This is a genomic window from Sphaerochaeta halotolerans, assembly GCF_003429665.1.
Taxonomy (GTDB): Bacteria; Spirochaetota; Spirochaetia; order Sphaerochaetales; family Sphaerochaetaceae; genus Sphaerochaeta; species Sphaerochaeta halotolerans.
This window is the reverse complement of record NZ_QUWK01000003.1, coordinates 227483-274194: the sequence shown is the minus strand read 5'-3', so window position 1 is coordinate 274194 and position 46712 is coordinate 227483. Positions and strand designations below refer to the sequence as shown.

General features: G+C 46.0%; 37 protein-coding genes (1 of these 37 cut by a window edge). 26 read left to right on the top strand and 11 right to left on the bottom strand.

From position 1 onward, the window contains the following. Positions 1-1371: hypothetical protein (locus tag DYP60_RS04355; RefSeq protein ID WP_206363102.1), on the top strand; the 1371-nt coding region annotated here is incomplete at its 5' end. A 74-nt stretch (positions 1372-1445) separates the two neighbouring features. Here DYP60_RS04355 and DYP60_RS04350 read toward each other — a convergent pair. Both DYP60_RS04350 and DYP60_RS04340 read right to left on the bottom strand, forming a co-directional pair. Further along, the gene (locus DYP60_RS04350) at positions 1446-3341 is read right to left on the bottom strand and encodes a phosphoenolpyruvate carboxykinase (GTP) (RefSeq protein ID WP_117329659.1); all 1896 of its coding nucleotides are present in this window, start codon (positions 3339-3341) and stop codon (positions 1446-1448) included. Positions 3342-4211: 870 nt separating this feature from the next. Beyond that, a complete protein-coding gene (locus DYP60_RS04340; protein WP_160525849.1) occupies positions 4212-4811 on the bottom strand; it encodes a hypothetical protein in 600 nt (199 codons plus the stop codon). Positions 4812-4899: 88 nt separating this feature from the next. Here DYP60_RS04340 and DYP60_RS04335 point away from each other — a divergent pair, with 88 nt between their 5' ends. The 7 genes from DYP60_RS04335 (at position 4900) to DYP60_RS04305 (ending at position 16680) form a co-directional block, all read left to right on the top strand. Then, complete coding sequence (locus DYP60_RS04335) at positions 4900-6063, top strand: GGDEF domain-containing protein (protein ID WP_165849495.1); 1164 nt, start codon at positions 4900-4902, stop codon at positions 6061-6063. A 68-nt stretch (positions 6064-6131) separates the two neighbouring features. Beyond that, complete coding sequence (locus DYP60_RS04330) at positions 6132-7097, top strand: D-2-hydroxyacid dehydrogenase (RefSeq protein WP_117329655.1); 966 nt, start codon at positions 6132-6134, stop codon at positions 7095-7097. Positions 7098-7187: 90 nt separating this feature from the next. Continuing rightward, the gene (locus DYP60_RS04325; RefSeq protein ID WP_160525846.1) at positions 7188-8258 is read left to right on the top strand and encodes an efflux RND transporter periplasmic adaptor subunit; all 1071 of its coding nucleotides are present in this window, start codon (positions 7188-7190) and stop codon (positions 8256-8258) included. Positions 8259-8267: 9 nt separating this feature from the next. Then, a complete protein-coding gene (locus DYP60_RS04320) occupies positions 8268-11384 on the top strand; it encodes an efflux RND transporter permease subunit (protein WP_117329653.1) in 3117 nt (1038 codons plus the stop codon). Beyond that, positions 11381-12712 (top strand): TolC family protein, encoded by a 1332-nt coding sequence (locus DYP60_RS04315; RefSeq protein ID WP_117329652.1) that lies wholly within the window; start codon positions 11381-11383, stop codon positions 12710-12712. The genes DYP60_RS04320 and DYP60_RS04315 overlap by 4 nt, the downstream gene beginning before the upstream one ends. Positions 12713-12813: 101 nt before the next feature. After that, positions 12814-13860, top strand: a complete 1047-nt coding sequence (locus tag DYP60_RS04310) for an HD-GYP domain-containing protein (RefSeq protein ID WP_117329651.1) — start codon at positions 12814-12816, stop codon at positions 13858-13860. An 18-nt stretch (positions 13861-13878) separates the two neighbouring features. Next, on the top strand, positions 13879-16680 hold the full coding sequence (locus DYP60_RS04305; RefSeq protein ID WP_165849494.1) for an ATP-binding protein: 2802 nt from the start codon (positions 13879-13881) through the stop codon (positions 16678-16680). A gap of 116 nt (positions 16681-16796) precedes the next feature. Here DYP60_RS04305 and DYP60_RS04300 read toward each other — a convergent pair whose 3' ends face one another. Next, on the bottom strand, positions 16797-17132 hold the full coding sequence (locus DYP60_RS04300) for a hypothetical protein (protein WP_133299280.1): 336 nt from the start codon (positions 17130-17132) through the stop codon (positions 16797-16799). Between the two features lie 499 nt (positions 17133-17631). Between DYP60_RS04300 and xdhA the strand changes: the two genes are divergently transcribed. From xdhA to DYP60_RS04275, 5 genes are all read left to right on the top strand, one after another. Then, positions 17632-19920 carry a xanthine dehydrogenase subunit XdhA gene (xdhA, locus tag DYP60_RS04295; RefSeq protein ID WP_117329648.1) on the top strand — a complete coding sequence of 763 codons (2289 nt, stop codon included), beginning with the start codon at positions 17632-17634 and terminating at the stop codon, positions 19918-19920. Positions 19921-19932: 12 nt separating this feature from the next. Further along, positions 19933-20820 carry a xanthine dehydrogenase subunit XdhB gene (gene xdhB, locus DYP60_RS04290; protein ID WP_117329647.1) on the top strand — a complete coding sequence of 296 codons (888 nt, stop codon included), beginning with the start codon at positions 19933-19935 and terminating at the stop codon, positions 20818-20820. Continuing rightward, the gene (gene xdhC / locus DYP60_RS04285; RefSeq protein WP_117329646.1) at positions 20813-21304 is read left to right on the top strand and encodes a xanthine dehydrogenase subunit XdhC; all 492 of its coding nucleotides are present in this window, start codon (positions 20813-20815) and stop codon (positions 21302-21304) included. The genes xdhB and xdhC overlap by 8 nt, the downstream gene beginning before the upstream one ends. A 511-nt stretch (positions 21305-21815) precedes the next feature. Then, entirely contained in the window at positions 21816-22097 is a 282-nt protein-coding gene (locus DYP60_RS04280; RefSeq protein WP_117329645.1) for an RNA recognition motif domain-containing protein, read from the top strand. 176 nt (positions 22098-22273) lie between these two features. Further along, positions 22274-23281: a ketopantoate reductase family protein gene (locus DYP60_RS04275; RefSeq protein ID WP_117329644.1), complete on the top strand. Its 1008-nt coding sequence runs from the start codon at positions 22274-22276 to the stop codon at positions 23279-23281. Here the strand turns inward: DYP60_RS04275 and DYP60_RS04270 are convergent. Further along, positions 23278-23649: a hypothetical protein gene (locus DYP60_RS04270; protein ID WP_117329643.1), complete on the bottom strand. Its 372-nt coding sequence runs from the start codon at positions 23647-23649 to the stop codon at positions 23278-23280. The genes DYP60_RS04275 and DYP60_RS04270 overlap by 4 nt on opposite strands. Before the next feature lie 223 nt (positions 23650-23872). Between DYP60_RS04270 and gtfA the strand changes: the two genes are divergently transcribed. After that, positions 23873-25300 carry a sucrose phosphorylase gene (gtfA, locus tag DYP60_RS04265; RefSeq protein ID WP_117329642.1) on the top strand — a complete coding sequence of 476 codons (1428 nt, stop codon included), beginning with the start codon at positions 23873-23875 and terminating at the stop codon, positions 25298-25300. Between the two features lies 1 nt (position 25301). Next, on the top strand, positions 25302-26261 hold the full coding sequence (locus tag DYP60_RS04260) for a LacI family DNA-binding transcriptional regulator (RefSeq protein WP_117329641.1): 960 nt from the start codon (positions 25302-25304) through the stop codon (positions 26259-26261). Here the strand turns inward: DYP60_RS04260 and DYP60_RS04255 are convergent, their stop codons facing one another. Beyond that, complete coding sequence (locus DYP60_RS04255) at positions 26262-29384, bottom strand: GNAT family N-acetyltransferase (RefSeq protein ID WP_117329640.1); 3123 nt, start codon at positions 29382-29384, stop codon at positions 26262-26264. 314 nt (positions 29385-29698) lie between these two features. On the opposite strand from DYP60_RS04255, the gene DYP60_RS13960 reads away from it, so the two are divergent. The 5 genes from DYP60_RS13960 (at position 29699) to DYP60_RS04230 (ending at position 34128) form a co-directional block, all read left to right on the top strand. Continuing rightward, complete coding sequence (locus DYP60_RS13960) at positions 29699-29956, top strand: isoprenylcysteine carboxylmethyltransferase family protein (protein ID WP_133299279.1); 258 nt, start codon at positions 29699-29701, stop codon at positions 29954-29956. A gap of 24 nt (positions 29957-29980) precedes the next feature. After that, the gene (locus DYP60_RS04245) at positions 29981-31006 is read left to right on the top strand and encodes an HD domain-containing phosphohydrolase (protein ID WP_117329638.1); all 1026 of its coding nucleotides are present in this window, start codon (positions 29981-29983) and stop codon (positions 31004-31006) included. Positions 31007-31033: 27 nt separating this feature from the next. Beyond that, positions 31034-32020, top strand: coding sequence for a macro domain-containing protein (locus tag DYP60_RS04240; RefSeq protein WP_117329637.1), 987 nt, complete (start codon positions 31034-31036; stop codon positions 32018-32020). Between the two features lie 74 nt (positions 32021-32094). Continuing rightward, on the top strand, positions 32095-32745 hold the full coding sequence (locus tag DYP60_RS04235) for a vWA domain-containing protein (RefSeq protein ID WP_117329636.1): 651 nt from the start codon (positions 32095-32097) through the stop codon (positions 32743-32745). Positions 32746-32919: 174 nt separating this feature from the next. Continuing rightward, positions 32920-34128: an ATP-binding protein gene (locus DYP60_RS04230; protein ID WP_117329635.1), complete on the top strand. Its 1209-nt coding sequence runs from the start codon at positions 32920-32922 to the stop codon at positions 34126-34128. A gap of 139 nt (positions 34129-34267) precedes the next feature. Here the strand turns inward: DYP60_RS04230 and DYP60_RS04225 are convergent, their stop codons facing one another. Next, positions 34268-34864: a hypothetical protein gene (locus DYP60_RS04225; protein ID WP_117329634.1), complete on the bottom strand. Its 597-nt coding sequence runs from the start codon at positions 34862-34864 to the stop codon at positions 34268-34270. Positions 34865-35036: 172 nt separating this feature from the next. On the opposite strand from DYP60_RS04225, the gene DYP60_RS04220 reads away from it, so the two are divergent. Then, positions 35037-37013, top strand: a complete 1977-nt coding sequence (locus tag DYP60_RS04220; protein WP_117329633.1) for a DUF2779 domain-containing protein — start codon at positions 35037-35039, stop codon at positions 37011-37013. A 3-nt stretch (positions 37014-37016) separates the two neighbouring features. Here DYP60_RS04220 and DYP60_RS04215 read toward each other — a convergent pair whose 3' ends face one another. The 4 genes from DYP60_RS04215 to DYP60_RS04200 all read right to left on the bottom strand — a co-directional run bounded on the left by DYP60_RS04215 (position 37017) and on the right by DYP60_RS04200 (position 41677). Continuing rightward, the gene (locus DYP60_RS04215; RefSeq protein WP_117329632.1) at positions 37017-38249 is read right to left on the bottom strand and encodes a type II toxin-antitoxin system HipA family toxin; all 1233 of its coding nucleotides are present in this window, start codon (positions 38247-38249) and stop codon (positions 37017-37019) included. Continuing rightward, the gene (locus tag DYP60_RS04210) at positions 38246-38554 is read right to left on the bottom strand and encodes a helix-turn-helix domain-containing protein (RefSeq protein ID WP_202384382.1); all 309 of its coding nucleotides are present in this window, start codon (positions 38552-38554) and stop codon (positions 38246-38248) included. The genes DYP60_RS04215 and DYP60_RS04210 overlap by 4 nt, the downstream gene beginning before the upstream one ends. A gap of 584 nt (positions 38555-39138) precedes the next feature. Next, positions 39139-41079: a DUF2075 domain-containing protein gene (locus DYP60_RS04205; protein ID WP_117329631.1), complete on the bottom strand. Its 1941-nt coding sequence runs from the start codon at positions 41077-41079 to the stop codon at positions 39139-39141. Positions 41080-41140: 61 nt separating this feature from the next. Then, positions 41141-41677, bottom strand: a complete 537-nt coding sequence (locus DYP60_RS04200; protein WP_206363101.1) for a nucleotide pyrophosphohydrolase — start codon at positions 41675-41677, stop codon at positions 41141-41143. 248 nt (positions 41678-41925) lie between these two features. Between DYP60_RS04200 and DYP60_RS04195 the strand changes: the two genes are divergently transcribed. From DYP60_RS04195 to DYP60_RS04180, 5 genes are all read left to right on the top strand, one after another. Then, positions 41926-42810, top strand: a complete 885-nt coding sequence (locus DYP60_RS04195) for a DUF488 domain-containing protein (protein ID WP_206363100.1) — start codon at positions 41926-41928, stop codon at positions 42808-42810. Further along, positions 42758-43588, top strand: a complete 831-nt coding sequence (locus tag DYP60_RS04190; RefSeq protein WP_133299278.1) for a hypothetical protein — start codon at positions 42758-42760, stop codon at positions 43586-43588. Before DYP60_RS04195 ends, DYP60_RS04190 begins: the two co-directional genes overlap by 53 nt. 32 nt (positions 43589-43620) lie before the next feature. Then, positions 43621-43794 (top strand): hypothetical protein, encoded by a 174-nt coding sequence (locus tag DYP60_RS14150; RefSeq protein ID WP_165849493.1) that lies wholly within the window; start codon positions 43621-43623, stop codon positions 43792-43794. A 93-nt stretch (positions 43795-43887) separates the two neighbouring features. Then, on the top strand, positions 43888-44817 hold the full coding sequence (locus DYP60_RS04185) for an HNH endonuclease (protein WP_117329628.1): 930 nt from the start codon (positions 43888-43890) through the stop codon (positions 44815-44817). A gap of 60 nt (positions 44818-44877) precedes the next feature. Continuing rightward, complete coding sequence (locus DYP60_RS04180; RefSeq protein ID WP_117329627.1) at positions 44878-45357, top strand: ferritin family protein; 480 nt, start codon at positions 44878-44880, stop codon at positions 45355-45357. Here the strand turns inward: DYP60_RS04180 and DYP60_RS04175 are convergent. Continuing rightward, on the bottom strand, positions 45354-46712 hold the 3' portion of the coding sequence (locus DYP60_RS04175; protein ID WP_165849492.1) for an EAL domain-containing protein. 1071 nt of this gene lie beyond the right edge of the window; 1359 of the gene's 2430 nt are visible here — the last part of the coding sequence; its start codon lies beyond the right edge, outside the window; it ends in the stop codon at positions 45354-45356. The two genes, DYP60_RS04180 and DYP60_RS04175, sit on opposite strands and share 4 nt — an antisense overlap.

The following is a 46712-nucleotide window of genomic DNA, read 5'->3' as shown; positions in this document are numbered from 1 at the left end:
GAAAAAAACCACCCTGGGGTGGCTGGCGTGTGGTTTTTGGGTTATGGCTTAGATTATGCTGCTGTCAAAGTGTGGAAGAGAGCGGGTATCTTCATGCAACTATTCTATCATACCCGCTCCCACCAACCCTGTGGTATACTGAGAAAAACCGAGAAGCATCTCAGTACTGCTTGCAAAGAGACGGTTCACCTCTTGAGAAGGAGAACAGGATTCAAGCGTATGAAACAGCACAGAAACCCCACAATTCTCATCATACTACTCCTCATTGCCGGTTCTGCACTCTTTGCAGGACAAACCATCACTACCCGGCACTTCACCTTCACAGTCCCCGAATCCATGGAAGTGCAGGTAGCCGAGCTGAAAACGGTATTCTCCCTTCAGGCAAAACCAGGAGGAACCTATACCTATACGCTGCAACCCAAGGGTTTGAACACCATGCGATTACAACCTGCAAATGCTGCGCATAACACCATCACCTTGAAAGCGGAGCCATTGAGTAAGGAACGTGACAATGCAACCTTCCGGTCCCAGACACTTGCTTTCAGTCAGGAAGAACTTCTGAAGGCCTCAAAAGTGTTCGAGGAAGCAATCAGAAGGTCAGAGCTAGTGAGAACATGGTACGACCTTTCCACTACTGAAATCGATGGTATGTTCGCTTGGAAGTATGGCTATGAAACGCTGACAGGAGTTCTTACTGAGGTATACATCATCCATGCTGGAGATACCCTTATTTCCATCACCACGCGTTGTACGAAGGAAGAGCAGGCCATCTGGAAACCCATTTTCGAGGAATTCCTTGCTTCACAGATTACATTTCTGGATACCCTTAAACCGCAGGAAACTAAAGAGGTTCCTGTAGTTGAAGAAAAGAAGCCCGAATTGTATTCCTACCCGCTGTTTGGTTCAGCAGAGACCTTTTTTTGGGAGAAGGAACCTGACTGGAGAAGCAGCTCTTTCTACCTACCAGGCCAAGGTGGAAACAAGGTTTACACCATCAAGACATCCCCAGATACGTTGAAGGCAAAAGGATACTTCTGCAAGGTCTCTGCCATAGGAGGTCTCAAGTCCCTTCTCTCTTCCCCTATCTCATTGCAGAACTACCTGCTCCAATCGAAACGGGACATTGAGAGCCAGTTGGAGAATAATGCCAATCTCAAGGATCGAGCAGTTCATAGGAATGAGATCGACTATGAGAACCGCTTCTATGTGATCACCTACACCTATGCTCACCTCTATGGGGATGAGTCTATCCATGGAGCCATGATCGTGAAGGTCACCAAAGAAAACGTAATGGTGCAAGCAGAGGTTGAGTGGTTTGACCGTGGAGAAAATCTGGCAACAGCCATTATCGAATCAATCATAACTGAATGACAGCAATAACGGCACGCATGGAATTCCATACGTGCCGTCAATGATTTACTAATTTCTATACTATCTACAGGTAATTAACCCTTGAAAGCACCGGGAAGAATCAGATCACCATACTTTTCCTTGGCCTTGTTGATCTTTGCGATTGCTGCATCCCAGTAATCGAAGATCTCCTTGGGAGTATTCGGATCCATCTTCTTGTAGTAAGCCTTGGTCCTCTCGAGTTTATCAGTCCACTTGGTGCAGCGGAAGGTGAAGAGGTAGTCATACGTCTCCTTGGAGAAATCCTCATTGAGGTGTTCCTTGAAGAGAGCCTTCAAGTCCTCATAGTGGGGAATCTTCCCGGTAGGAGTATCATATGCTTCGTACTCACCGTGGATACGGCCTTCTGCCCAATGCAGCCACACCTTCTTGGCAAGCTTGCTGGTTACGAAATTGCCATCCTTACCACGCATGAAATAGTTGGTACTGAATATTTTTGGAGTAGCCTTTACACTTTCACCAAACTTGATGTTGTTCATGGTGTAAGAGCCCAGAGGATAAGAGACAAAGTCCATGTTTGCCATCGGGCTGGGGGTACGAACGCCTTCCTGTCCGAGGGTTGCACTGGTGGTCTCACTCTCCAGGGTAGCAGCCTTTATCAGGATACCATCCTTCCAGTTTGGTGATTCTTCAACAGGAACGGTGATGTCGCTATCGCGTCCACCATACAGGACACCTTCTACCTTGACGCCGTCCTTGGCTTCGAAGCCAGCTTTGTCGATGTTGTCGAGGTAGTCGAGGCGCATGGTGTAACGTGCATTACCATGAGCAACGCCAACTTCTTTGCCATTTGCGTCCTTGACACCCTTCTTCCACTCACCAAAGTGGTTGCGGCCTTCATCAGGAGCATCAACACCCATGCCAAGCCAGTAGGGCTTGTTGTCCTTGCCACGAAGGACGTTGGAGAAGATGACTTCCTGGTTGAGCATCAGGTTCTTAAAGATAACGGGATCATCCTGCTCGTTGACGTCCTTGATGATACCAAACATACCAAACTCGACGTTAACAGCACGGAACTCACCGTTGATGTTTCGGAAATAGGCAATGTCGTCACCAACGATCTGCTCGCCGGGGATCATGGCAGTGGAGGTCTTACCACAAGCGGATGGGTATGCACCACAGAAGTAGGTCTTGCGATTTTTCTTTTTGTCTACTACAGCCATGACAAACATGTGCTCACAAAGCCAGCCTTCCTGGCCGCTCTTGTTGATAGCAAGACGCATGGAATGCTTCTTCAATCCAACGGAGTTACCAGCATACTGGGCGTTCATGGAGTATACAATATTGTTCTGAGTGTCCATGTAGATTCTGCGGTTCTGCAGGTTTACCGAACAACCGTTCTCATCAAGCTCTCCAGCAGAGTGGATAAAGCGGAAGAAGTCATCCTTTTCTTCGTCCTTCATGTTGAGGAAATGGCTGTATGCAGTGCGGTACAGGATATTCTCGGAGTGAGCAACGTACCAGCTATCGGTGAACTGCACACAAGGAATGGTGAACGGGCTCTGGGTAGGACCTTCAGAGTAGAACAGCACCACTGCATCCTTGCCCCTCATAATTCCCTTTGCAATGCCCATAATCTCGCTCAAGCCTTCTTCATACTCGATGGAGTTAAGGGAAGCCATCTTATCCATGTTCTCTTTGTAAACCATGAAACGGGTGTTCTTCTTGTCACGAGCTTGGTCGCCGTATCCGTCCCAGTGAATGGTCTGCTTGGAGTTTGCAAGTGTGTGCTCCTCGCCTTTTGCAAGGGCCTGTTCTCTTACATACTGGGTGTCTTTTTCACTGTCATCACATACATAGATGGATTTGGGATCACAGTGCTCAGCGAAGGTTCCAACGAAGTCCATCACCTTTTCATTTTTCAAGGCTGCAAGCTTCTGGAAACTCTCTTCACTCATCTTCTCTTTTAGCAATGTTTCAAATTTATTCATATTTTCTCCCTATGGATAAGGTTATACCTAATCATCGCATGTATGGCTCAATTATTCAACCACACCGGCCTAAAAACGACGTTTCCATTGAAAAAAATCCCTGTTCTATTGTGATAGATAGTACATTACTTTGTGGTATATTTATCAAATCATCAACAATTCTTTATAATTATTCTGATTCCATCAGTTTTTTAATCTAAGCGATTTTTACGATTCATATAGCCAATAGCAGATATATCTGGGAATTTTTCCTCAAGAGTTTGTCTTATAAATACTTGTAAAGTATATCATATCAGGATTGTGATCCTTTGATAATCCAGAGGCCATCCCTGCCGGTATGCATTGCCTTCACACTACCACCAAGAGTGACACATCTGAAAGTTAGTCGACATGTCGACTAACTTTCAACTACACTCATTTACCCAGCTCGGTCAGAACACAAACCTTACAGGAAGCGGGCCGGTCTTACATACAACACGGTATCACTACTCGTGGGGGAAGTGGACTCGAAGGCAGGAGAAAAGTTTTGACTATACGCTTCAGTACCATTTAATTGTGTGGGAGTCCAATAGGAGGAATTCTCCTTGAAGGTGGAGAGAGGATTGTAGTGGTTGTGCAAGGTTTTCACCATTCTCATCAGTTTGTTGCTGCTTCTGCTCTCCTCATGCAACTTGAAGAACATGGGGATGCACTAGCAGGGTCCGCTACTGGGGTAACCATGGAGACAAACACCATGCAACTCGATACTTCGATAGTCCCAGTTGGAACCTCTCTGAAGTAAGGGTCGTGGTACAAGAACCACTACGCAGCGTATTCGAACAAGAGACGCTCACCCTCACGATCACCAGTCGTTCTCGTTGAGCTTGTTTCCTAGTGCCCACCTCGGTTGCAGTACTGAAGGAACAGTGCCCACTTTGCAGCAATCTCTGCCTTCCAGTCATACCCTCCCATATGAAGCTCATATGGTGCAAAATCCATGAACCAATCGTGGTATCTACTGTGGCAGTACCACGCAAACATGGCCAGCGCTTCATCGTCCAAGGAGAATGACTGCTCGGCGGCCCACTCACTGAGGGCGTTCTGCAGTAAACGGGAGCGGTAGAGGAGAGAAGAAACGTTCTCTCCCAAAATCTTTACACCTCTGGTTCTCTCACGGAAAAAATCGACGCAGATGGGTTGCAGGGTGTCATGGGCCAGAATCGAAGCTTGGTCCCAGTCATGAAACAGCTCATATTCCATCTCTGCTACCAGCGACACAAATTCTTGGAGTAGCTTCTCGTGGGAAGTGCTCCTCAAATCGAAGACTGTGCTATAAGCCTTGAGAAACCGCCGATAGGTCGGACGGGACAACAATTCTCTTGCGTCCTCTCTTGTCATCTCCATGGTTTGTACCTCGTGTGTCATGGTATGTCCTTCCCCGCTCACTGACAAGAGGAAAAACTTTCCAATCTTTTCCCTGCTTTCATCCATGCAACGGGTGACATCACCTTGTGAATACGATATAAGTAGGAAGGACGCCTATACCCTTTCCAACTATAACAATGAGGTAATAAAAACCATGAGTTCCGGTCGTATCCTGACATGGAAACATACACTCTTTCTCATCCTCTTGCTGATCATTGGCATCGCATTAACTTTTCCCGCGTTATATCTTCTTAAGCGTACCCAGACAGTACTGACTGAGGAAACCCAATCGAAAGCTGTAGACATTGCCCACACAGTCTCTTCATTCCTTGAGATGGATATTGGTAATTATCGTAAGCTTTCAGAAACAGAAAGCCTTACCGAAAAAAATGAACTATGGGATTACTACCAAAAAACCAATGGATTAATGCAGTCAATCAAAAAAAAGGCAGATGCTACTTTCATCTATACCATACGATATAGAGATGACCAAACTCTTGGATATGTACTCGATGGAGAAGACCCAGAAACTGACCTTTTCTCCCCACATGGCAGTACAGATGAGATGAATTCCATCGAACTCTTGGCCTTCCAGGCTGAACAACCCATGGCCAGTGATGTAATTAGGGCTCCAGGATGGGGTTTGTTCCTGACTGGATACAGCCCAATCATCGACAACAGAGATGGCACCATGGTGGGCCTGGTTGGTGTTGATTACTCTGCTGATTTTCTCTGGGAGCGGCTTAAACTCATTACTCGAATTCTTATTATCAGTTTTGGCTTGATTACCTTGGTCGCCAGCATCGCCATTGAAACGCTTATTATCATTGCCGATGAGAAAGCACACACCGATGAACTGACTAAACTCGGCAACAAGAGAGCCTTCAACCGTGCTTTGAAACACCTCCATTCCCAAGCAACCCGGTATAAGCGACCCTATGCACTTCTATTGCTCGATATAGATTTATTCAAGAACATTAATGATGAATATGGGCATCCGGTTGGCGACAAGGTATTGGTCGCCGTTGCCAAGGCCATTCTCTATGCATCTGATCAGGAGCAATTCTGTTTCCGCTATGGTGGCGATGAGTTTGCAGTACTCATACCACAAGCAGAAAACATGCAAGCACTGGGTGTGAAGCGAATGATTCAGGAAGAGGTGAGAAATATCATCATCCCAGAGCTTGGCACACAACGCTTTGCGGTAAGTATTGGATCTAAGGTTTGGAACAAAGAATCCAGTATTGAGGATATGATCAGTGAGGCTGATGTCAATCTATATAAGGAAAAACGCAACAGCGCATCCTCTCTCTCTTGAAAGATGCTTGCAATCCATCCCTATGCTCGGTATTGTATTAAAGTTGATACCACTAGAAAGGATACGTTATGAGAACCATTGAAATACTCTTTCTTACCAGCCCCCAATTCTGCCCTGATGAAACAGAGATTACCTTGCTCAAGGACCGCTACCCCCAAGTCTCTCTTACAGTCGTTGAAGCGAGAAGTTACACCATGGAGCAACTTGCAAAGGCCGAAATTGTAGTAGGGATGCCAAGACGTCGTGATCTGAAGGAAGCCAAGAACCTCCGCTGGTTCCAGACACCAAGCAGTGGTGTTACCCCCTATGTGGATACATCGTTGTATGTCCATAAGGATATCATTCTCACCAATGCAAAAGGAACCTATGGCAGGCAGATTGCTGACCATGTACTGGGCATGATCATTGCCTTCAACCATAATCTCCTGACCTATTATGACCAGATGAAAGAAAAACTCTGGCTTAGCCATTGGCCAACCAAGGACCTGTGGGACAGCACACTGCTCATCATCGGCTATGGGGATATTGGGAGTAACCTTGCCATGAGGGCAAAAGCTCATGCAATGCGTGTCATCGTGGTTAAAAGGACTCCGATGGAAGTGCCATCGCATGTTGATGCCGTCTACACCTCTGACTCCCTGGATGAGGTACTGCCCCAGGCAGACTATGTAGCAGTTTGTGCGGCAGCAACCCCCGATACAGAAAATCTGCTGGACAGGAAGAGACTTCTCCTTATGAAACAAGGCTCTATCCTGATCAATGTTGCCCGAGGCTCACTTGTCGATGAGATTGCTTTGGCTGAGCTTTTGGAAACTGGTCATATCGCTGCGGCAGGGCTGGACGTAACCCGGGAAGAACCCCTAGAGGAAGAGAGTCCACTATGGACACTCCCGAATGTCTTGATAACCCCACATGCAAGTGGGTTTTCCTTGAACGACCCACATTATGTTTTCTCACTGTTCCTTGAAAACCTGGGGCACTACCTTGGTGACGGCGAAATGAAGAATTTGGTGGATTTCTCAAGGAAGTACTGAGGCTCCCTCTTACATTGGCCATTGTATGTCTATTGATTACAGCTCTTGTCTATGGTAGCTTTTGCTCAGATTCACAGAGGAGCAAATACCTTGGGAAAACGGTTGTTTTTCGTTTTTTTTCGCTATTTCATTCTCTTGCTCGGTACAGCCATGATCGCCTACGGCATCATGCAGTTTTTGAGCAAGAGCCCTGAAGAGAAAACCCCAACTGCGGTTCCCGTCATCCTAGCAACACCAGAGTATGGGACTCTACAAGAGAGCATCTCTCTCAATGCCCACATCCAAAGCGACCACATGGTTGCTCTCCTCCCTTTGGTGAGCGGTGAGCTGGAAACCGTTTCTTTTGAGCTTGGCGATCGGGTCGAGAAGGACCAAGTACTGGCACAGATTGACAGCGAAGCCTATGAACAGCAACGTGCGCAAGCAGCTTCAGCGAAAGAAGTAGCCCAAACGACCTTCATGCGCATTGAGCGTCTCTTCCAGGCGAAGGCAGTGAGTGAGCAGGCCTATGAAGAAGCAAAGGCAAACAGGGATGCCACTAGGGCGCAGTGGGAACTGGCAGAATTGCAGATGAAGAATACGGCTATCAAGGCCCCGATAGCTGGGACGGTTATCCAAAAGTATGCCTCCCAGGGAAATATTGCTTCCCCAGAACAACCCATCGCCCTAATCGCCGACCAGGAGGCATTGAGTGTAAAGGCTCATATTCCTGCGTATTATTTTGACATCATCCAAGCACAGAAAGATCAGTTAGCAATACATGTACGTCGCACAGATGCCTCGGGTAATGTACATTCAGCCAAAGCAAGCCTCCAAGCAGTCGCTCCCTCCATTGATCCTTCTTCAAATACTTTTTCATTGATCTGTACACTCCAAGAGCAAAATGGCACATTCGTGCCAGGAATGGCCGTAACGATTCAAATCATCTACAACCAACTTGAGGGGGTATATCTCCTCAAGCAGGAAGACCGTACTGTCGGCGGCGCCTTCTATCTGTATGATGAAGAAACAAAGACTGCTCGCTATGAGAACATTACCATCATCGCAGAGAATGACTTCCTTGTTGCCATCGACCCTGCCTACAAGGATGCATCCTTCATCGTAGGAGGACAGCATACGGTGTTAGATGGGCAGCCAGTCTCCGTCCAGCAGACCAGGTAGGGGTAGCTGATGAAAATTTCCCACTTTGCTGTACGACACCCCGCAGTCATCGGAATGCTCCTCATCGCCTTGATCGCTTTCGGGCTGTATGCCTTGACTGGTCTGAATGTTGAATTCATGGCTGATATCAGCCTACCCACCGTGGAAGTCCTTGCAGTATATCCAGGGGCAGGCGCTGAAGATGTGGAGCGGGATGTATCCAAGGTGTTGGAAGAGCAATTTGTTACACTCCCTGATTTCAAGAGTATCGAGTCAACCAGTAGCAACTCTTTTTCCTGGGTAACCATCACCTTCCGCGACGGTGTGGACCCGTACGACATGCTTGGAGAAATCCGTAACCGCATCAGGCAGATGGAAGATGAGCTTCCAGACAATCTTGAGGGAGAACCAGTAGCAATTGTGGGAAATGCCACCATGATTCCTGTCATGATGTTCAGTGTGGATGCAGGAGAAGATATCACCCATCTCTCCTCCTATGTGGAAGACACACTCGTCCCAAGAATTACCCGAATCCAGGGAGTAGCAGAGGTGACAGTTACCGGCATGCAGTCCCAGGAAGTGCGAGTTACAGTAAGAGCTGAGGACCTGGCAGCAAGAGGCATCTCCATGGTGCAGGTGTATCAAGTGCTCCAATATGCCAACATGCGCCTCCCTGTAGGAGACGCAGTATGGCATGGTGGCAGTGCAAACCTCCGCTACGATGGTAGTCTGGGTTCTCTCTCACAGCTGAAGGACCTACCCATTGGGGCAACAGAGGACGGGACGGTAATCAGGCTGGGCCATGTGGCAGATATTGCCTTTAAAACAGCAGAAATGGAAACATATGCCGATGCCAACCAAGTGCCACGGGTCGTGGTTTCAGTTACCAAGCGAAGCGATGGGAATACCCTCTCCATTGTACGAGAAATCAAAAAGGTCCTCGCTGAAGCTGAAGAGGAGACAGCTGCCTCATTCCAAATACTCAGTGATGACAGCAAGAACATAATTGCCTCCTTGATGAAGGTTTCCCAATCAGGATTGCTCGGCATACTCATGGCAATCTTTGTCATCTTTCTGTTCCTGAGCGACACAAGAGCGACCGTTACCATTGCTCTTTCCGTCCCACTCAGTATTCTCTTTACCTTCATCGGCATGCGTCTTACTGGAGTTACCATCAACCTTATGAGCCTCTCTGGGATTGTTGTTGCCCTGGGCATGGTAGTCGACGGTTCCATCGTCATGCTTGAACAGGTCATGCGTTTGCACAAACAACACAACTTATCGAGTGAGGAAGCCATCTTCCGGGGTGCTGACTTGGTGGGTTCCCCCATTCTCGCATCCACCACCACGACACTTGCTGTCTTTATCCCACTCTCGTTGCTCTCTGGAATTATAGGCTCGATTCTCCGAGATGTCTCCCTTGCCTTGATACTTGCCCTCATTGCAAGCCTCTTGGTTGCATTGGTAGTTGTCCCCTTCATCCTTCGCTTGGTATTGAGAGTACCAGAAAAGGTAAGAAAGAGAGAACCACGCTTCTCCAGAATGCTGGAGAACCTTGAAGGTGGGTATCGAAAGGCTTTGGCTTGGAGCCTTACCAATCGAAAATTCATCCTGGTTCTCTCTCTCATTGCACTTGCATTGGCCCTCATGGCTGGAAGCATATTGGGACAGACGTTCATCCCGTCAACTGATAACGGTGATTTCAATATTGATCTCACGTTTCCCCAAAGCTACACGTTGGAGCAGACCAGGGAGCGTGCTCTTGAAGCCCAAGCCTTGGTTAGTTCCCATGTGCCAGAGATTGAGTCAATTGTACTGTTCTCCGGACAGGCTTCAGGTATGGGATTCCCCTCCCCAAACGAAGCAAGCATCCGGGTGGTCCTTGTGCCGACCAAGGAGCGGGAACGAAGCATCCACGAGATTATCAAGGAGGTGCAGTACCTGCTCTCTTCCTCCATCGTCGATGCTACAGTCAACACCACAAATGGGGGGTTTGATGCTCTGGTCGGCTATGTATCTGATGGCGGTGGCTATGGTTTGAAACTTGTCGGTGAAGATATGGAACTTCTTTTTGAGACTGCCGAGTCACTAAGGCAGGTACTGCAAGAAGATCCCGAGGTACTCGTAGCCAATGTTGATACCAGTTATGATGCAAACACCTTGGTCATGGATATGTCCCACCAGCTTATGAGCAATCTTGGGGTGAACAGCAGTGAGGCAGGGCTGACTGCCCGTCTTCTGTTCCAAGGAATGGAAGTAGGGAATCTTACCAATGCTGGGGGAACACGGTATCCGATCAGGCTGGAGTCAGACTTGAAAAATCTTCCCATTACCAGCTCCACTCTCCTCTCTGCCCAAGTCCCATCATCCACTGGAGAGCTTATCAGCTTTGCAAGCTTGGCAGAGTTGCGAAGAGAGCAGGCAGTGAGCCGAATTGTCCGGGAGGACAGAGAGAAAACGGTAACCGTCTCTGCTACCCTTGTCAGTGAAGATACCAAAGGAGTGTCCTCAAGGATGCAGGACTATCTTGACAAGAACCCTCTACCAGAAGGGATAAAGACAGCAAGTGGAGGTTTGACGGAACTCATCGCTGATTCCATTGAACCGATGGCCACAGCCCTCATTATTGCAGTCTTCCTCGTATACACAGTAATGGTTATCCAATTCGAACGATTCCGCCAGCCATTGATTGTCATGGTTTCCATTCCTTTCAGTTTGATTGGAGTAATTCTTGGTCTCTTGATTTTTGGTTCATCAATCTCCTTGATCAGTTTCATGGCCATCATTGCACTCGGCGGTATCGTGGTAAATAATGGAATCATCCTCATTGATTCCATCAATGTACTGAGAGAAGAGCATGCGTATAAGGGGGAAGAGAATTTGGAAGATTTACGTACAAGTGTGGCCGATGGTGGGGCCAGCCGTCTCCGCCCTATCTTGATGACCACCCTTACCACGATGCTCGGGGTAATCCCCATGGCATTCGCAACAGGGGAAGGGGCCGCCATCTATGCTCCACTTGGGCAAGCGATAGCAGGGGGGTTGCTCAGCTCCACCTCAATCACCCTCTTTATCATACCAATCCTGTACTATATGACTGAACGAAGGATCATCCTGAAGAAACAGGCCAAGAGGGACAGCAAATGAGAAAAAGAACTTTCCTCTTATGCATTATTCTTATCTCCCTCTTACTCCCTCTCTTTGGTGCCATTCCAGGGAATCTTGAACTCACTGTATTGGAGGAAGAAATCAATCAAGCCATCTTGGATGTTCGTGATGCGAAAGCCTCCCGTTGGCCTACCATTGAACTGGAGATCAACGGTTCCTGGATGGAAAATCCACCTATAGGACCTATTACAGTAAGCTCAGATGAGCTTGCACCAGCCTTTGGATTGCCTGCCCCTCCAATTACAAACTACATTACCGTGTATGATGGCATGGAATCGACCTTATATGACTTTAGCCTAAACATCACCCAGCCACTCTTCACCTGGGGAAAAATCAATGCATCGGTGGAAGCGCAGGAAGCCATTGCTGATGCTAAGTTTCAAGAGCGTAGGAACAGAGAGCAAGAGCTCTCAGTGGAGATTGCCACCAGGGCGGTAACGCTTACTGAATTGGAAGCAATCACACAGTTGCTGGAACAACAATATGACCTTGGAAGGGAGTTGGTCTCTCTTTCTAGAGAGGCTGTTGCCTCGGGAATGATGCTGGAATTGGAACAACTTGAAACAGAGTTGAAACTGCAGGACATTGAGCTTGCTCTCCTGGAAAGTAAATACTCCAGCACGGAACAGACACTCAAGCTGCACTCCTTGACCAGCAATCGTGACTTTTCTGCCTATACATACAATGAAAAGGCGATCAAGGAGCTGTTGCGTGTTCCTCTGGAAACACTGGTAGACGAATCGTTATCTCCGAGACACGCCTCCCTACAAGCACTTACCGCTTTGAAAAAGGCTACACAAGCAGCTGAGAAGTTGGCAAAAGGCTCCTTCTATGGCAAACCTGATCTTGCTTTGGTGGTGTCAGCAGGATACAGCGGACCGCGGTTTCCCTTTGTAGAGACCGACTGGTATGGTCAAGACGACTATGATTTTACGATTTCAGTAGGGCTCAAGACCACCCTCTTTGACGGAGGAAAAATCGCTAACTCCATCAAAAGAGCTAAAAGTCAGGAGCAGACAGCTACCATCGAGTTGCAGCAAGCGAGAGAACGTATCGCCCAAGAGGTACAAGAGCAGTATGTATTCTTGAAGACAGCCATACAGAAAATTGATTTGGAACAGAGGAAGCAGATTACTCTACAACGCCGTATCGAAACAAATGAAGAGCTCTATCACAGCGGTTATGGCAACCAACAAGAAGTGATCCAGGCAAAGATGAATCTGCTCTCTTCCCGTATTGCTGAACATCAATTGAAGATAGAAGCTTGGAGTGCCTTCCAGACATTACAATATCTCACAAGGAATTAGACCCTTGAAATCTTATTGTTTTTCTTGCTATTTCCTAATCCCATTTTCTTTACCTCTGTTAGGCATAATGGTACTATCGTGGTACAGAGGAGATACAAACCGTGTCAACTATCCTTGCCATTGATGATTCAGTAACTGATCTCACCATGATTCAAAATATGCTCTCTTTCCACACCATACTGACTGCTGAAAATGGTGAAAAGGGATTACAGATGCTCAGTGAGCATCCAGAAACTGATCTGGTTCTCCTTGACTTGCATATGCCAAAGATGGACGGTTTTGCATTCTTGGACCAATTCAATACTCTCTCTCTTGAGATCCCGGTCATCATTCTGACCAACTCAGAGGAGATAGAGAAAGAAATCCTGGGGTTGGAAAAGGGTGCTGTCGATTATATTCGTAAACCATTGAACTTTCGATCCCTCCAAAAGCGCATTGAATTACAACTTACCTTAAAACACACTACCGAACAGATACAAGAACACAACAAACAGCTTGAGCGGTTGGTTGAAAAGCGTACCGAAGAGATCAGAAAAACCACTGCGATTACCATTAATGCACTGGTTCGTTTACTGGAGATCCGCAATGTTGAATCCAGTGACCACTCAAAGCGTACCAAAAATATGATGCGGAACCTCTGTGAGGAACTACAGAAACAAGAGAATGAAGCTTACCATCTCTCGGAAAGAGCAATCCAGGAGCTGGTCGACACAGCCCCTTTGCATGACATAGGAAAGGTGGGTATTCCTGATAGCATTCTCCTCAAACCAGCACGTTTGACCAAGGAAGAGACGAAGATCATGCAACAGCATGTACGAAACGGAGTGGAAGCTCTTGACTATGGTACCGATGAGGCGGAGGCTCCCATCAGCTTCATAGAAACTGCCCGTTCCCTTATCGCTAGCCATCATGAATGGTACGACGGTTCTGGGTATCCTGTTGGGCTTAAGAATTCCAAGATCCCTCTCTCAGGACGACTCATGGCTGTTATTGATGTGTATGATGCACTCACCAGCAAACGTGTATACAAGGAAGCACTATCCCATGATGAAGCAATTGAGGTGATGAAAAAGGAGGCTCACAGGCACTTCGATCCAGTAGTGTTCCAAGCCTTCCTCACTATTGCAAGCAAGCTCAATCGTACCTAAAAGAACAAGGAGTCCATGGTGAAACACAGATGCAGAAACCTGTTGCTTTTCTTGGTATTGCTTCTGTTACTAAGTGGTACTCTGTATGCAGCTTCATCACTGCAGTTCTCAAGAGAGGAGTATCAATTCCTCGAAGAGCACCAAACTGTGCAACTCGGCATTGACCCGAAGTTCGTGCCCTTTGAGTATCTCGATGATAAGGGTATCCATAGCGGTATTGCAGCCGATTTGCTCTCCCTTATTTCAGAGAGAACGGGGCTATCGTTCGAGTATGACCCTACCCTGAACTGGACTGAAACTACCCGTAAAGCAGAAGAAGGGTCCATTGATGTGTTGTCAGCTGTCGGGTATACGAAAGAAAGATCGGCATATCTGACCTACCTGCCCGCATACATTCACTTCCAACGAGCCATCATTATCCAAAAAAGCAATACATCGGTCACATCCTTTTCCGATCTGGAGGGAAGGCAGGTGGCAGTACAGAGGGGCAGCTCACATGAAGGGTTTCTTACCTCCTATCCCTCCATCACTCCACGATTCTATGATACCGTGGAAGAGGCGTTGCTTGCCGTCAATCGTGGAGAAGAGGTAGCCTTTGTGGGTAATGAGGCAACGAGTGCCTATCTCAGTAGGTCTCTTGGATTGACCGAACTCACGATAATTCCTATCTCCGAAGACGCAGAACAAACACTCCATATTGCGGTACAACGTAGCAAACCGATACTCGCTAGTATTCTACGAAAGGGCTTTGATTCCGTTAGCGAGGCTGAGTTGGCACAGATACTCAACCGATGGATCAGTTATGAGACAAAGATTGACTACTGGCCCATCATACGGGTTGCAATCATCTTTGCAATCATCATACTCGTCGTATTCGCTCTCTCCTCCTTCTGGATTATCCGTTTGAGAAAGGCGATTCGAGAGAAAGAGGAAGCGCAATTCCGCGCGGAAGAGGCGGACCGAGAAAAAAGCCGTTTCCTTGCCCGCATCTCCCATGAGATCCGTACCCCTCTTAATGGGGTAAGAGGAATGAGTTTCCTCCTTGAGAAAACAGAGTTATCCGCAAATCAGCATCGCTATGTCCAAAGCATTTCCACAGCAACGCAGACGATGCAGCAGATCATCAATGACATTCTTGAGTACTCTCGTTTGCAGGAAAACAGGATTACCTTTGAAACAGTTCCATTCCATCTTGATGATGTACTGGAGAACTGTGTATCCATTGAACAGTATATGATCCAGCAAAAGGGGCTGGATTTCAGAATTGATGAAGAAGCAGGGGTTCCCAAGCGGTTCATTGGAGATCCTACACGCCTCTCCCAAATACTCATCAACCTCCTGAACAATGCAGTGAAGTTCACTGAAAATGGTTCTATCACCCTTTCGATTACTTCTCGGCAGAGAGAGGATTCGTCTTGTATGTTGTCACTGGAGGTAACAGATACTGGAATAGGCATGAGTAAGGAACAGCTGGATACCATTTTCACCCCGTTTGTACAGGCTAATGAAACGATTCATCGTAAGTATGGGGGGTCAGGACTGGGGCTTTCCATCGTGAAAGAGCTCATTGAGAAAATGAACGGGAAGCTGGAGGTGTCGAGCGAACCAAATGTAGGCACCAGTTTCACGGTCTCTCTCCCCATGCTGTTGGATACCAATTCAGGGATGGAAGCGCATACCTCTGTTGACTTCTCCTCGCTTCGAGTTTTGCTCGTCATTCAGGATAGAATGCTCTATGACCGTCTTGGGATGATTTTCACTGAATACCATAGTTACTATGAAGGGGTTACTTCATTCAATCTGGCAGAAAAGGCGCTCGAAGGAACCCAGAACTATGACCTAGTGATACTGGAATATGATACGTCGATGATGATCCCTGGCAGTTTTCGCAAGATATTCAACGCACAAAATCCCACTCGGCCTAAACTGCTCGCATATACACATGAGCAGATTGCTAAAGAAAAAGAGCTACAACTTCCCTGTGACTTAGTCCTTATGCTTCCGCTCATTACCAGTGTTCTGTTCAATGGGTTGCTCCAGCTTTTTGGAGCAAACACACCTTCACTGCAGTCTGCAGAAGATACCGTACAGAGAAGGCCAAACGCTTCACCAACTGTCTTGGTGGTGGAAGACAATCCAACAAACCAGATGATTGCAAAGGAACTGCTTGAGCAGATAGGTGCAACGGTCTATCTGGCTTCCGATGGGAAAGAGGGCTATGAACGATTCCTGCGATATGAGGATGTAATCGATTGCATTTTGATGGATCTCCATATGGATGTTATGAATGGGTATGAATCAAGTAAGTTGATCAGGGAGAAGAACAAGGATGTACCTATCCTGGTTACTTCAGCAGACTTGATCTCCAGCGTGCTCAAGCAATGCGAGGAGATTGGGGTAACTGAGGTTATCGGCAAGCCATATGATCCAGAAGCACTCCAACAGAAGGTACTGGACCTCTCCACAGCATATGCTACAACAAAGAAACTTCCCGATGCTTCCATTGATTTCAAACGGGGAATGCTACAACTTGGTGGCAATGAAAAAGCCTACGCAACATTACTCGATGCTTTCATTACGGAAACAACCAGCTTGGTCGAAGATCTTAAAAAAGCCTGGGATAACCAAGACTGGAAGGAAGTAGCAGAACTTGCTCATCGAGCTAAAGGCAGTTGTGGGGCTATAGGGGCAACAGGCGCACAGAAGTTGTGTGCACTGTTGCAACATGAGCATCCTACTGCTGACCATGCATTGTTTATGAAAACACTCGATGAGCTTGAACGTGTGCTTGCACAAGCTCGCTCTTACCTCGCTCTATAAGTCCCCCACAACTTCTTGGTAATAGATACAATTGCTTCTGCGTTGGTCTGGTAGATGAAATGGTCCTCAAACTGAGCTTGCGCTCCGATACACTCAAGATGCTGCTCTTGGTACTCTTATAGATAAGGAAGAGACATGGTATCGCGCATGAACTCACTTGAGTGCACTATCTGGTCAAACCAAGGCGTTGCTGAATCTTTGCGAGGGGGAGCAAGACAGAGACAAAGGCAGGGGTTTCTGCGGTAGTAGGCCGTAGAGGTACTGAATACCACCCCAAAATACTCAACCACTATCGTGTTATAGTCCTTAGCCAAGGCCCGTTGTAGTGGCATAAAATCAGCTGAAGGAAGTGCGACACCCATTGTGTGCTTGCCTTCCCCTACCTCGTTAATGTGCATCTGTCCATCGAACACAGGGACCATTCGCCCATAGGGGAAATTGCATTTCTTCATTGTTTGAAGAGTGTCGCATGCAACAAGGCACTTATCATTAGGAGAACTGGGCGAGAGCATCATCTTGGCTTGGCCTACCAGGATCTTTCTTACAACCCAGCAAAACACACAGAACGAGTGGGCTCCACCCGACCAGCAAGAGTATTTGAATGGCTTTCAATCATATTTTCATCGGTACATCTCCTCTATCCAAGATCAGTACGGAGGAGAAGGCTTCAATACCACAGCAGATAAAATCGCCTAAGTGGCTGGGTAACCATACCTACAGCTTTTCGTCTCTTACGTAGATAGCAATATATTGTAGATACACTCTTTTTTTTTCGCTTATTGAGACAAATTCCTTGAATTTGTTGCAATTTGTTGTATTATGATAATACGAAAAGAAAGCTCTGCCTTTCTGGAAGCTTCTATGCTCTTCTTTCACATGAAACATGTGAAGTTTCTGCCTAGTCCCAGAAAATGCAGAAGCAGGGTTTTTGTAGATACAAGGAGGAACTCCATGAATATCATAGGAAAACCCCTGAACCGAGTCGATGCATACGACAAAGTAACGGGAAAAGCAAAATATACCCCGGACCTGGTATCTCCCCATGCCCTTCATGCAAAAGTACTGCATAGTACCATCGCAAATGGTTGGGTAAAGGAGTTTGACCTTTCCGAAGCATGGAAGGTTGAAGGGGTTGTGGACATCGTCACCTGTTTCGACGTTCCCGACATTCAGTTCCCTACTGCAGGGCACCCATGGTCGACCGAACCTAAACATCAGGATATTGCAGACCGCAAGTTGCTCAACGCAAGGGTTCGCTGCTATGCCGATGACATCGCAGCAGTTGTTGCCGAAACAGAGATTGCTGCCGAAGTTGCAGTGCGGAAGATCAAGGTAACCTACGAAGAATATACCCCCATTCTCTCAATTGAGGATGCAATGAAGGAAGGGGCAACGGTAATCCATGAGGAAAAGCCGAACAACGTAGTGGTACACTCTTCTTATGAAATTGGATCCTTCGAGGAAGCCATCAAAGAGAAAGGCTTGATCAAGGTGGTCGGAGACTATGAGACACCAATCGTCACACATTGCCATATTGAACCGGCTAACTCATTTGCCTACATGGAAGACGGCAAGATTGTAGTGGTAAGTTCCACCCAGATTCCTCATATCGTACGTCGTGTCTGTTCCCAGGCTTTGGGTGTAGGATTTGGAACAATCAGAATTGTGAAGCCCTATATTGGTGGTGGATTTGGCAACAAACAGGATGCACTTACCGAGCCATTGAATGCCTACCTGACCACCCGCGTTGGTGGCAGACCTGTCCGTTTGGCATACACCCGAGAAGAGACCTTTGCCTGCACAAGAACAAGACACGCAATGAAGTTCCACATTGAGAGCTATATTCGTCCCGATGGTTCATTTGCTGCGCGAAGCATAGAAGCGTACTCAAACCAAGGAGCATATGCGAGCCACGCTCATGCGTTGGTTGCCAATTCAGTAAATGGGTTCAGAATGATGTACCCGGTTGGAGCTATCAAGGGAGAAGCATATACGGTCTACACCAATATGCCAACCGCGGGTGCCATGCGTGCTTACGGTATTCCCCAGATTGGGTTTGCACTGGAAGCCCATGTGGATGATATTGTAGCTAAAACTGGATTCGATTCGATCAAGATTCGTAAGCAGAATATGATGAAACTCGGCTTCGTTGACCCGGTTACCACCATCACCTGCCACTCCACCGGCCTTGAGGAGTGTATCGACAAGGGAGAGAAGTATCTCTCCTACACAAAGAAGCGCAAGGAGTATGAAAAGCAGGATGGTCCGATCAGACGAGGAGTCGGAATGGCCATCTTCTGTTACAAGACCGGTGTCTATCCAATCAGCTTGGAGACATCCGCAGTTCGTATGTTGCTCAACCAGGATGGTTCCCTGCAGGTGCAGATGGGAGCAACCGAAATCGGCCAGGGTGCTGACACAGTCTTTGCCATGATGGCTGCGGAAACCGTTGGGTTGACCATGGACAAGATCCACATGGTCAGCAAGCAGGATACTGATGTTACCCCCTACGATACCGGTGCCTATGCTTCTCGTCAGTCTTACGTATCTGGACTTGCTCTGAAGAAGACTGCGGAAACATTCAAGAAGAAACTGCTTGAATTTGCCGGATTCATGTTGAAGTGCGACCCCTGGGATTTGGATATCAAGGAAAACTATATCGTTCATACCAATAAGGATGAACGGTTGCTCTCAGTTGCCGAGGTGGCTCTCGAATCCTGCTACAGCATGACCAACTCACAGCATATTTCCGCTGAGGAGACACACCACTGCACAGACAACACCTACTCTTTCGGAGTCTGTTTCGTCGAGGTAGAGGTGGACATCCCGATGTGTCAGGTAAAGGTTCTGGATATCATCAATGTCCATGATTCAGGAACCATTCTCAACCATCAGACTGCAAGAGGGCAGGTACATGGCGGCATGAGCATGGGACTGGGCTATGGCCTGTATGAACGACATTTGTTCGACCCGAAGACAGGACGCATGTACAACGATAATCTGCTTGACTATAAGCTGATGACCGCTCTGGATACACCTGACCTCCATGCTGACTTTGTAGAGACCTATGACCCCACCGGTCCATACGGAAACAAGAGCCTCGGGGAACCTCCTACGATTCCCGTCGCCCCAGCCATCCGTAATGCGGTACTCAATGCAACCGGGGTTGCCATAAACGCAATTCCGCTTCACCCCCAACGTCTGTTTGGTGCATTCACCGATGCGGGACTGATCAAATAAAGGAAGGAGCGCATGTATAACTTTAATAAACTCTATGAACCAACCTCTGTAGAGGAGGCCTTACGGCTTAAGAAGGAGCATCCTGAAGCTCTTCTCCTGGCCGGAGGCAGTGATATCCTGATCAAGATCCGCGAAGGAAAGCTTGCAGGTTGTGATTTAATCAACATCTATATGCTTGAAGAACTGAGGGGTATCTGCTTGGAGGATGATGGTTCAATCCTCATTCGCCCACTGACCAGTTTCACCGATGTCTCCATGCACCCGGTGATCAAGGGACATGTCCCCGTACTCGGAGAAGCTGTTGACCAGATCGGCGGTCCTCAGATCAGGAACATAGGCACCATCGGCGGAAACATCTGCAATGGTGTTACCAGTGCTGACTCGGCAACCACGTTCAAGACCTATGATGCAGTCCTGGAACTGACCAGTATGGATGGAATCCGTCTCCTCCCCTATGCTGAGTTCAATCTTGGACCGGGAAAGGTAGACCTTCGCCCAGATGAGATCATGACTGGCATTCGCATTCCAAAAGAGAGTTACGAGAACACCTATGGGCACTACATCAAGTATGCGATGCGGCGAGCCATGGATATTGCAACCCTTGGTTGCTCGGTCAACGTCAGACTGAGTAAGAGCAAGGACTCAATAGACAGGCTTCGTATTGCCTTCGGTGTCGCAGCCCCCATTCCCATCCGTTCCACACATGCAGAGGAGAGCGCCCAGGGGCATGCCCTCGATGCAGCACTGCTGGAAGCGGTTGCTGAGGGTGCACTTGCTGATGTTACTCCGAGAACCAGTTGGAGAGCAAGCAAGGAGTTCAGACTGCAGCTTGTGAAGGAACTCGCTAGACGAGCAACCAAGGCCGCAGTAGAAAAAGCAGGAGGAACAATCAATGGCTAACAAGAATATCACCTGCACGGTCAACGGAAAGCAGAGGACTTTTGCTGTGGACGTTCGCTCGTCCCTTTCCGATATGCTCCGTGGAAACGCAGGCTTGGACAGCATCAAGCATGGCTGTGATGTGGGAGAGTGTGGTGCTTGTACTGTTTTAATCAACGGCAAGCCGTTCAACTCCTGTATTTATATGGCAATCTGGGCTGAGGGAAAGGACATTCTTACCCTCGAGGGCTTGAGTGATACAAAGGGAACCATCAGCGACATCCAGCAGGCCTTCATCGATGAGGGTGCTGTACAGTGTGGCTTCTGCACCCCGGGATTCATCATGTCTTCCATCCCCATCATCAACAAGGACACTCCCTCATCCAGGGAGGAGATCAGAAAGCAGGTAGCAGGAAACCTCTGCAGGTGTACCGGCTATGAGCATATTGTTGATGCAATTGAGAAAACACAAAAGAAGCGCATTGCCGAGAAGAAACAGAACTAACGATACTCATCCTTCTCGCCACAAACGGGATTACCTGATGAAGGTAGTCCCGTCTTCTTTTGGAACGAGAGCAGTATATCTTTTCCCAATTTACACAAGCCGTTGCACATCACATACCGCTTGAATTTCATCCTCCACCGTAAACGGTTGCGAACACTTTTATGCGGGGAGGGTGTCTCGTACTGTTTAAGAAAACTCCCGAATAAAGAGGAGTATTGCCAAGCAGCTGAAGAAGGAACCGATGGATTCCAATTGAAATTCGGAGTAGAATCTGCTGCACTTTACATAATTTACAGAAAGTTACCGAATATGCTGTACATACATTGACTTATTCTGAGAAAGACCCTACTGTGAGTTAACTTACGTATTTGTGTTTCTTTTTGTTCCTACTCCTATCTTTGAAGCCTTGTTGCTAAACTACTTGCTATCTGACGGGTCCCAGAACGAACTATTCCCAAATTCTTAAAATACCCACAGAAAGCAGGCACATGGTCTGCAAAGGAACTTAATCATGGCAAAAAAAATTTATGTCGGAAACATGAGCTATCAAACTTCAGAAGAGTCATTGTACTCCCTGTTCGCACAATTCGGCGATGTGCTGAGTGCACACATTATCGTTGATCGTGATACCAATCGCCCCAAGGGGTTTGCATTTGTTGAAATGGATCAGGATGATGCAGCAGTTGCTGCTATCTCTCAGCTTGATGGCCAGGAAGTCGATGGCCGCAACCTGAAAGTAAACGAAGCAATTGCGCGTCCCAGAACTGAACGCAGGGATTCATACCGCTACTAAGCTTTACCAAGCTATCATCAACAGAGGGGCCGAAAGGTCCCTTTGTTTTTGTTTGATTCCAGATTGAAAACCTGAAAGCAAATCAATTGAATCTATCCTAAGACCCCCATAGCTTCCTCTCTTGTGTAATCTTTTCGCTTCCCTGTAGTCTACTATTCATAGTAGGAGGAAACACAATGCGTATTGCCATCTATGGTGCCGGATCACTGGGAACAATTTTGGGAGCGTATCTTAGTGAAAAGGGAATCGCAGTTGACCTCATAAGCAGAAACAGAGAACACATCAGAGCACTCCAAGAGAAAGGTGCACAGATAGTGGGTAAGCGAACTGCCACCATCCCAGTTACTGCCATGCTCCCTGAAGACATGCAAGGAGCGTACGATCTCATATTCCTGCTTACCAAACAGAACGAGAACAAACTAGTGGCTTCCTTCCTGAAACCCTTTCTTGCAGAAGACGGGATGCTCTGTACTATGCAGAATGGAATTCCTGAACCTGCCCTGATGGAAATACTTGGAGCTCATAGGGTTTGCGGGTGCACCATCGGTTGGGGCGCTACCTTGATTGGGAGTGGGGTGGCGGCACTGACCAGTGACGAGCATACCTTCTCCTTCAACCTTGGCCTACCTGTTCCTGGACGGGAAGCAATGCTTGAGAACATCTCTTCCATTCTTTCATCGATGGGAAACGTAACCATCGAGCAAAATTTCATGGGAGCCCGTTGGTCAAAGCTCCTGATCAACGCATCGTTCAGTGGAACCGCAACAGCTCTAGGCTGTACCTTTGGGGATGTAGCAACAAACAAGCAGGCAAGGAGGATAGCCCAAAGCATTATCAAGGAGTGCATTGATGTAGCAAAGGCTTCTTCCCTTACCCTGGAGCCAGTCCAAGGGAAAGACATCGCAACACTCTTCGATTATACCAATACTTTCAAGAGGTGGATTAGTTTCATCTTGATTCCCTTTGCAATCCGCAAGCATCGACAGCTGAAACCAAGCATGCTCCAAGACATCGAGAAAGGGAAACCCTGTGAAGTGGATGCCATCAATGGAGTACTCAGCGAACAGGGAAGAAAGGTTGGTATTCCAACACCGGTAAATGACCAGGTGGTCTCACTGATTCACCGAATCGAGGCACAGGAGTTGCAACCATCGATGGAGAACCTGAATGAGTTCAAGATTTAGAGGATGCCGAGCAGTTTCCACCAAAGAGTCTCCACTACTACCGTAGTGAAATAGACAATGGCAATCATGGGAATACCCAGCTTGATTGTCTCCCTCTGGGAATACAACCCGTTTCCCTCCCCCTGCCCTACCAGCACATTCATATGGTGAAACGGAAGTATGTAATGGCTGCCGATTACCGTATATGACCAGAACACAACCACCATAGGATTGATCTCCAGTGGAGCTATATATGCATTCATCCCGGTCTCTGAACCTACTTTTCCGATAGCAGTTGCGGCACTGATGAAAATAAGGACCTGAATGGGAACTTCCTTGAAATGCTTTGGCTCAAGCACTTCCCCAACAATGGGGAGACTTATCAACACCGCCAAACTTTCTTACATTTCTTAGCTTCCCCTCGATGTATATGTTGTGGAGAATGCAGATAGTTTACCCATAGTGATACTATACTCCGTAATATCTAACAGTCTGCTTTCTCTTGTTTAAGGGAAAAAACAGAGCTAAAAAAAGGAAACCAAAATATGTCAACCGCTTGACATACATCATACTGTATTGCATAGTGAAGATTCAGACTTGATGGAGGAAGCTATGAAAAATGGAGTCATGCTCATCACCTATCCCGACTCACTGGGATCAAATCTTTCCGACTTGGAAGCAATTCTTTCCAAACATTTTAGCAAGGCATTGACCTCACTGCATATTCTCCCCTTCTTTTCCTCCTCAGGCGACCGAGGCTTCGCACCGTACACCTATGAGCAGGTCGATCCTGCTTTTGGGACCTGGGAGGACATCGACAACCTGGCAAAAACCTATGACCTAATGTTCGACTATATGATCAACCACATCTCCGCCCAAAGTCCCCTGCTGAGGAACTACCTGGCCGAAGGTCCTGATTCACCGAACAAGGACTACTTCATTGACTATGAAGCTTTCTGGGGAGGAGAACCCACAGAAGAGCAAATCTTGAAAATCTACAAGCGTAAGCCAAAGGACCCCTATACCACTGTCACCTTCTCCAATGGTGAGCAAAAAAAACTGTGGTGCACCTTCAGTGAAGAACAGATCGACTTGAACGTCCAAACAGAACTTGGCGTAACCTTCCTAGAGTCAAACCTTGTAAACCTTGCCAAGCATGGTGCAAAGTTCATCCGTTTGGACGCTTTTGCCTATGCAATCAAGAAGAAGGAAAGTGATTGTTTCTTCGTGGAACCGGAGACGTGGTATCTCTTGGCAAGATGTCGTAGAGCCGTAAGGGAGTATGGAGCAGATGTGCTTCCAGAAATCCATGAACACTACTCCATCCAGCTCAAGCTCAGCAGCAACAGTTACCCAGTCTATGACTTCGCCTTGCCAATGCTGATGCTCAACGCACTTTATTTCCACCAGACTCAGTACCTGAAGAACTGGTTTGCCATTTGTCCCAGAAACCAACATACCACCCTGGATACCCACGATGGAATCGGGATTGTGGATGTCTACGGTTTGCTGCCTGACGAAGAGATTGAAGCAACCAAGGAGCATCTCTACGCATATGGGGCGAATGTCAAAAGAATCTACAACAGTGAAACGTACAACAACCTGGATATCTATCAGATCAATTGCACCTATTATTCCGCCCTGGGAGAAAATGACCGGGCATACCTGCTTGCCAGAGCAGTTCAGTTCTTCAGCCCAGGCATACCCCAGATCTATTACGTAGGGATGCTTGCAGGGAGCAATGACCTGGAACTGCTCGAAGAGACGAAGGAAGGAAGAAACATCAACCGGCACTACTACACCAAGGAAGAGGTTGATGAGGCTGTGCAACGACCAGTGGTGGTCGCCCTCCGATTGCTGATGGAACTTCGCTCCTCCCACCCCGCCTTCGATGGGATCTTCGAGATGGAGGAACCCACGGATGAAGAGCACTTGATCATTACCTGGGAACACAGAGGGAGAACAATCACCCTTACAGCAGATTTCAAAACCTATTCCTTCACCATCCATGAGGGTGAGCACACCCTCATGAGGTTGTGATATGGCTACAATCAAGGATGTTGCCCTCAAAGCCGGCGTCACCGTCACCACCGTTTCCAGGGTCATGAACAACCGGGGCTATTTGAGTGAGAAGACAAAAGAAAAAGTGCACCAGGCGATGGAAGCGTTGGACTACCACCCCAGCGAGGTAGCCCGCTCGCTTGCCCAGAAGCAGACAACCCTACTGGGGGTTATCGTCCCTTCGCTACTGCATCCCTACTACAATGAAGTAATCAACGCTTTGGAAAACCATGCATCTCTTCTTGGTTTGAAGCTCCTTGTCTGCAATGCTCAACGCAATGCCCAGAAAGAAGCCGAGTACATCGACATGCTCAAGGCAAACAAGGTTGCAGGAATCATTCTCTGCACCCAAAGCCGTAATTCAGTGCGTTCACTTATCAATCTTCCGGTGGTCACCCTTGAACGTTCCATCAGCCCGTCAGTCCCGGCCGTGCTCTGTGACAACGAAATGGGTGGCCGCATAGCAGCTGAACATCTGCTCTCTCGTGGGTGTAAGAACCTCGTCATGATCCAGGGAGGAAGATCCAGCGAAGAACGTGTCCAAGGGTTCACACGAACATGCGAAGAGGATTCTGTTTCCTTTCATGTGGTGCACGCTAGCAAACGGCAATTCCACCAGCTCGACTATGCGGACTTGATCAATACGCTCTTCACGGACAGCCCCGCTATCGATGGAGTATTTGCCTCCAGTGATGTCATCGCCGCTCAAGTCATCCAGATTTGTCATAAAAGAGGCCTGTGCGTCCCAGAGGATGTCAAGGTTATTGGATTTGATGATGTCGATCTTGCCCGACTTCTCAGCCCGGCACTCTCTACCATCCACCAACCGATCGAAGAACTCTGTGCCCACGCAATCCAAACTATTGTACGCTGGGAGGACACAGAAAAGCAAAGCCGTACCATACTCCCGGTCCATCTGGTTCAGCGTTCCAGTACTTGATCAGCCAATGTGTTCCTCAGATTCTTCTTCATCATCGGCACTGAGAATCCTATCCATCTCCTCATGCACTGCCTGGGTATAAGGGCCGAGATTGAACATGGGTCTCAAGCGCTCAAACAGTGGACGGACAAAGTGCCTGAGCTGGGACTTGTCCTTCTCCAAGGTAGACTTGCTCTGCAAAACCAGTACTGTCACCTCGGAAGGGGAATTGTATGACCCAACTTCCACAAAACCGAATTTCTTGTAGAGTTTCTTGGTCTTGGTGTCATCGGCAAACACATCGATGATTAGCTCCTCCACCCCGACAGCTCGTGCAAGCAGGAAGACAAGGATGATCAGTCCAATGGAAGCAGAGGTGTTTCGCATCTCAGGGAGTACTGCAAGACGAATAATCTCAGCACACTTCTTGGTCTTCAGGAGCGGTTCAATTTCAAAGTACTTGGAAATTGGCAGTGGCCAGAAGTGTTCACTGGTCATCAAGGAAACCGTTCCAACGGGTTGCAACCCCTTGAACGCTAGAATATGCATTGCTTTTTCATCTACTTTTCGATGAATTGACTCCTCAATATATCCTTTTTCTCCTACCAACACCTTTCGCTGAATAAAGAATACATCACTCATTCCATGGTGGTCCTCAACCAAAGAAAATTTTATGATTTCCTTGCTCTCTTCATTAAGAGGAAAAATGGTCGTGAACTCTGTTCCCTTTCCTACCTCACTACGGACCCTGATACGCCCACGCATCTTGTCCACAATACTGTAACAGTTGGACAGGCCAAGCCCTGTGCCCTTTCCTGGAGCCTTTGTCGTAAAAAATGGTGTGAAAATCTGGCTCATATGTTTCTCTGGGATACCGCAACCGGTATCAACAATCTTTATCTGCACAAAATCATCCTGTTCTACACAGCTGAGTGTCAAGGTGCCTTTCCCCTCCATTGCCTGGAAGGCATTGACTATAAGGTTGAGGAAGAGCTGTTGCAACTCCCCTTCATTTGCCTGGATGAATGGAAGGGCGTGGTAGTTGCGTTTAATCTCAATATTTTGCGAGTCGATACCTCGCTGCGCTAGGCGGAGAGAGAATTCCAGGACCCTGATCAGTTCCACTTCCTGGGTTTCTTTCACCTCCTCCCTTCTGCTATAGATCGAGAGCTCCTTGATTACGTCGCTTGCAGTCTTGGAGTAACTGAGAATGTCATTCACATACTCATAGTGTGGATTGCTCTCCTCCAGTTCATCCAACATAATCTCTGCAGTACCTACGATTCCCGCAAGAGGATTGTTCAACTCATGGGCGATACCGGTTGCCAACGTGCCGATACCGGCCATCTTCTCTGTGCGAACCAGCTCTTCCTGCATGTGTTTCTGTTCAGTTATGTCGTTGAGAATCTCTATGAATACACTCTTGGATTTATCTGCAGAGCGAACGGAGTGGAACTGGAAGGAGAAAATTCGCTCCTTCTCCTCAGCCTCAGTTTCATGCATCACCCCGGTGTGCAAACATTCGAGTCCCTGACAGAATGGGCAGGGACGGCTTCTCCCAAACAAAGCTCGATAACACTTGCTCCCAATGAGCCGTTCCCGGTTCTGCCCCACAAAGCTTACTGCAGCAGTATTCACTTCCTGAATGGTGTAGTCGATGTCGATCAAGCAGACAGGCGAGGCGATACCATTGAAGATGGCTTCAAGCTTGTTCTTGCTCATCGTCAGTTCTTCCCCCTGGATTCTGAGCTTTTCAAAGGAAAGCGCATTCTCCAATGAGAGACTGCTCTGGGAAGCAAGAATCTCTAGGGCTTCACGCTCGATCTCACTTATCAGGACATTGGACTGTCCATACCCGATAAGGATATAGCCAGCTATTTGATGGCGGAACACCAAGGGAATCATGACATCACTGACTGGCAAGAATTCACTGACTGACAGGCGTTCCTCATCAGGGCTTACACTGATGACTGAAGATAAATTCTCCTGCCTGCAGACATCAAGTTTTTGTTCAATATTTTCAGAAAAGGAGAAAAGGATATCCTGCCCCACCGCCCTTTCGGTGGGACAGTTGTTGTTTGCTACGAGGAAGAACCGGCTCTCATCATCAAGGCGTCGTGCGATGAAGATGACCCATTCAGCCTTCAGCCCAGAGCGGAGATTTTCCACCACCTCATTACCCAGCTGGTGCAGATTAACGATGGTGGTGAGTCGTTTACTGAGATTTCTGATGGTTGTCTGATAGGGATGACGTTTGGGGATAAGCACATTGTCCACCCAATAGGCAATGAAATTTCTCAGCGGATGAACAATAAGAACAGTGGCAACACCAAGGATGAATGAAAGTTGGAAAATATTCCCTGGGGCGAAGTCACTATTGAACAGTTTGATGAAGCTGATAATTGCGTAATAGATGACTGAAGCAGCAAAAGCGAGCAAGGTTGAGTAAATGATGGATAGCCCAAGACGAGAGTAGTTTATCAACTTATACTTGTAAATGGTGTAGAAGAGAAGCACTGCATTGATGGTTGCAGCGAAAATATCGATCGGGTACCGGCCAAGCTCGGGGAAAACGTTTATGAAAATCCCTACCAACATGATCACCACACCAACCAAGGGAAGCAGGAGATTCTTCTGGAAATTATGGAGACCCCGATTCTTACTTGCAACCAAGAGCATGACCAGCGTGAGAATGAGGTATACATAACTCAGCGAATAGGCGCTTAATGATCCACCTGCCAGTTCATAATAAAAGATATTGTCACTCGTGAAGCCAGCAGCACTTACAATGTTTCCAGTGAAATTAAGGTACATGAGGGGAATCAAGAGAAGGTAACTCAGCTTGAGGAACAACCTGATGGACTTATTCCTGATTTCTAGAATATCCACGATGAAGTTGCACAGCGCATAGGGAACACTCAACAAGCCGATGAGCATGATACGGTTCCAGAAAATCGGCGTAAGTATATGGCTATTGAGGTGCATCATCAAGGAACCAAAACTCCATATGGCTACGAAAATCATATAGAGTTGGAATGACCAATAGAAACGATCTTTCTTATACTGGAGAAATCCAAAGATGACAAAGGAAACGTAAAGGACAAACGCCACAGCGGGAATAATAGTGGAAACATCAATAATCATGGGGATTCCTCAATTTAACTTTCATTTGGAAACAATTTGTATTAGTATAAGGGTAATTTATGGAATTTTTCAAACTATTTTTACTAGGAGCCACTGGATATTTGCTTGCAGCCTTGTATGATATCGCATTGTTGAAGGGCTACTACCGAATCAGCAAGCTATTATACCTAGGATTTTTTGTTACAGCTCTGCCTTTCTTTTTTTTATTTTCAAGGTTTGGAAGTCCTCACCACCCTGCCTTTGGTTTACTCCTAATTCTTTTCATGGCAGCCAATGCTGTCCTACTCATCTATTCAGTTTTGTTGGAGATCCCTTTGAAGAACAGCAAAGATGGAAGCCTTTATACTGGTGGAACCTATAAGATTTGTCGTCATCCAGGGTTCCTCTGGTTTTCCTTTTTCAATGTTTCCGCATCTCTCTTCTTCTGGTATACTCCAATTACCTTGATTCTTGTGGGATACACGCTCTGCAATCTGGCGCTTGTAACGCTAGAGGATCGAGTATTGTTTCCTAAAATGTTCCCCCAGTATGGGGAATATAAGAAAACCACTCCTTTCTTGAATCCCTGCTAACACTACACCACGGAGATGCTCGAGATGACTAGACATATTGTAACAACTGATGACGATCCTGCTATCCGAAAGATTCTACGGATTATGCTAAAAAAGGCTGGGTATGAAGTAACTCCCTGTGAGAACGGGAATGAATTACTCCATTTGCTAGAAAACACTACCACCTCAATCGACCTCATACTCTTGGACATCAAGATGCCTGGGCCCACAGGGTTCGAAATTCTTGAGAGAATTGCAAGGAAATACCCATCTATCCCAGTGGTGATGCTCACTGCATTCAATGACCTCGATACAGGCATGAAAGCCATTAGGTTGGGTGCTTTCGACTACCTCACAAAACCAATTCGCCAGGAAGAACTCTACTCCTGTATACACCGAGCACTGGAAAAAGCAAGTGAAGAGCAGAGAAAAAAGGAAATTGATGAAGAGCACCTTGCCATCAGAAAGAAACTTGAGGCAGAGCTAAGAAAAACAAAAAGCACCTTGCAGCGTTCAACCATTTCTACGCTAGAAGCCTTCAGCGAAACTATTGAACAGAAGGATCCCTACACAAAAGGACATTGCAACAGGGTCAGAACGCTTGCTGTTGCCTTGGCGAAGACGCTGAACCTAGATGAAAAGACGCTCCAGATCATTGAAGGGGGCGCTTTGTTGCATGACATCGGGAAGATCAGCATCCCTGAGGAAATCTTGAACAAAAATGGATCACTTACAGGAGAAGAGTATTCCCTGATAAAGACGCACCCCGAAGCCGGGGTGCGTATTATTACCCATATACCTTCATTCAAGCAGTACATTCCAATCATACGCTCCCATCATGAGAGAATCGATGGACGGGGATATCCTGACAATATGAAGGGAGAGGATATTCCTCTGGATGTCAAGATTGTAAGCCTTGCTGATGCCTTTGATGCCATGACCAGCAGTCGTGCGTATCGCTCTGCACTTCCCACCGAACTTGCAGTGGAAGAGATCAAACTCAATGCAGGAACCCAGTTCGATGCTGATTTGGTGCATGTGTTCATAGAACACGAGCTGTATTTGTTATGATATAATGAGAGGCATGAGGAGGTATCCATGCCTTTCTTCTTGGTGCAAAATGATATTACGAAGATGCAGAGTGAGGCTATCGTCAACGCAGCCAATACTGCCTTGCTGATGGGCGGAGGAGTGTGTGGTGCAATCTTTCGAGCAGCCGGAATACAAGAGATGACGAAGGCCTGTGCTCCCCTCTCCCCGATCAAGACCGGGGAGGCTGTCATCACCCCAGGGTTTTCGCTTCCTGCTCGTTATGTCATTCACACAGCAGGTCCTGTTTATCATGATGGGAAAAGCGGAGAGCGGGAGCTACTTCAGCAGTGCTACAGTAACAGTCTCCAGCTCGCAGTGCAGCACAAGATCTCCTCTCTATCATTTCCTTTGATCAGCAGTGGTATCTTCGGTTACCCGAAACAAGAAGCTTTGGAAGTCGCCAGGACTACCATTGAACAATTTCTAGCAAAGCATGAGCTTACCGTCTACCTGGTACTGTTCAACAAGGAGTCTTTCCTTGCAGGAACAAAGCTTCATACCTCAATTGAACAGTATATTGAGGAACAGTATGTTCAGAAACACGCCCTGAAGCGGGACATGCTCGAGATTGAAGCGATGGAATTGGAATCAGTGGAAGAAATCCGGTCCCCCTTCTATGAACCTAATCTTGCTGAAGCTCTCTCCAATCTTGATGAGCCGTTCTCAGACTCTCTAAGAGCCCTAATACAGGCAAAAGGCAAAACAGAAGTTGATGTCTACAAAAAGGCAAACATCGACCGAAAATTATTCTCAAAGATCCGGAGTGGAAACGGGTACACTCCCAGCAAGCGCACGGTCCTTGCTTTGGCAATCGCGCTGGAACTTAGTCTTGAAGAGACTGAAAAGCTCTTGAGAAAAGCCGGCTATGCACTCTCTCACAACAACATCTTCGATATCATCATCGAGTATTGCATTGTGCATAAGCACTACAAGGTCCTTGAGGTAAACGAAGTACTTTTCTCATACGACCAACCACTACTTGGAAGCTGTTAATTGTCGCCTTGGAGGCGACCATCCCAGTCCTCTTTCAGGGTACCAATACATATACATCAGTATTGGAGGACACAATGGAAAAAAGTGTGACTGAATTGGTATGTATTCTTGACCGCAGTGGTTCGATGCATGGATTGGAGAGCGACACCATTGGAGGATTCAATGCAATGCTTGCTGGGCAGCAGGCGTTGGATACTCCGTGCACTATCACGACCGTGTTGTTTGACAACGACTATGCGTTGCTCCATGACCGTATTGCCATCGAGGCAGTGAGTCCAATGACCGAGAAAGAGTATGTTGTGGGAGGCTCTACTGCACTGTACGATGCAATTGGGCGGACTATTTCCAAGATTGTGCAGGTTCAGAGGACCACAGCACCAGAATACCAAGCTGGGCATGTAATCTTCCTGATTATTACCGATGGGATGGAGAACGCAAGCAGGGAGTACTCTGCTCAGATGGTTCGAGAGATGATCAAGAGAGAGCGGGAGAACTATGGATGGGAGTTTATCTACCTTGGTGCAAACATCGATGCAGAGGTAGCAGCAGAGGCAGTTGGGATCCCAAGAGAGCGCGCACAGGATTTTCATGCCGATAAAGAAGGCATCCAATTAAACTTCGAAGTGATGAGTGAGGCAGTTTCCTACTACCGCTCCGCTTCTTCCATTCCAGATGATTGGAACAAGCGAATCAAGAAGGATTTCAAGGATCGGAAAGAGCGGTAGAGAAGTAGGTATCTCCCAAAGATTCACAATTTTTGGGAGATGCGTATGGTACTAGCATATCAAGCATCATGCTTTTTATTCAAAATAGATAAAAACTTGTTATTTTCCCATAGTTTTTACCTATATTTGATATAAACTATAGCTATTTAGTTTCTTGTCGAGTATGATAGGTGTATGAAAGATACCACTGTGCCACGACCAGCATATTTGCTTACCTTGGAATCTTATATCAACGTACCTGTAGTAAAGATTTTGGCAGGTATCAGACGGTCTGGAAAATCTACTATCTTTTCCATGTTTAGCGAGTTGTTGAGACAAAAAGGTGTTCCTTCTGACTCCATCATACATCGACGATATACAAGTATGGAAATCGATGAAGGATTCACTGCAGTACATATGTATAAAGAATTGATACATCAGATACATGCAGAGAAAACGAGGTATCTCTTGCTAGATGAAGTCCAAGAGATCGAAGGTTGGGAGAAGGCAGTCAACGATGTATTTGAGAAGTATCCAGTGGATATCTATATAACTGGATCAAATTCCAGGTTGATGTCTTCAGAAATTTCTTCCTATCTCTCTGGGCGGTATGTTGAAATCCCTGTATATACCTTGTCTTTCCAAGAATATCTTCGCTTTAAGTCGAATAGCACACTCACCCCGAGAGAGTTGCTGGTTGCATACATCAAGGGCGGCGGTTTTCCTGTTACTGCACTATCAGATTTTTCTCAAGAAACAATCTATCAGATTGTTGAAGGGATCTACAATTCGGTAGTAACGAATGATATTGCTCGTCGTCATCAGATCAAAAACCAAGACCTTTTCAATCGTACAGTCCTCTATGTGATCGAAAATGTAGGAAAAACATTTTCTGCTCACGCAATTATTAGGTTCCTTAAGAATGAAGGGAGGAAACTGAGTGTGGAGAGCATCTATGATTATCTGGACTGGTTGGAAAAGGCTTTCATTATTTACCGGTGCAAACGATATGACTTACAGGGAAAAATGGTTTTGAAAACCCAAGAAAAATTTTACCTTGCAGACGCTTCTCTCAAGTACTGTCTAATGGGATATAACGCTACATCCCTTGCTTCCATGATGGAGAATATCGTCTATCTAGAGCTCAGACGACGCGGGTTTACTGTTTACATTGGAAAGAATGGTACCAAGGAAATTGATTTTGTCGCTGAGAGGCCAGAAGAGAGGATTTATATCCAAGTCTGCAGAAATCTTCCTGAGCCATCAAACAGAGAGATTGGTAACCTTATGGAAATAAAGGATCACTACCCCAAGTGGGTAGTAACGTTTGATGACTTAGCGGAAGGTAATGAAAACGGGATTCAGATCATGCATCTGGAGGACTTTCTCTTACGAGACTGGTAGGTCCTCTCCATCTCTTGCAGTTGGGCTTACAAGAAACCATACTTGTCTTTCTTAGCGTACTTTTTCTTCAAGGTGAGCAAATTTGTACGTTAAAGCGTACTTTTTTGCCTTTAGTTACGAGAGAAAAGAAGACCCTGTACTACTCTCCTAACTCAGTCTCCTCTGTACTCCAATCTGGACAATACTCTTCAATGAAGGTATTGAGCATCTGTAAAGCAGAGGCATCATCTGGATGACGCTTCTTCCAACCATCAATGAGTTCCTGCTTAAGCATTTCAGGGTAATCCTCCATATACTGCTCAAAGAAATCAGAAGTCGATTCATTCAGGCATTGATAAAGCCCCAAGAGTACTCCATGCATGTATGTTTGTTCTGCAGCATACTCACCTGTTTGGTAAAACATATCAATTTGATTGGTGAAGGGGTAGAACGCTTCAGAGACCATCTCATCAGCAACATCATACTCATCGCGATACCCTCCCTCCCTTTGTCTGCCTGATGCATTCCAACAATCTTCAACGTCAATCCCATCAAGTGCATTGAACACCAAGAAAGCAACATCTTCCACCGACACATCACAAAAAACCATGGCGGAGAGTCTCTCTATCTCCTTGGCAATCTCGGCATCTTTCTCAGCCAAGATACTGAGGACTTGGAGTGCCTGAGCACCATTGAGAGGGTAAAGACGAGGAACCTCATTTCCTTTTGCTGCTTTCTGCTTGGTGGGCTCTTCCATTCTCTCGACTCCTTTTTTCATCAAGTTTCTGGCAAGAGCATGAGACAGAACTACCGCCTTGTCAATATTTGAGTCTGGGGAAAACCAGTTTATACCATTACATAGGATTTCTATCCACCTGTGACTCGACTGCTGTATACTATGTAGTGACAATTATTTGGAGAGAACCAGAATGGTAAGAGAAAGGTATCTGACGAAATCCCGATTCAAGCTGGCAACTGAATGTCCAACAAAACTCTTCTATACAGGGAAAGAGTGCTATGCAAACCAGAACCTTGATGATAGTTTTCTGCTTGCTCTCGCAGATGGGGGATTTCAGGTTGGGGAGCTAGCAAAATGCTATTTCCCAGATGGTCATGAGATCAAGACACTTGACTATGAGGAAGCGCTCAATGAAACCAATGATCTGCTACAGCTGGATAGTATCATACTCTATGAAGCAGCCATTGCATCAGGAAACCTGTTTATCCGCGCCGACATCTTGGTCAAAGAGGACGATCAAATCAAGCTATTCGAGGTGAAGGCAAAATCTTTCAATCCAGGGGAATCACATCCTTTTACCAATCGAGACGGAACAATCAGTGCAAAATGGAAGCCGTATCTCTATGATGTGGCATTTCAGAAGTATGTACTTTCCAGATCACTCCCGCACTATAAGATATCAGCACATCTTATGATGGCTGACAAATCTGCTGTTTGTCCAACTGATGGATTGAATCAGAAATTCCGGCTGACCCATGATGCAACAGGACGAAAGGGTGTCTCAATAGCAGAAACCCTTACCATGAATGACCTAACACCCCCAATTCTCTGCACGGTAAATGTTGACAGCGAATGCGGGAGGATCTTTCAGACGCTTCATACGGTCAACAACACCTCCCTGCAGTTCTCCCATTATGTTGCGTTCTTGGCAGACTCCTATAAAACCGATACAAGAATTCCCTCTCCCATTGCCTCGAAATGCGCTGCATGTGAGTTCTACACAACTGATAACAAGGAGCAATCGGGACTCAAGAGCGGGAAGCGAGAATGTTGGAAAGAGGTTCTGGGATGGAGCGATGAAGATCTTGCATGCCAAACCGTTTTGGATGTCTGGAGCTTCAGGGGAAAGGACAAACTGATTGAAAATGGTATCATCAAGATGGATGACATCCCTGAACATGCGGTACATCCGAAACCCGATACAAGCCCAGGAATCTCGGCGAGTGAACGACAATGGATGCAGATTCAGAAATACAAAACAAGAGACGATTCTCCCTGGATTGATCATAAGAACCTTATGAAGGAAATGAACAGCTGGGTTTTCCCCCTTCACTTCATTGACTTCGAGACTACCATGGCAGCTATCCCATTCAATGCTGGGCTCCACCCCTATGAAGGAGTGGCGTTTCAATTTTCACATCATATCGTTCGCTGTGATGGTAGTGTGGAGCACGCTGGAGAGTATCTGAACACAGAACGTGGGGTATTCCCCAACTACGGGTTCATACGGGCACTGAAAGAACAGTTGGAACATGACCAGGGAAGTGTTTTTCGCTACTCCAATCATGAAAACACATTCCTTAATTTGATCTATCAGCAACTCAATGCTGATACAGGAGACATCCCAGACAGAGCGCAACTCCAGAGCTTCATCAAGACCATCACCCACTCAACAACCAAATCATCTGAACAGTGGAGAGGAAAGAGAGACATGGTGGACCTGTGGGAAGTTGTGAAGCGTTACTATTATGATCCAGCCACAAAGGGGTCCAATTCCATCAAACAGGTACTCCCGGCAATTCTGAACAGTTCAACGTTGTTGCAAGAGAAATACTCAAAGCCAATCTATGGGGCGAAGGGGGGAATCAAGAGTACAAATTTCAAGGACTGGCAATGGGTCAAGATCAAGGATGGAAAGGTGACTGACCCCTACAAGCTGTTGCCAAAGATGTTTCAGGACATCTCGGATAAGGACCTTGAAATTTTGAGCAGTGATGATGAACTCAGGGAAGGAGGTGCGGCACTCACCGCATATGCAAGGATGCAGTTTGAGGAGATGTCGGACTATGAACGCAGCGAAATACAGAAGGCCCTTCTCAAATATTGCGAATTGGATACGATGGCGATGGTGATGATTTGGGAAGGATTGAAAGATCTCTGCCGCTAGGTTTCAGCGACAAATCTGTTTTGCAATGTGAGAGATATTCTCATTGCTCACCCCGTGCTGTTTCGCGAGACTACTCCAAGCTGAAAGCGCTGTACGAGTCTGGTCAATGATCGAGGCAATCTGATGCTTCGAAAGCTTGGCATCAACACCTAACGTAACCAGATGCTCCACATCAGGATTTCTTCCCTCACCCATTACCATGGTACTCTGCTCCCCTCCTGGGCCGGAGGAGAAGGTAAGGTCATAGGCCGGAGAGAGTGCCCACTTCCCGTGTGCATCCATGAGGAAGCTAAAGTTTTTAGCGTGGTCATCACGATTATGCGCAAGGACGTTGAATACTGCAAGTCGGTACATTTTTTCAACCTCCCGGATATCCCGAGTCAACATGAATGTAAGATTCAACAAGTCTTGGTAATCAAGTGAGGGAAAGCGAAAATCAGCATGTAACAACCCACTAGCAGTATGCATATGCAAGCGCTTATCCCCATTTCGATCAAACCGCTTGGCAGTAAAATACCCCGGCCCTTCATGGGCGGAGAACAAGTGAACTTCGGGCATTAGTATGCCCGACTGCTTTGCCATCAAGGCATACACATACTCAATAGCACCAGCATCGATACCATCTTGTGTGTTTGGAAATTTCACCAACCAAGGCTCATACCCCGCGGTAAATGATTCTTTTCCATGAAGAATTCGCTCTTTGTTCTCAGAAACACCAATTAATGCCTTTGGTCGTGCACCAGAAGAGGATCCATTCAACGCGAGGAGGCGGCTTACAACCTCTGAGGAGGATCCCTCAAGTACTTCTTGTGTTTGGTATGCAACAACGTCCAGGTCAACAGGTCCACCATCAATAGGAAAATTGTGCTCAGGTTCATATACCAGCGCACCAAGGCCCTGTGTACCTACCATAGCCAACCGATCCAAGGGAGAAAGCTCTGATGGTGAGACACCTTGAGAGCGAACGAAACGATCTAGGAGAAGCCTACCCCACCCATCAGGAAGACTGTCATTGAATACACCAGGCAATCCTTCAAACAAACTATGGTCGAAAGTCTTCACACCTACTTGCAAGGGAAGAGAGAATGGAGAGATTTCAAGACGTTGTTCTATGAAGGTAGACTCATAGGAAAAGTAGATGCGATGCTCACGTAATGCTAGACGACCAACGGGAATGGTTCCATTACCAAAATTGATCATTACCTGAATGGCCTTCACCGTTGCGTAAGGTTTCATGCTTTCCTTCCCCGCTTTCGCTTTGGGGAAGTCTCCAATGCTATGACTTCATCTATTGAGGAGAATGAAGTATGTGAAACCTTAGTGGCTGCAACCATAGCCTCCAACATCCCCAGCACCATCATGATCTTCAAGAGCGATTCCAGAGATATGACGCCCTGTTGTTCAAACTTGCGTAGGGTTGCCAGGGGAACTCCCGAGCGAGCTGATACCCCTTCTTGGGTCAAGTTCATTTGCAATCTGCGTTCCTTCAGGTTCTGTGCTATCTTCTTCTGGGCTATTGATGGACTTATAAGTGTTATCATAGTATTAGCTGTTACCTATTTTTACCATTTAGTAATAGTATAATAGTAATTGTTATGATAAGCAATCATTCGAACGTCAGTAACGATCAAGAAAATACTATAGATTTCAGTGATGGTCATTGGTGAACTGGGAAGCAAATAACAATGAGTGCAAGGCATTTCCGCAGGCAATCTATGATTTTGTAAAGAATTATTGAAAAGAATCAGGTAACTTGGTGTCCGACTTTTGGAGTGAGGTTTAATTTTCAAGAAGTTAACATATGAGGACTCCGACTCAAACAACTTCCTTGAGAACTCTGAGAACCAGATGTATTCAGAGCTGAACAAGACCAACTTCTACTTGATGGACAAGCTTGTCACAAAGGACACTACAGCACAGGGGAAAGGCACTGATCTCAACTGAGAAGCCCTATGCAGCTGTCACCTACAACCTTACCAATGATTGCATTGAGAAAAAATCAGGTTATGACGTATTTCCGGTAACAGTACACATGTCTGAAGTTGAATAGGTTTTCTGTCGGTGGCAGGTATTCGAAATTTTCGAATAACTGAATCCTCCTGCAATTCACTGTCAGTATACACCTTCATTCCTTCTCAGCTGCCAACAAGGGACTTTCCTCTTCATCTACATACCCAGCAATTCTGGTTTTCAGAAATTGAGCAAGCCCAGCATCAGTACAATAGACATAACAGCCTTTCATCCCCCTGCTCAAGAGTGTACGGTAGGTATTGCGTATGATGATGTCAGCAGTTTTCATTGCCTCCTGATCACCTTTCTTGATACGCCCTTTCAATCCCTTAAGTGACTGGTCGGTCTTTGCTCTTTTAGTATAATCAGTGATGACTTTCCCCTTCTCATAGCGCAGGTCATTACCTATGATTACCCCAACATAACTGAATTCGAGACCTTGGGTGGTATGGATGCAGCCAACTTGGTTGATTGATTCCTTGGTAATGGCATAGGTACCATCACCCCGTAGGTTCCAGTACATGGAAAAGTCATCAATGGTAATATCTGGAACTGACTGAGCATCATTTTTGCTTACCCAATCCCAACAATACCCCGCTACAATCCTGGCTTTATCATCTGCTTTGTTTCTCTCTTCGATGAGCCTACGTAGTTCATTGGGATCATCCACTATCTGGAAATCATAGTCGATGCCTTCCAAGGTAGGATTGGCTGTCTCTTCCTGGATCCCTAGTACACCATCAAGCCATGAAAGGTATCCGTCAGATCCATTGCACCTGAATTGGGAGAGAAGCATCCCCTCCTGCACCTCTGCATTGAAATAGCTTGCCCAGTACAAGATTTGCTCACGATCACCATAATCTTGTGCTGTTACTTTCTGGTCTTCATCAATAAAGAACACGCTGCATCTGCTTGCATTGATGATTTCCTTGATTTGATCTTCACCGGTAATTCTTGGCCCCAACTGAGACCGTTTGTTGAGCCGGTGAGCTTCATCAACAATGAGTGTCCCAAAATTATTGGCGTCTGCTTCGATGAATGCCGATGAACTCTTGAATAAGCTGCTGATGTTCTTTCGCTTGAATGCACCTGATCGGAGTTTGGCATCAAACACATTACGGGGTGCACTATTCTTTGTAACATAGGCGCACACCTGGTCATCATTGATCAACTGCACCAGAAGGTTGATTGCAACTACCGTCTTACCAGTTCCTGGTCCTCCCTGTACAATGAAAACCCGTTTCTTTCCATCCTCTTTGCTTCTTCGAGCAAAGGAGAGGATCTGCTCATAGACAATCTTCTGCTCATCGATAAGGATAAACTCCTGATTCCCTCTCAGCATTGCTGTAAGGGAGTCCTGCAGGCTCTTGGATGGACGGATTTCACCATTATCGATGTAGTACAAGGTTTGTTTTGCGTCCCCTGTGTGTATGTACTTCTTGATGAACTCCCTGAGCTTCTTGACATCACTCCTATAGAATACCGGTGCTTCTTCAAGAAGGCTTTGAAAGTAGTGTTGCTTCAGTGGGTCATCTTTGGGAGGTACATAGTTATGTAGATATGCACAGCTTTCCAAATGAATTGGAATTTCGTGTACATTTGCATTGAAGTTGGAAATAAGGGATCGATACGACCATGCCTGGTAGGATGGATGGTGTACTACTTGTTGTCCGTGGGAAAAACGGGTCTGCACATCGATGATCTCAGCTTCCAGGAGTTGGTCGATATAGGGAACAGGCTCAACTTTACTCCACTGTTTCAACTCGACAATCACCGCATTGTGCTGGTTCGCTCTATCCAATCCTGTAAGGATAAAATCGACTCGTTTATTGGTATTGGGTATTCCAAACTCAATCGCGACGCCGGAGGAGTTAGGAATCTCGGAGTCGAGTAATACATTCTGCATGTAATTCAATGAGTTGCGCCAGGATTGCTCTTCGCTCTGGCTTACTCGTTTATGAAGCCTGCTCCACATATTCATTTCAATCTTCTGGTCAATTGAATTATCCTGGACATCGGACAAGAATTGCTGCTTATCACCTTCGTATACGAGCATCACACCCTCCGTAGCTTATTTCCAGTGTACCACACTCCAAGAATTGCCGCGTTAGGAATTGTCAGAGCTCTGTATACTTCTTTGCTGAACCATACGCTTTCTTCACATCATACTTCTCGGCGTTCTTACGTAACTTCTTCTCGATAATCGTTGGGATATCTACTCCAATGGAATCTGCAAACAGCACTGAGTAGATGAGAATATCTGCCAGTTCCTCTTCCATCTGCTTTTGCTTCTCCCCCACATGCACATCTTCTCCAGACCACTGGAAACATTCCAGTAATTCAGAAGATTCAAGGCAGAGAGATATTGCCAAATCCTTGGGAGTGTGGAACTGTTTCCAGTTGCGTGCATCCCGGAAAGCAAGAATATTGGCAATGGGAAGCGGCCTTTCAGTGAAAAGATGGCCACTCCCTTCTTCCAGATACGTTCGGGAAACCCCGAAGGTAGTACAAAGCTGTTCCAGAAATTCAGAAGAAGGAGCTCCAATTATTCTCTGGTATGCCTCTTCTTCCAATCCAAGCTTCTCAGCCATCTGAGCATCATCAAAGTGAAGTAGGTTCTGAATATGGTGTATGCGTTCCTGTAGTGTTTTCATCGGTTTGTCCTTCTGGGGTATAGTAGCATGGAATGGGATTGCTTTGGAAAGCAAAGATACATGAGAACTTGCCTTGCATGCGCAGCATTTTTAGTTCTTTCATACTCCAATTGTGCATCGAATGGAAATATGGTACAAAAACATAAGGTGATTGTATGCTAAATAGGAGAAAAGTTCTTATATGGTTAGTTCAAAGACATAAGGAACCTATTTCGCTGATCAGACTCCAAAAACTGATGTTTCTTTTTGTGAAAGAGTCAAAAAATGACTATTACCACTTTATCCCAAATTCATACGGATGTTATTCAATCAGCCTTCATGATGATCAGATAGCACTTCAACAAAAACATATCATCATTGAAGAGAAGGGAAAATCGCCGTTTTCTTCATATGTAACCATTGATGAAAAACAAGCTGACTTGTGCAATATCAAATTGAAGAAAGATGATGAAGTTGCACTAGAAACGACACTAAGAGAGAATGAACACCTAAGTGATAATGAATTGATTACAAAGGTCTACAAAGGATTCCCTTTTTATAGCATTCGCAGTGCTCTGCTTGATAATTTTCATACTGACCCAGTATTTCTTGAAAAACTGGCTCAAATAAGAAATAAGATAGAGAGATCACCAAGAGCTCTCTTTACCATTGGGTATGAGGGGTTGTCCATAGATCGTTTTATACAGTTGCTTATACTTCAGAATGTCAAATACTTAGTTGATGTAAGAAAGAACCCCTTCTCGATGAGGCCCGAGTATAGAAAAGCGAGATTACTGACTGCTTTACAGGAGGCTGATATCAGCTATCTGCATATACCCGAGGTTGGAATTTCTTCTACATTGAGAAAAGAATTTCCTCCTTTTGAGCAAAAAGCGCAATTATTTGAACTGTACTCCAAACATACACTACCTCATTGTGAAGAGCACGCTGAAGCAATAGCGGGACTTATTGCTAAAGTAAATGTAGCCCTAATGTGTTATGAAAAAAATCCTAGAGACTGCCATAGAATGTTGTTTGCAGAGTATTGCAAGAAAAAACAACCATCTATCCCTAGGATAATTCATATCAGAGGAGATGCATTTGAAAAAGAAACTATTCATTACAGTCCTTACATACCCAAACCCCTCCCATAAATATATTGAGACTGTATGTACAGCAGGGTTAACAGAATCTGGAGATTGGATTCGTGTCTATCCAATAAAGCTAAGAATGCTTGATACAAGAATTCAGAAATATGGTTGGTACATCCTCGATATTGAACCGAGAGACAGGAATAAAGACAATCGGAAAGAATCCTATTATTGTATTAGCCCTCCGGAAGAATGTATTGAACATATTGGTCCAGACAACAATTGGAAAGCGCGAAAAGAAATATGTCTTAAGAACGTTTTCTATAATTTTAAAAATTTGGAAACCGCCTCAGACACTCAACGGAAAGATTTCATATCGCTTGCAACATTCAAGCCTAAAGAACTTGTTGATTTTATTGCAGAACCTAAAGATTGCCAGAAGGAAGAAAGCAAGAAAGAAGAAATCCTAAACAACCTCAGAATGCAAGGTGATCTGATCAATCAGGATATTCCCGAATATTGGGAGATGGCTCAATCTATTCCATTTACCTTCTATTATAAATTCAAAGATGACTCGGGGGAGATCTACAAATTAATGATTGAAGATTGGGAAGTTATGATGCTTTATCGCAATTGTATCAAGCATGGAAAAGAGAAAGCCTTACATGATATTAAAAAGAAATACCTTGAAGACTTTCGAAAGAGGGATATCTATTTCTTTCTTGGAACTCGTAGAAAAGCACATATACGTAGATGGAAAAACCCATTTTCCATAATTGGCGTATTTTATCCTCCTATCGAAATTCAACCAGAATTTGATTTCACTACTCCCGGCAAATAACCTTGGAATACTTTTTGAGGCTAAGCATTTCAATGAAAGGTATCAATACCCTAGGGCAAGCCATGGACTCAGGAGGCGTTGCATCCTTTTCCGCCCCAAGGGACGGGGTATCTCACCTTGCTTTCCCGGCACTCGCTCGGGAGAGGAACCATCATGCTGATTCCTTTCCTCTCGCTCCGTTGGGGAATGAAATGTCTGTTTACTGAGTATTGGAATCAATTCCCCAATATTCCTCGTTTCTAGGACTTCAGAGTTTTATAAACATTGACGAATATCCACCTTGGACGTATCCTGGGCACATGGCGCAGCAGCTTTCAACTCGATTATCACAGAAACTATCTTCCCATCTTATGATTGGAAGTCATTATGTACTGCAAGACATTGCTGATCTGATGGAGATGAACATTGCGGCAACAATGCGTAAAGGAGTACTCACAAAACGTGATGAGAACGCCATTATACTGCTGATCAATCTGAAGAAAGAGAGCTATGCCACCCCGTATGTCGATCACATCGACAACGACGTTCTCTATTGGGAAGGACAGCTTAAAAATCGATTTGTTGAGAAACGGATGAATACCGGGGAATACGAACTATTTGTATTTGTCAGAGACCGGGTAAAGACCCCCTACACCTACTATGGTCGTGCTATCCCTATTGCTAGCCAGTACTTTGCTCCCGGCATCCCTTGCAAAACAAAATTCAGCCTGTATGAATATGCTCCGACATTCAATTACCAAGATAAGGAACAATCATTAGATCAGGAACATACCTATGGCATTGAGCAAGGAGTTATACCCACCACACGCATCGGAACAACCATCCAAAGAACTGCCCAGCAGACGTATCGAAAACAAGCGCTTGAACTCTGGAATAACAGCTGCGCAGTATTAGGAGTAGACAAACCGAAGATCCTGGTTGCAAGCCATATCAAACCATGGAGAGTCGCAGACGACCATGAACGCATTGACCCTAAGAATGCACTCATACTCTCACCTCTCTATGACAAACTCTTCGACCTTGGCATGATATCATTCGACCCTTCCAAAGGAACTATCAGACTCTCAGACCAACTTGATGAGAACGATTATGACCGCCTCGGAATTGACGATACCAAGCACTTAAGCATGATTCCTGATGGAACTGAGAAATATCTAAGCTATCACAATACGTATGTGTATAACTTCTCTCCCCTATTGGAAACAGAAATAGAATTACTTACCTATTAACTCTTCACCCTTGCCTTCCCACCATGTCCTACCTATACTATGGACATTAGGAGGACATCCATGGACTTATTCGAAGTAGCAATCAAATTGGAACAAGAAGGAATTCAGTTCTATACTGATCTTGTAAAAAAGGCACCAAGTGAGGGCTTTGCAAACATCTTCAAGATGCTCGCTGATGATGAGAAGAAACATGAAAGTTATTTCCGTGCCCTACAGAAGAAGAGTGCACCGGTAAGTGTGAACACCACGGTAGTAGAAGCAGCAAAGAAAGTCTTCAAAGCATTCGATCCAGACTCCTTCCCCCCTTCAACTGATCAGATTCCTGCCTATGAAGAAGCTCTGGCCATAGAGAAGAAAAGTATAGATTTCTATAAGGAACAACTTCCACTCGTAACTGATGAAGAAGCGAAGAAAGCTCTCTCACTCATTCTCTCAGAAGAAAAACGCCACTATGAGGTACTGTCAGAAATGCTCAAACTCATCACTCGTCCCCATCGTTGGGTTGAGGACGCTGAGTTTGGCGTACGTGAAGACTACTAAGTACAATTTGTTTGCTTGAGCAATGCCAATGCATCTTGAACGTTCAGGGGTTTACTGAAAAGGAACCCCTGGATTTTATCACATCGATACTTCTTCAAGTAGTTATACTGATTCTCATATTCAACGCCCTCAGCAATAACGATATGCCCTAGTTTATGGGCCAATGAAATAATTTCGGCTGTGATAGCTTCCTTCTCTTGAAGCACTTCAAGCTTGTCGATAAACGCCTTATCAATCTTCAAGCAATTGACATTCAGCTCACGCTCTCGAGAAAGTGTTGAATACCCTGTGCCAAAATCATCGATTGCTATGGACATCCCTTGTTGTTGGAGATGGGAAAACAAGTCATTCACTTCCTGGAACTTGGAAATAAACACTGACTCAGTCACCTCCAGGGTGATATTCATAGTATTCACCTTGGTCTGTTCAACAGCCTCCATCAGTGACGGAAAAAAGTCCTTATTCATCAACTGAATTGCAGATATGTTGATCGAAACACCAACATCTGAAAAGCCATCCTTTTCCACCAATGAAAGAAACTGCAATGCCTTGGTTATTATAATCTTGCCAAGCGGGACAATGAGCTTGGCCTTCTCTGCAACCTCAATGAACTCAGTAGGAGAGACACTGCCCAAAACAGGACTCGTCATCCTTGCTAGCGCTTCAAAACCAGAAATTTCCTGTGTCTTTACATCCCAAATCGGTTGGAACTGAAGAAAGAAAGAAGAAGAAGAAGAGGCAGGGTGCTTGAGCAACTCAGCAAGCTCTCTCTCGATTGCTGTACGCCTTCTCATCGCCTCCTGCATCTTCTCATCAAAGATACAAACCTCCTGACCTGCATCAAAATCTGACAACCCTTGCTCAGAAGCAATCAAAAGATTGGTCAGACTCTCCTCAACAGGGGCATCAGAAAGTTCTATCAGCCCGATGCCCCAACCCACCCGCTCCTCGCGGAGCAAGGAAGCGACCTTCTTGGAGACCTTTCTTCCAAAAGCAAGTGACATAGCAGAATCAGTAGGCTCTTTGATGAAGAATATCAATTGATACTCATAGGAACTGAACAATACATGCTTTGAATCGCTGAGCGACTGGAGTGCAATTGCTACACGTTTCACCAAATTCCTACTATAGAGGAACCCATGAACAGTACTCAGCGCATGTAGTGCAGTCAAATTGACCGCAAGCAAAGCGTGCCCTGCCTTCTTGTGTTCTGCTTCCAATATGGAAACCAACGACCTTCTGTTAGGAAGTTCAGTCCATTCGTCATGATCATGATAGTATGCGAGGGTCAACTCTTGCCTTTTTCTCTTAGAGATGTCAAAAAGCATTCCCTCAGTTGCGATAATCGTGCCATC

What these genes read in the sequence shown, in the direction of transcription:
- DYP60_RS04255 (WP_117329640.1), bottom strand. Translation starts at nt 29,384, where the DNA reads ATGATTATTGATGTTTCCACTATTATTCCCGCTGTGGCGTTTGTCCTT.
- xdhC (WP_117329646.1), top strand. Translation starts at nt 20,813, where the DNA reads ATGGCTAACAAGAATATCACCTGCACGGTCAACGGAAAGCAGAGGACT.
- DYP60_RS04280 (WP_117329645.1), top strand. Translation starts at nt 21,816, where the DNA reads ATGGCAAAAAAAATTTATGTCGGAAACATGAGCTATCAAACTTCAGAA.
- DYP60_RS04320 (WP_117329653.1), top strand. Translation starts at nt 8,268, where the DNA reads ATGAAAATTTCCCACTTTGCTGTACGACACCCCGCAGTCATCGGAATG.
- DYP60_RS04235 (WP_117329636.1), top strand. Translation starts at nt 32,095, where the DNA reads ATGGAAAAAAGTGTGACTGAATTGGTATGTATTCTTGACCGCAGTGGT.
- DYP60_RS04225 (WP_117329634.1), bottom strand. Translation starts at nt 34,864, where the DNA reads ATGGAAGAGCCCACCAAGCAGAAAGCAGCAAAAGGAAATGAGGTTCCT.
- DYP60_RS04200 (WP_206363101.1), bottom strand. Translation starts at nt 41,677, where the DNA reads ATGAAAACACTACAGGAACGCATACACCATATTCAGAACCTACTTCAC.
- DYP60_RS04315 (WP_117329652.1), top strand. Translation starts at nt 11,381, where the DNA reads ATGAGAAAAAGAACTTTCCTCTTATGCATTATTCTTATCTCCCTCTTA.
- DYP60_RS04220 (WP_117329633.1), top strand. Translation starts at nt 35,037, where the DNA reads ATGGTAAGAGAAAGGTATCTGACGAAATCCCGATTCAAGCTGGCAACT.
- DYP60_RS04240 (WP_117329637.1), top strand. Translation starts at nt 31,034, where the DNA reads ATGCCTTTCTTCTTGGTGCAAAATGATATTACGAAGATGCAGAGTGAG.
- DYP60_RS14150 (WP_165849493.1), top strand. Translation starts at nt 43,621, where the DNA reads ATGAAAGGTATCAATACCCTAGGGCAAGCCATGGACTCAGGAGGCGTT.
- DYP60_RS04230 (WP_117329635.1), top strand. Translation starts at nt 32,920, where the DNA reads ATGAAAGATACCACTGTGCCACGACCAGCATATTTGCTTACCTTGGAA.
- DYP60_RS04330 (WP_117329655.1), top strand. Translation starts at nt 6,132, where the DNA reads ATGAGAACCATTGAAATACTCTTTCTTACCAGCCCCCAATTCTGCCCT.
- gtfA (WP_117329642.1), top strand. Translation starts at nt 23,873, where the DNA reads ATGAAAAATGGAGTCATGCTCATCACCTATCCCGACTCACTGGGATCA.
- DYP60_RS04245 (WP_117329638.1), top strand. Translation starts at nt 29,981, where the DNA reads ATGACTAGACATATTGTAACAACTGATGACGATCCTGCTATCCGAAAG.
- DYP60_RS04210 (WP_202384382.1), bottom strand. Translation starts at nt 38,554, where the DNA reads ATGATAACACTTATAAGTCCATCAATAGCCCAGAAGAAGATAGCACAG.
- DYP60_RS04180 (WP_117329627.1), top strand. Translation starts at nt 44,878, where the DNA reads ATGGACTTATTCGAAGTAGCAATCAAATTGGAACAAGAAGGAATTCAG.
- DYP60_RS04205 (WP_117329631.1), bottom strand. Translation starts at nt 41,079, where the DNA reads ATGCTCGTATACGAAGGTGATAAGCAGCAATTCTTGTCCGATGTCCAG.
- DYP60_RS04300 (WP_133299280.1), bottom strand. Translation starts at nt 17,132, where the DNA reads ATGAAGAAATGCAATTTCCCCTATGGGCGAATGGTCCCTGTGTTCGAT.
- DYP60_RS04215 (WP_117329632.1), bottom strand. Translation starts at nt 38,249, where the DNA reads ATGAAACCTTACGCAACGGTGAAGGCCATTCAGGTAATGATCAATTTT.
- DYP60_RS04340 (WP_160525849.1), bottom strand. Translation starts at nt 4,811, where the DNA reads ATGGATGAAAGCAGGGAAAAGATTGGAAAGTTTTTCCTCTTGTCAGTG.
- DYP60_RS04350 (WP_117329659.1), bottom strand. Translation starts at nt 3,341, where the DNA reads ATGAATAAATTTGAAACATTGCTAAAAGAGAAGATGAGTGAAGAGAGT.
- DYP60_RS04275 (WP_117329644.1), top strand. Translation starts at nt 22,274, where the DNA reads ATGCGTATTGCCATCTATGGTGCCGGATCACTGGGAACAATTTTGGGA.
- DYP60_RS04260 (WP_117329641.1), top strand. Translation starts at nt 25,302, where the DNA reads ATGGCTACAATCAAGGATGTTGCCCTCAAAGCCGGCGTCACCGTCACC.
- xdhB (WP_117329647.1), top strand. Translation starts at nt 19,933, where the DNA reads ATGTATAACTTTAATAAACTCTATGAACCAACCTCTGTAGAGGAGGCC.
- DYP60_RS04185 (WP_117329628.1), top strand. Translation starts at nt 43,888, where the DNA reads ATGGCGCAGCAGCTTTCAACTCGATTATCACAGAAACTATCTTCCCAT.
- xdhA (WP_117329648.1), top strand. Translation starts at nt 17,632, where the DNA reads ATGAATATCATAGGAAAACCCCTGAACCGAGTCGATGCATACGACAAA.
- DYP60_RS04335 (WP_165849495.1), top strand. Translation starts at nt 4,900, where the DNA reads ATGAGTTCCGGTCGTATCCTGACATGGAAACATACACTCTTTCTCATC.